Below are 55910 nucleotides of genomic sequence, written 5' to 3' on the forward strand. Positions count from 1 at the left end.
GCCCCCCCCTCCCGTGGGGGGGGGGGCCCCGCCCCCGCCCCCCGGGGGGGCCGGCCCCCCCCCCCCCGCCCCCGCCCCCGCGCGGGCGCCGGGGCGCGGGTGGCCCCGCGCCGCGGGGGGGCGGGCGCCCCGCGACGCGCTCGCCGCACTGGCGGCCGTGGCCGCGCGCTCGGCCGCCGTGGGCGCGCTCGCGCCGCTGGCGGCCTCGAACGCGGCGACGGCGCTGGCCGCTCCGGCGAGGTTGTCGGCGCCTTCCAGCGGCGTGCCCACCGAATCGTCGGCGCTCGGCGCGTGGTTGGTGCCCAGGCGGATGTTGGTGGCCTGCGCGACCGGCACGCCCGGCTCGAGCGGCGGCCCGCCCGCGTTGCCGCCCTGCACGGCGGCGATGTCCTTGTCGGTCGGGTAGATGCCCTTGATCCAGTAGTCCAGCACCCGGCGCGCGATCGGCGCGGCGGAGTCGGCGCCCCAGCCGGCGTTCTCCAGCACCATGGCCACGGCGATCGTCGGGTGGTCGGCGGGCGCGAACGCGATGAACAGCGCGTTGTCGCGCAGATGCTCGGCGAGCTTGGACGCGCTGTATTTCTCGTTGGCCTTGATGCCCACGACCTGCGCCGTGCCGGTCTTGCCGCCCGACAGGTAGCCCGCGCCCGCGAACGCCTTGGCGCCGGTGCCTTCCCTGTTGACGCCCACCATCGCGTTGCGGATCACGTCGACGAACTCGGGCTTGAGCGCCAGCGGCGTCAGCGGCTCGGGCGCGACGGGGCGGCGCGCGCCGGAGACGACGTCGACGATGTCGCGCACCAGGTGCGGCGTGTGGCGCTGGCCGCCGGTCGACAGCGTGGCCAGCGCGTTGGCCAGCTGCGTGATGGTGAAGCTGTTGTAGCCCTGGCCGATGCCCAGCGAGATCGTCTCGCCGGCGTACCAGCGCTGCTGCTCGGCCCGCTTGTAGGCCTTGCGCTTCCACTCGGTGGACGGCAGCACGCCGCGCAGCTCGCCCTCGATGTCGATGCCGGTGGCCTGCCCGAAGCCGAACGGCTGCATGAAGCCGGCGATCGAGTCGACGCCCAGGTCGTTGGCCAGCATGAAGTAGTAGACGTCGCACGAGATGACGATCGAGCGGTACATGTCGACGAAGCCGTGGCCCTCGGGCTTGTCGTCGCGGAACGTGTGGTTGCCGAACGTGAAGTGGCCGGGATCCTGCATGCCCCACTGCGGCGTGCGCTTGCCCAGCGTCAGCGCGGCCAGCGCCATGTAGGGCTTGTACGTGGAGCCCGGCGCGTAGGTGCCGCGGATCGCGCGATTGAGCAGCGGCTTGTCGATCGACTCGTTGAGATCCTTCCAGTTGTCCGCGTCGATGCCGTCGACGAACAGGTTAGGGTCGAACGTCGGCTTGGAGACGAACGCGAGCACCTCCCCGTTGCGCGGATCGATGGCCACCAGCGCGCCGCGGCGGTCGCCGTACAGGTCCTCGACCATCGCCTGCAGCTTGATGTCGATCGACAGCTGCAGCGTGTTGCCCGGCGTGGCCGGCTTGCTCGCGAGCTGGCGCACGGCGCGGCCGCCGGCCGAGGTCTCGATCTGCTCGAAACCGGTGGTGCCGTGCAGCTCGGACTCGTAGCTCTGCTCCAGCCCCAGCTTGCCGATGTATTCGGTGCCGCGGTAGTTGGCCTGGTCCTCGTCCGACCAGTCGTCGATGATCTTCTGCTTTTCTTCCTGGTTGATGCGGCCGATGTAGCCCACGAGGTGGCTCGCGAGCTCGCCGTGCGGATAGTTGCGGAACAGCCGCGCCTTGATCTCGACGCCCGGGAAGCGGAAGCGCTGCGCGACGAAGCGCGCCACCTCCTCGTCGGTCAGCTTGGTGCGGATCGGCACCGACTCGAAGCTCTTGCCCTCGGCGGCGAGGCGCGCGAAGCGCTTGCGGTCGCGCGGCGTCACCTCGATCACCTTGGCGATCTCGTCGATCGTGGCCTCCAGGTCGGACACCTTGGACGGCGTGATCTCGAGCGTGTAGGCCGGATAGTTGGTGGCCATCACGACGCCGTTGCGGTCGACGATCAACCCGCGGTTGGGCACGATGGGCACGACGCCGATGCGATTGGCCTCGGCCTGCGCCTGCAGGTCGTCGTGACGCACCACCTGCAGCACGAACCAGCGGAACACGAGCACGCCGAAGCACAGCAGCACGAACGCCGCCGCGGCGATCGTGCGCGCGCGGAAGCGATCGAGTTCGACCTCGATGTTCCTCAGCTCGGTCAAGGATTTCATGCCCCCACGCTCGCTGGCGCTCGCTGCCCCCCGAGGGGGCGCTCCGCGAGCGGCCCGGCAAAGCCGGCTCCGCCGCTCCCTCGAACTTCCAATTGAAGCGCGCGAGCGGCAGCGCCGGTGGGGTTCCTTGCGGACATCGCAGCTTTCGGCAACCGGTGGTGGCTCACAGGGGGCGGTTCTCGTCGCGGTCAGGCGCGCGGCGCTGCGGGGCGAGCAGCAGCCACGACACCACGGGCCACAGCAGCGCCTCGAACAGCGGCGCCAGCAGCATCGTCCAGCCGGGGAAGCTGCCGCTGGACAGCAGCCGCACGACCAGCGACACCGCGTGCGCCACGATGAACACCGGCAGGATCTGCAGCGCCTGCTCCGCCAGGCTGAACCAGTTCAGGCGGCGGTGCATCGTGATCGCGAGGTAGCTCAGCAGCGTGTACGCCTGCGCGTGCTGGCCCAGCACGGCGCCCTGGTGCACGTCCATCAGCAGGCCGAAGAAGAAGGCGGCGCCGATGCCGACGCGGCGCGGCTGGTGCACGTTCCAGAACACGAGGACGAGCGCGAGCATGTCCGGCATGGCCGCGATGCGGCCCAGCGGCATCATGTTGAACAGCAGTGCCGCGAACAGCGAGAACCAGAGGAACAGGGGGTTGACCGGCAGCAGGAGCTGATCGGCGCCGCGCGGCATGATCACTTCTTGGTCCCCTTGATCGCCTTCTGGCCCTTGGGCGTGGGCTCGGGCTCGGGCGCCGGCCGCGCGGGCAGCTGCATGGCCATCGGCTCGAGCACCAGCACGTGGCGCACGCCGTCGGCCGACGCGGTGGGCACGAGCGCGATGCGCGCGAAGGACGAATCGGCGCGCGGATCCACCTTCACGACCTTGGCCACGTCCAGGCCCGGCGGGTAGATGCCGTCGACGCCGCTGGTCTGCAGCAGGTCGCCCACGTGCACGTCGGCGTTGCCGGCCATGAAGCGCAGCTCGAGTGCCGCGCCGTCGGCGCCGAACGCCGCGCTGCGCTGGTGGGTGCGCGTGTTGAGCACGGGGATCGCGGCCTCCTTGTCGATCAGCAGCGTCACCTCCGACGACAGCGGATAGACGCGCGTGACCTGGCCCAGCACGCCGGCCTCGTCGATCACCGGCGCGCCCGGCACGACGCCCTGGGACGCGCCGCGGTCGATGAAGATCTTGCGCGAGAACGGATCGCTCGCCTCGTAGAGCACCTCGGCCGCCTGCGACTTCACCGCCAGCGCCGGCTTCAGGTCGACCAACGCGCGCAGCCGCGTGTTCTCGGCCAGCAGCGTGTCGACGCGCGCGGCCTTGGCCGACTGCGTGGTGAGCGCGAGCTGGGCCTTGGCGAGGTCGGCCTGCGCCTGGTGCAGGCCGCCCACGTACTCGCCGCCACTGTGCGTGAGCTGCACCGGCACCTCGAGCACGCGCTCCACCGGCAGCAGCAGCATCGCCAGGCCCGCGCGCAGCGGACGCGTGACCGCGAAGCGGGTGTCGGCCGCCATCAGGAACAGCGCCACCGCGGAGAACACCGCCAGGCGCGTCAGTGCGGACGGGCCCTGGTGGAAGAACGGCGGTGGACGGCGGTCCAGGGTACCGAGCGGCATGGGGTACTCAGCGCGCCGTGGCGTTCAAGCCGCGGCGGGGGACGAAAGGAAAGGCGTTGGTGTCAGACGAATTATCGCAAGGCAGAGTTCCATGCCTCGTGCGGGAATGCCCCGCCATGAACGGGTGCCCGCTTGCAACGCTCAGTCCGAGGTGAAGATCGCGCCCAGGCGCTCCATGCGCTCCAGCGCCATGCCACAGCCGCGCACGACGCAGGTCAGCGGATCCTCGGCCACCAGCACCGGCAGGCCGGTCTCCTCGGCCAGCAGGCGGTCCAGGTCGCGCAGCAGCGCGCCGCCGCCGGTGAGCATCATGCCGCGCTCGGCGATGTCGGCGCCCAGTTCGGGCGGCGTCTGCTCGAGCGCATTCTTGACGGCGGAGACGATCTGGTTGAGCGGGTCTGTCAGCGCCTCCAGCACCTCGTTGGACGAGATCGTGAAGCTGCGCGGCACGCCTTCGGACAGGTTGCGGCCCTTGACCTCCATCTCGCGGACTTCGGATCCGGGGAAGGCCGAGCCGATGCCCATCTTGATGTTCTCGGCCGTCTGCTCGCCGATCAACATGCCGTAGTTGCGGCGGATGTAGTTGATGATGGCTTCGTCGAACTTGTCGCCGCCCACGCGCACGCTGCCCTTGTAGACGACGCCGCCCAGCGAGATGACGCCGACTTCCGTCGTGCCGCCGCCGATGTCGACCACCATCGAGCCCGACGCCTCGGACACCGGCAAACCGGCGCCGATCGCCGCGGCCATTGGCTCCTCGATCAGGTAGACCGCGCTGGCGCCGGCGGCCTCGGCCGCGTCCTTGATGGCGCGGCGCTCGACCTGGGTGGAGCCGCAGGGCACGCAGATGATGATGCGCGGGCTCGGCGTGAGCAGGCTGCGCGGGTGCACCATCTTGATGAACTGCTTGATCATCTGCTCGGTGACCACGAAGTCGGCGATCACGCCGTCCTTCATCGGGCGGATGGCCTCGATGTTGCCCGGCACCTTGCCCAGCATGGCCTTGGCTTCCTTGCCGACGGCCTGGATGATCTTCTTGCCGTGCGGCCCGCCCTCATGGCGGATCGAGACGACGGAGGGCTCGTCGAGGACGATGCCCTTGCCCCGGACGTAGATCAGCGTGTTGGCGGTTCCGAGGTCGATCGCGAGATCGGTGGAGAAGTAGCGGCGCAGGGAAGAGAACATTGGCGGGTGGGGTGCGGGTCGGCGGCTTGCGGCGGTCTTCGCGAGGGCGTCAATCAGGCCATCTGGATGGGTGTGACTTCGGAACCTGGGGCGGGGGCTTCGAGCCCGGGCCGGGGGTGCCGAACCTGCAAGTGAGTTGGTCGCTGAAGGCGCCGCAAGGCGCATGAATGGGGTGGTTCGGTGGCCCTGCCGGCCTGGATTCAGGTCATGAATCAGGTCGTGCACGATGCCTCGAATTAACCGAGGATAATACCGCAAGCGCACCTGATGAGCCTGTACTCAGGTCGTAACTTTTTTAGGTTCGCAGCGCGCGGCGGCCGTCGCGCCCCGCTGCTCCCAGCCGGAATTTCCCATGCCCTTGACTCCCGAAGACGTCAGCCGCATCGCGCATCTCGCGCGACTGGAGCTGTCGCCCGCCGAGGGATCTGCGATGCAGACCCAGTTGAACGACTTCTTCAAGATCGTCGAGCAGATGAGCGCCGTCGACACCTCCGGCCTCGAGCCGCTGCACACGCCGCTGTCGGCGATCGGCGATGTCGAGCTGCGCCTGCGGCCCGACGCCGTCACCGAGACCAACGATCGCGCGGCCAACATGGCCAACGCGCCCGCGGCCGAGGAAGGCCTGTTCCTGGTTCCGAAGGTGATCGAATGAGCGCCGAGCTGCATACCCTCGGCGTCGCCGAGCTCGGCCGCGCGCTGGCCGCGAAGACCGCCTCCAGCGTCGAGGCGACGACGGCGCTGCTCGCCCGCGCCAAGGCCGACACGCACGGCGCCTTCCTGGTCGTCAACGAGGAGGCCGCGCTCGCGGCCGCGAAAGCCGCCGACGCGAAGCGTGCGTCCGGCGCACAGGGCGCGGACCATCCGCTGCTGGGCGTGCCGCTCGCGCACAAGGACATCTTCGTCACGCGCGAGTCCGCGACCACCGCCGGCTCGAAGATGCTCGAGGGCTACAGGAGCCCGTTCGACGCCACGGTGGTCGCGCGCCTGAACGCGGCGGGCACGGTGTCGCTCGGCAAGCTCAACTGCGACGAGTTCGCGATGGGTTCGGCCAACGAGAACTCGGCCTACGGCAACGTGCGCAACCCCTGGGACGTCACGCGCGTGCCGGGCGGCTCGTCGGGCGGCACAGCCGCGGCGGTCGCGGCGCAGCTGGTGCCCGCGGCCACCGGCACCGACACCGGCGGATCGATCCGCCAGCCCGCCAGCTTCACCGGCACCACGGGCATCAAGCCGACCTACGGCGTGTGCTCTCGCTTCGGCATGATCGCGTTCGCGTCCAGCCTCGACCAGGCCGGCACGATCGCGCATTCGGCCGAGGACTGCGCGCTGTTGCTGTCGGCGATGAGCGGCTTCGACGAGCGCGACGCCACCAGCGTGCAGCGCCCGCCGCAGGACTTCCACGCGCAGATGCTGCAGGCGCGCGACGGCGCGACCGCGGCCCAACCGTTGAAGGGCCTGCGCATCGGCCTGCCCAAGGAGTTCTTCCCCGCCGCGCTCGCCGCCGACGTCAGCGGCCGCGTGCGCGAGGCGCTCGCGCAGATGGAGAAGCTGGGCGCGACGCTGGTCGACGTCTCGCTGCCGCGCACCGAGCTGTCGATCCCCGTGTACTACATCATCGCGCCGGCCGAGGCGAGCTCGAACCTGAGCCGCTTCGACGGCGTGCGCTACGGCCATCGCGCCGCCCAGTACGGCGACCTGATGGACATGTACAAGAAGTCGCGCTCCGAGGCCTTCGGCCCGGAGGTCAAGCGCCGGATCATGATCGGCACCTACGTGCTGAGCCACGGCTACTACGACGCCTACTACCTGCAGGCGCAGAAGCTGCGCCGCATGATCGCCGACGACTTCCAGGCCTGCTTCAAGCAGTGCGACCTGATCGCCGGCCCGGTGGCGCCGACGGTGGCGTGGAAGCTCGGCGAACAGGGCGACGATCCGGTCAAGGCCTACCTCGCCGACATCTTCACGCTGCCCGGCTCGCTCGCCGGCCTGCCCGGCATGAGCGTGCCGGCCGGCCTCGGCGAAGGCGGCATGCCGGTCGGCCTGCAGCTGCTGGGCAACTACTTCGCCGAAGGCACGCTGCTGCACGCGGCGCACGCGCTGCAGATGGCCACCGACTTCCACCAGCAACGCCCGAAGGCCTGATCAACGCCCGCCGATGAACGACCGCGCCAATCCCCTCGCCCTGCTGCCGAAGGCCATCGGCCGGCGAGCGCTCGGCCGCTCCGGAGCGAGCCGGCCTGAGCCCCTCGGGGGCGGGGAGCGGAGCGAGCCAGGTCGTCATGACGTGCGCGGCGGCGTGGTCGCGGGCGATTGCCTCGACGTGCTGCGCTCCATGCCGGCCGAACGCGTCGACCTGATCGTTACCTCCCCACCGTATGCCGACCAGCGCGCATCGACCTACGGCGGCGTCACGCCGGACGACTACGTCGCGTGGTTCCTGCCGCGCGCCGAGCAGTTCGCGCGCGTGCTCAAGCCCACCGGCTCGCTGGTGATCAACATCAAGGAAAAGGTGGTCGACGGCGAGCGCCATACCTACGTCCTCGAGCTGATCCTCGCGATGAAGAAGCAGGGCTGGCTGTGGACGGAGGAGTATGTCTGGCACAAGCGCAACTGCTTTCCCGGCAAGTGGCCCAACCGCTTCCGCGACGCGTGGGAGCGCTGCCTGCACTTCACGCGCGAGAAGCGCTTCAAGATGAACCAGGACGCCGTGATGGTGCCCATGGGCGACTGGGCGACGACGCGCCTGAGGACGCTCGGCGCCAACGACGTCGTGCGCCACGACTCGCGCGTGGGCAACGCCTTCGGCAAGAACATCGCCAACTGGCAGGGCCGCGATCGCGCCTACCCCACCAACGTGCTGCACCTGGCCACCGAGTGCGGCAACAAGGGCCACAGCGCCGCGTTCCCGCACGCGTTGCCGCGCTGGTTCATCGAGCTGTTCACCGACCCGGGCGACACCGTGCTGGACCCGTTCGCCGGCTCCGGCACCACGCTCGCCGCGGCGCTCGAACTCGGGCGCAACGCGATCGGCATTGAACTCGCGCCCGCGTACGTCACGCGTTGCCGGCAGACGCTGGCCACCGCGCACGAGGCCGCGCAGGCGCTCGCGCGTGCGGCGGCCGTCACTGAACAAGAACTCATCTCTCCGCGTCGTGGCACGGCCACGGCCAAAGTTTCCAAGGACAGCGTCCCACTATGAGCACCCTCATTCGCGGCTACGAAGTCGTGATCGGCTTCGAGACCCACACGCAACTGTCGACGGTCAGCAAGATCTTCTCGGGTGCGTCGACGCATTTCGGCGCGGAGCCGAACACGCAGGCCTCGGCCGTCGACCTGGCGCTGCCCGGCACGCTGCCCGTGCTGAACCGCGGCGCCGTCGAACGCGCGATCCGCCTCGGCCTCGCGCTCAATGCGACGATCGCGCCGCTATCGATCTTCGCGCGCAAGAACTATTTCTATCCCGACCTGCCCAAGGGCTACCAGATCAGCCAGTACGAGATCCCCGTCGTGCAGGGCGGCACGGTGCCGTTCATGCACGACGGCGAGCTGCGCACGCTGCGCCTGACGCGCGCGCACCTCGAGGAGGACGCCGGCAAGTCGGTGCACGAGGGCCACGCCAACATGTCGGGCATCGACCTGAACCGCGCCGGCACGCCGCTGCTGGAGATCGTCACCGAGCCCGACATGCGCTCGTCGACCGAGGCCGTCGACTACGCGAAGGCGCTGCACGCGCTGGTGCAGTGGCTGGACATCTGCGACGGCAACATGCAGGAAGGCTCGTTCCGCTGCGACGCCAACGTGTCGGTGCGCCGCCCCGGCCAGCCCTTCGGCACGCGCCGCGAGATCAAGAACCTCAACAGCTTCCGCCACCTGCAGCAGGCGATCGACTACGAGATCAACTGGCAGATCAGCGAGCTGGAGGACGGCCGCCCCATCGTGCAGGCCACCGTGCTGTTCGACCCCGACACCGGCGAGACCCGCATGATGCGCACCAAGGAAGACGCGCAGGACTACCGCTACTTCCCCGACCCCGACCTGCCGCCGCTGGTGATCTCGCGCGAGTGGGTGGAGAAGGTGCGCGCCGAGATGCCCGAGCTGCCGCGCGCGATGGCCGAGCGCTTCGTCAAGGCCGACGGCCTGGCCGAATACGACGCGGCGATGATGACGCAGTCGCTCGCGTTCGCCCGCTTCTACGAGGCCGCGCGCGACGCCGGCGCGCCGGCCAAGCTGGTCGCCAACTGGACGATGGGCGAGATCGCGCGCCGCCTCAACAACGACAACCTGACCATCGTCGAGAGCCCGGTCGACGCCGCGCTGCTGGCCGCGCTGATCAAGCGCATCCAGGACGGCACGATCTCCAACAACGCCGCGCGCCAGGTGTTCGACGCGCTGTGGACGCGCGAGAAGGGCACGGCCGGCAACGTCGACGCCCTGATCGACACGCTGGGCCTCCGGCAGATGAACGACTCGAGCGAGCTCGAGGCCATCATCGACGGCGTGCTCGCGGCCAACCAGAAGTCGGTCGAGGAATTCCGCGGCGGCAAGGACAAGGCCTTCCAGGCGCTCGTCGGCCAGGCGATGAAGGCCAGCAAGGGCAAGGCCAACCCGGCGCAGGTCAACGAGATGCTGAAGAAGAAGCTGGGCGTCTGAGGTCGCTCAGGCCGCGCCGGGCACCAGGCTCGGCAGCGGCGTCGCACCGTCGCGCCCGTAGTGGCGCGGCGCGACGCCCATCACGCGCTTGAACGCGGTGCTGAACGCGCTCTCCGATTCGTAGCCGAGTGCGGGCGCCAGCCGCGAGATCGGCTCGCCCGAGTTGGCGAGCCTGTCGGCCGCGAGGATCATGCGCCAGCGCGTCAGGTAGTCCATCGGCGACGCGCCGACGACGCGCTTGAACTTCAGCGCGAAGCTCGAGCGCGACATGGCCGCGCGTTCCGCCAGCGACGCGATCGTCCAGCGCCTGCCAGGCTCGGCGTGCATCGCGGTCATCGCCGCGCTCATCTGGCGGTCGGCGAGCGCGAACAGCCAGCCGACGCCCGGCCGGGACTCGTCCTTCAGGTGCAGCCGCAACGCCTGCACCAGCAGCATCGTGGCGAGCTGCTGCGCGATGATCTCGCCGCCGGGCTGCGGCTCGCGCAGCTCCAGCATCAGCCGCTCGACCGACCAGCGCATCGCCGCCTTGTCCGACTCCGAGCGCAGGTGCACGATGGGCGGCAGCGAGGCGAGCAGGATCTCGGCGTGGCGCCCCCCGAACGCGAAATGGCCGCCGATGCTGGAGCAGCTGCCGCCGCCGTTGAGGACACGCGTGCGGCCCATCAGCGGCAGGCGCAACAGCTCGTAGCCGTCGACCGCCGGCAGCGACAGGTCGCTCGCGAGCTTGAACGGCCGCCCGTGCGGCAGCAGGTAGCAGTCGCCGGCGCTGACGCGGATCGGCTCGGGCTCGCCCTCCATCGCCAGCCAGCAGCCGCCGGAAATGATGGCCTGGAACTTGATGCCCTCGTGCTTGCCGAACGAGATCGACCAGTCGCCGCCGTGATCGACACCGCCGGACATGAAGCTGCGCGGCCGCAGCAGCGAGAGGACGTCGGACAGCGGATCCATGGTCGGCCTGGACGAATGCGAAGAAATCGCGGATCGAGAAGCATGGATTGTATCGATCGAGGCTCCTAAAGTGCCTCCCAGCCACCCAAGGAGCAACCCATGCGAGTCTTCCTCACCGGCGCCACCGGATTCATCGGCAGCGCCCTCATTCCCGAACTGCTGCGGCACGGCCACCAGGTGCTGGGCCTGGCGCGATCGGACGACGGCGCGCGGGCCCTGCGCGCGCTGGGCGCGGAGGCGCTGCGCGGCGACCTCGAGGACCAGGCCGCGCTGCGCCGCGGCGCCGGGCAAGCCGACGGCGTCGTCCACTGCGGCTTCATCCACGACTTCACGAAGTTCGCCGAGAACTGCGCGATCGACCGCCGCGCCATCGAGACCTTCGGCGAGGTGCTGGCCGGCAGCACGCGACCGCTCGTCGTGACCGCAGGCATTCCGGCACTGCCCGGCAAGGTCACCACCGAGGCCGACGCGGTGCCGACCGACCACCCGATGCCGCGCGTGTCCGAGCAGGCCGCGCTGGCGCTGGCCGAGCGCGGCGTGCACGCGGCGGTCGTCCGCTTGCCGCAGGTGCACGACCGCGACAAGTCCGGCCTGATCCCTTACTTCATCGCGGTCGCGAGGCAGAAGGGTGTGTCGGCCTATGTCGACGAAGGCTTGAATCGCTTCGCCGCCGCGCACCGGCTGTCGACGCCGTCGCTCTATCGCCTCGCGCTGGAGAAGGGCACGGCGGGTTCGCGCTTCCACGCGGTCGAGGAGGAAGGCATCACGATGAAGGCGATCGCCGAGGCCATCGGGCGCGGGCTGAAGGTACCGGTGATCTCCGTGCCGGCCGGCGAGGCCATGGCGCACTTCGGCACGATGGGACACTTCGCCACCCTCAGCAACCCGGCATCGAGCGCGCTCACCCGGCAGCGCCTCGGCTGGAACCCTGGCACGCATCCCGGCCTGATCGACGACCTCGATCACTCGACCGCGTACGCGGCCTGAGCCGGGCTCAGAGCGGCGCGCCGCTGGCCGCGTTGATGGCCCGGCGCGCCTCGGCCTGGAAACCGACCGGGTCGTTGATGCCGACCAGGCGCAGGTCCTCGCTGCCGGTGCCGCGGATCGTCAGCGTGCCGTAGCCGCTCATGCGTTGCCACAGGCTCTGGTCGACGTCGAGGCTTTCGACGCGATTGAGCATCACCGTCGACGTGTGGCGGCTCACGAGGCCGGTCTGCAGCACGAGGTAGCGCGGCGTCAGCTTGACGAGCATGGCGCCCCGGCGCAGCAGCGCGCTGCCGACGAACCACACGAACATCAGGCCGCCGAAGCCCGCGACGGCGTAGCCGGCCTGGTCCTGGCGCAGCAGGCCCCAGCCCGCGAGCGCGAGGCCGATCAGGCCCAGGAACACGCGCGGCCAGAGCGCCCACCACGACATGCGCGCCTCGCGCAGGACCGTCTCGCCGGTGGACGGATCGTTCGATTGCAGCGTCATGTCAGTTGGCCTTCTGCTGCGGCGCGTCGCCCGGCAGCGCGTCGGAGTAGAGGAAGCATTGCAGCGTCTCGTCGCCACGCGTGAACGTCATCGTGCGCTCCTTGGTGACGACGTTGATCGCGTCCTTCTTGTTGACGTAGCGCGCTTCGCGGCCGCCGGGCACGCGCCGCACCGTCCAGTCGTGGCCCTCGAAGTGCAGCTGGCCCTCGCGCGGCGTCAGCTCGGCGGTCAGCAGGCGGCGACCGGTGCACTGGTAGCTCACGGTCATGGCCTGCGCGCCGACGGCGGCGAGGGCCAGCGTGGCCAGCATCGCCATCCGGATGGCGCGAAGCGAACAAACGGGGCGATAGGTCATGGCGGCCCTCTTTGTCAGGCGTCGATGCCGTAGCGGGCACGGTAGGCGGCGACGGCGTCCTTGCTGGCCGCCAGCGCCGGGTCGCCGGTGGTGGCGAGCAGCTGCATCAGGTCGGCCAGCGTCGCGATCGCGATCACCTGCAGCCCCAGCGTCTGCTCCACGTACTGCACGCCCGAGCGGCGATCCTCGCCGTCGTCGCGCGCGCGTTCCTGCCGGTCCATCGTGATGGCCACGCCCACCGGCTCGGCGCCGGCGGCGCGGATCAGGTCCGCGGCCTCGCGCTTGGAGGCGCCGTCGGTGATGACGTCGTCGATGATCATCACGCGGCCCTTGACCGCCGCGCCGACCAGCGTGCCGCCCTCGCCGTGCGCCTTGGCCTCCTTGCGGTTGTACGCATAGCCGACGTTCTTGCCGTGCTTCGCGAGCCCGATGGCCACCGCCGCGGCCAGCGTGATGCCCTTGTAGGCCGGGCCGAACAGCATGTCGAACTCGACGCCCGACGCGAGCAGCCGACGTGCATAGAATTCGCCCAGGCGCATGAGCTTCATGCCGTCGTCGAAGAACCCGGTGTTGAAGAAGTAGGGCGACTTGCGTCCTGCCTTCGTCGTGAAATCACCGAACCGAAGAACACCGGCCTCCACCGAGAACTGGACGAATTCCTGCGCGAGCAGGTCGTTGGTGGGCGCAGCAGCAGTCATGGAGGTAGCCTTGGGATTTCGCCTGGTGACATTGAACCTGAACGGGATCCGTTCGGCCCACAACAAGGGTTTCCTGGCGTGGGCGGAGACGATGAAGGCCGATTGTATGGGCGTGCAGGAGGTCAAGGCGCAGCACGAGCACGTGCACGAGACCTTCGACACCCTCGACGGCATGGCCGGCCGCTTCCACTACGCCGTCAAGAAGGGCTACTCGGGCGTCGGCCTCTACAGCCGCGTCGCGCCCACCGAGGTCGTGACCGGCTTCGGCGACGCCCAGTTCGACGAGGAGGGCCGCTACGTCGAGTTCCGCTTCGACAAGCCGTCCGACGGCCTGAAGCACCCGTTCGACAAGCTGAGCATCATCAGCTGCTACTTCCCGAGCGGCTCGTCCGGCGAGGAACGCCAGGCCGCCAAGTTCCGCTTCCTCGACCTGATCTACCCGCACCTGATGGCGCTCAAGGGCCAGCGCGAGTTCATCCTCGTGGGCGACATCAACATCGCGCACAAGCCCATCGACCTGAAGAACTGGAAGGGCAACCAGAAGAACTCCGGCTTCCTGCCCGAGGAACGCGAGTGGATGACGAAGCTGCTGACCGACGGCGGCCTGGTCGACGTGTTCCGCGCCTTGAACGACAAGGAGGAGCAGTACACGTGGTGGAGCAACCGCGGCCAGGCCTGGGCGAAGAACGTGGGCTGGCGCCTCGACTACCACCTCGCCACGCCGGGCGTCGCGGCGCTGGCGCGCAAGGAGCACATCCACATCGACTCGCGCTTCAGCGACCATGCGCCGTTGACGATCGACTACGACTTCACGCTGTAGCCGCCTCACTCGACCCGTTCGACCCACTGCGCGCGAGACGGCCCCGGCTCGAACGGCTCCGCGAAGTACTGCGTCTCGCGGGTCACGCGGTCGCCGTCGAATTCCATGATGCTGACGACGCGGAAGGGCCGCTCGCCGTAGCGCATCTCGAGTTCGCTGACCCAGAGCCCGCCCGTGCCGAGCACGCGCCGCACCGTGAAGCGCTTGGCGTCGGGCTGCGCCATGCGCGAGGCCTGGATGTGCCCGCGGCCGCGGATGCGCTCGCCCGACTGCGGGTACTCGAGCATGGCGTGCTCGTCGTAGATCTCGTGCTCCGCCGCGAAATCGTCGGCGTCGGAGGCCGCCCAATGCCGCTGCAAGGCGGCGCGGATGTCATCGTCGTGCATCGGAGGCCTCCGTCGCGGGGATGGCCTCCAGTGTGCACCGCTTGTCGATGTGCCGGGTCAGGCCTTGAGCGCCGCGACGTCGAGCACCGCCTGCGCGAACTCGCGCGGCGCCTCCTGCGGCAGGTCGTGGCCGATGCCGCCCGTGATCACGCGGTAGTTGTACGGCCCCGTGAACTTCGCGCGGAACGCCGCGTCGCCCGTGAAGTGCGGCGCGCCGTTGGCGTCGCCCTCGAGCACGATCGTCGGCACCGCGATCGCCGGGCCGGCGGCGAGGCGGCGTTCGAGCTCGTCGTAACGCGCCTCGCCTTCGGCCAGGCTCTGGCGCCAGCGGTAGTTGTGGATCACGACGTCGACGTGGTCGGGGTTGTCGAACGACGCCGCGCTGCGGTCGAACTCGGCGTCGCTGAAGGCCCACTTCGGCGAAGCCGTCCTCCAGATCAGCTTGTTGAAGTCGTGCCGGTTCTTTTCGTAGCCGGCCCGGCCGTGCTCCGTCGCGAAGTAGAACTGATACCACCAGGCGTATTCGGCCGCCGGGGGCAGCGGCGCCCTGATCGCCTCGCGGTTGTTGATCAGGTAGCCGCTGACCGACACCAGCCCGACGACGCGCTCGGGGAACATCGCCGCGATGATGTCGGCCGTGCGCGCGCCCCAGTCGAACGCGCCGAAGACGGCCTTGCGGATCTGAAGCGCATCCATCAGCGCGAGGATGTCGAGCGCCACCGCGGCCTGCTGGCCGTTGCGCATCGTCGCCGCCGACAGGAAGCGCGTCGTGCCGTGCCCGCGCAGGTGCGGCACGATGACTCGATATCCCGCCGCGGCGAGGCGCGGCGCGACGTCGGCGAAGCTGTGGATGTCGTACGGCCAGCCGTGCAGCAGGATCGCGACGGGGCCGTCCGCGGGCCCCAGCTCCGCGTAGCCGACGTTCAGCAGGCCGGCATCGACCTGGCGCAGCGGCCCGAAGCCGGCCAGCGTGCCTGTCGGTGACGGCGCGGCCTGCGCCAGGGCCGTCGCGGGAAGCGCGAGCTGTGCCGCCGCGACGCCGAGGCCGAGGGCGGCGGTGCCGAGGAAGAGGCGGCGCGTGGGCTGGGGCAGCGGGGTCATGGCGGAACTCCTTGAAGCGATGACCGCATGGTGCGCCCGCGGACACGATCGAACAAGAGCAACTAAGATCACGCTTCGTTGCCTTGCGGGCAACGCCAACCTGACGGGGCACGAGATGCGCGAGATCAACCAGCAACGCCTGCGCTACTTCCGCGAAGTGCTCGCGCACGGCACGATCCGCGGCGCCGCCGACGCGCTCAACACGGCGCCGTCCGTGATCACGCGCCAGATCCGCCTGCTGGAGGACGAGCTCGACACGCGCCTGTTCGAGCGCGAGCCGCGCGGCGTGCGGCCGACCGAGGCCGCGGCGCACCTGCTCGAGTTCTGGCGCGACTACCGCGCGCACCAGGAGCAGCTCGAAGATCGCCTGCAGTCCCTGCGCGGCCTGCGGTCGGGCCAGGTGCGGCTGGCGATCAGCGAGGGCTTCGTCGACGTGCTGGTCGACCAGGTGCTGGCCGCGTTCTGCGCCAAGTTCCCCGGGCTCGACATCGCCGTCGACACGCTGTCGGCCGACGCCCTCGTGCGCGACGTCGCCGAAGGCCGCGCGCACATCGGCCTCGCGTACAACCCGCCGCCGCACGCCGCCATCGAGCGGCGCGCGAGCTGCCGCCAGCCCGTCGTGCTGATGGCGCGGCCGGATCATCCGCTCGTCGCGCGGGGCACACCGGCCAGGGTCGCCGACCTGCTCGCGCAGCCACTCGCGCTGATGCCGGGCTCGTTCGGCATCGGGCAGGCGGTCGACATGCTGGCGCACGCCGAGGGCGTCGACATCCGCCCCGCGCTCACCACCAACTCGCTGTCCGCGCTCAAGCGCATCGCGGCCACGGGCAACTTCGTCGCGCTGATCGGCGAGTTCGCGGCGCATCGCGAGGTCGCCGCCGGCGAGCTGGCGGTCGTGCCGGTCGACCACGCGCTGTTCCGCAACATCCATGCCCGCGTGCTGGTGCGCGCCGGCCGTCCGCTGGCGGCGGCGCCGAGCGAGTTGCTGGCGTGGATCCTGCGCGAGATGACGATGTTCAAGGCCGCGCGCAAGCCCCGCGCGCGCTGACGCTCGTCAGTTTCTGCGTGATCCTGAACGCGCCGACGAGGCCCCCGGCGCTGATGGCGATCGGGATCGCGAGCGGCCAGGACGGCTGCAGGATCAGCACGACGTCCGCGATCGCCAGCACGCCGAACGCGCCCGCCCAGACGACGGCGACGAGGCGGTTGAGCCGCAGGAACGCCGGCGTGTCCGCGCGCTCGGGCGTCACGCGGGCGCGCGCGATCGCCAGCGTGAACGGACGCCCCACGGCTGCGCCGGCCAGCACCAGCAGCATCAGGCTGCCGTCGACGACCAGCCGCACAAGGCCGACCGACCACGCGACGTCCGTCACGAGCGAGGCGCAAACCGCGAGCGCGCCGAACAGCAGCGCGGTGCCGGCCTCCAGCTCGTTGACCTCGCGCGCGCCGCGCAGCCGCCCGCGCACGAGCAGCGCGACGGCCACCGCGCAGCCGGCGCACAGTGCGGGCACGACGCCCAGCAGGTGTTCGCCGACGAGGAAGGCGACGAACGGCGAGAACGCGAGCAGCCAAGCCATGATCAGCGGCCTGCGGCGAAGACGTCGTCCATCCAGGCCGTGCACTCCTGCGCGAGGCGCAGGCGGTTGGCGACCTGCACGTGGCCGTCGGCGCCGCTGGCCGCGTCCAGCAGCACGAAGCGCTTGTTCGTCGAACGGATGCCCGCGTGCCACGCGTGCGCCTGCGCGGCGAACACCGGCGAGTCGCCGCTGCCGAGGATCGACAGGAAGGGCACGCTGACGCGCGACGGATCGGCCTTCATGCCGGCGGTGCGCGCGACGAGCTCGTCGAGGTTGGCCGCGCCGACCTTCCAGAACATCGTCTCGCGGCTGCGCAACGTGGCGGCCGTGGGCGGTTTCGCGCCGGGACGCGCGGCCGCGGCCAGGCCGGCCTGCACGGACAGCGCGAACAGCTGCGCCGGCTCGGGGAACGGCGTGCTGGCCATCACGGTGGCGAAGCGCGTGTCGTGACCCGCGGCGCGGGCGACGAAATAGCCGCCCAGGCTCAGGCCCAGCAGCGCGAGGCGACCGGGCCGCGCGCAGAATCGTTCGACGAGCAGGTCGGTCACCGCGGCGATCGGCTTCTCGGCCTCGACCGGCCAGTGCAGCCCTTGCGCCGCCGTGTTGCCCTGGCCGGGCAGGTCGGCGATCGCCACCGAGAAGCCGCGCTCGAGCAGGTTGCGGCCGACGGTCAGGAACAGGTCCTCGAAGCACGTGTCGGCGCCGCCGATCACCAGCACCACCGGCGCGTCGCGGTCGGCGTTCTGCAGGAACACGCCGGGCAGCGACGCGCCTTCCCATGGCACCTGGAAGAAGGTCGCGGGCAGCTGCAGCTCGTCCATCGCCCTGGCAAACGCGCGCTGGTGCTTCGCGTAGCTGGCGCCGAACGCCGCGCCGCGCGGCGACGCGAACTGCCACGACGAGCGATACGCCGCGAATGCCTTCAGGCGCGCCTCGCCGGCGTTGCGCCGCGCGCCGCGCGCGAGCCAGTCGTCGGCCTCGGCGTCCAGCAGCTCGCCCTGCGCGGCGAAGGCGCGCACCCAGCTGTCGCCGTCGCCGTCGACGATCCGCGAGGCGACGTGGAACGCCTGCCCGACATCGAGCCCGCCGGCGGGCCCCCAGCCGAGCGCGGCGACGAAGAACAGATCCATGTCCTCGTCGTCGAAGCGGTACTTCATGGCGAGGCGTTGGGCGGGCTTGGCGGCAGGGGCTTGTTGCATGGCTTCCTCTTGCAATATCGAGTCAGTGATGAAATCATATGAGTAAAGCTCATGTTCTGAAACTCACGTTCCACAGGCCTCGCAATGGCTCAAAAAGCATCGAAGAATCAACAGGTTGCGCGTCGCCAGCCGCGCCAGGAGCGGGCGCTGGAAAAGGTGGGGCTCATGTTGGAGGCCGCGACGCGCATCCTCGACAAGCAGGGCCTGGCGGGCCTGACCACCAACCGCGTCGCCGAGGTCGCGGGCGTCAGCATCGGCACCGTCTACCAATACTTCAACGACAAGTCCGAGCTGCTGGACGCGCTCGCCGAGCGCGAGGTGCAGGCGTTGTCGGACGCGGTGCTGGCCGCGTTGACCGGCCCCGCGCCGACCGAGGCCGGCGGCCGCGTGCGCGCCGTGGTGCGCGCGGTGCTGCAGGCCTACGGCGGCCGCACCGGCGTGCACAGGCTGCTGGTCGAGCACCTGCTCGCCACGCGCGGCGCGACACCGTTGCCCGGCATGCGTGAGGCGGTCGTCCAGATGATGAGCCAGGACGGCATCGTCGGCTTCGACCAACGCGTGCGCGCGCTCGCGCCGGCCGACGCGTTCGTGCTGACGCACTCGGTGGGCGGTGTCGTGCGCGCGCTGCTCGCCGCGCCGGACCGCTTCGACGGCGCGCAGCGCGAAGCGATCGAGGACGCTCTGGTGCGGCTGGTCGTGACGGTGATGGATCGCGACGACACGGCCGCTGCGCGGGACCGACGCGCAGCAGCCGTCGAGATGCCGTGATCAGATCGACGCGGCGTGCACGCGATTGCGCGCGTGGTCGACCTTGGCGCGCATGGCCTCGTCGGACGCGGCGATCATCAATGCCCGCAAGGTCCCGCCCGCGCCGCCGCTCGCCACGCCCACGGTGACGGTCATCACCGATGCCGTCTTCGATCCGGCATGGTCGATCGCCAGGGCCTGCACGCAGGCGCGCAGCCGCTCCGCCGCGACGCGCGACTCTTCATGCCCCGCCCCGGCCAGCACGACGACCAGTTCCTCGCCGCCCTTGCGAAACACCAGGTCCGCGTCGCGCGAGCATCCGCGGACGGCCGCGGCAACGCGGCGCAGCGCCTCGTCGCCGGCGGCGTCGCCATGCAGGTGGTTGTAGTCGCCGAAATGGTCGATGTCGATGAAGGCGACCGCCGCCGCGGCGAAGCGCGGATCCGATCCGTCGACGACGACGTCGAGCACCTCGTCGAGCGCGAGGCGGTTGCGCAGGCCGGTCAACGCGTCGGTGCGCGCGTCGTCGCGCAACGCTCGATTGCGCTCCTGGAGCTCCACGATGATCGAGGCAAGTTCGCGCCGGGCGGTCACGATCTTGCGCGTGTCGTCGTCGAACACGACGGCGCCATCGCGGCCTCGCGCCTTCGCGGCGTACATGGCGACATCCACCGCCTTCAGGAGCTCGTCGTTCGTGGGCGCCGGAAAGGTCGCGAGGCCGACAGACATCGTCAGGTTCTCGACGGCGTGTTGACCGCAGACGATGGGCGCGCGCAACAGCTCCGCGCAACGGACGATCCTGCGCCGCGCCTCGGCCATGTCCACCCCCGGCAGCAGCACGAAGAACTCGTCGCCCCCGACCCGCGCTGCCCAGGCGGGACTGCCGAATTCGGCTCGAAGCCGATCGGCGACGGCCTGAAGGACCTCGTCGCCCGTCGCGTGCCCGTGGCGATCGTTGATCTGCTTGAAATGATCGACATCGATCATCGCCGCCACGCCGGTGACGCCTGCGGCGCGCGCTTCCCGAAGACGCTCCCCCATCACGTGGCGGTTCGGCAGCCCGGTGAGTCCATCGACGAATGCGCGCCGCACGCGTTCGTCATCGAACGATTCGCGTCGTCCAAACAGCCTCGCCCACAACCTGTCCAGCATTCCGTTGCCTCCCCGCCGCGATTGTCGCCGCAGGCCCGAAAGCGCGCCGCACGCGATCCCGGAGACGCCGTGAGGTTCGCCTGGGCCTGTCGGCCGCGCTTCAAGGACTAAACTCGATCGCCCAGGAGGCCCGATGTCCCTGCTTCGCCGCCAGTTCCTCTCGCTGTTCGCCAGCACGTCGACGCTCGCCATGCGCACCGCCCAAGCCGATTCGCCGCCGCCCGCCATGCCGCACGTGCCCTGGTCGCGCCAGGCCGCGATCTACGAGCTCAACGTCCGCCAGCACACGGCCGACGGCACGCTGAAGGCTGCGGCGGCCGACCTGCCGCGCCTCAAGGGCATGGGCGTCGACATCGTCTGGCTGATGCCGATCCAGCCGATCGGCGTCGTGAATCGCAAGGGCACGCTGGGCAGCTACTACTCGATCCGCGACTACGTGGCCGTCAACCCGGAATTCGGCACGCTGGCCGACGCGCGCGCGTTCGTGCAGGCGGCGCACGCGCAGGGCATGAGGGTCATCCTCGACTGGGTGGCCAACCACACGGCGTTCGACCATCCATGGACGCGCGATCACAAGGACTGGTACAAGCTCGACGCGCACGGCGAGATCTTCCCCGTCACGTTCAACGCGGGCTCGCCGAACGAGGAGCACTGGTCGGACGTCACCGCGCTGAACTACGACGCGCCCGCGCTGCGCGACGCGATGATCGCGGCGATGCAGTTCTGGCTGCGCGAGACCGATCTCGACGGCTTCCGATGCGACGTCGCGAGCCTGGTGCCGACGCCGTTCTGGGAGCGCGCGCGGCGCGAGCTCGACGCGGTCAAGCCGATGTTCATGCTGGCCGAGTCCGACGCCGTCGACCTGCATCGCAGCGCGTTCGACATGACCTACAGCTGGGACCTGGCGCGACTGTTCCACGAGATCGGCCAGGGCAAGGCCGGCGCCGCGGAGCTGCGCGCATGGGCCGCGAAGGAGCCGCACGGCTTCCCGCCCTCGGCCTACCGCATGCGCTTCACGACCAACCACGACTTCAACTCGTGGAACGGCACCGACGCCGAGCTCTATGGCGACAACTACTTGCCGCTGGCGGTCCTCACGTTCACGCTGCCCGGCATGCCGCTGATCTACGGCGGCCAGGAGGCGCGGCTGACGAAGCGCCTCGAGTTCTTCGAGAAGGACGCCGTCGACTGGAAGACGCGCGAGCTGCAGCCGTTCTACACGCGGCTGCTCGCGTTGAAGCACGCGCATCCGGCGCTGGCCAACGGCCAGTACGGCGGCGCGATGACGATGCTCGATGTCGGCAACGAGCGGCTGTTCGCGTTCAGGCGCGCGCTCGGCGCGGACAGCGTCAGCGTCGTCGTCAACGTGACCGCGTCGGAACAGGCGCTGCGCCTGGGCGCCGACGACCGCAAGCTGCCGGCGCACGGCTGGCTGGTCGAACCGGCATGAGCACGGTCGCGCCGATCGACGTGCGCGAGCTCGACCTCGACGCGTATCGCCGGCGCATCGGCTTCGCGGGCGCGCTCGCGCCAACGCGCGATTGCCTCGAGCGCCTGATCCTCGATCACGCCACCGCGATCCCGTTCGACAACATCGAGGTGCTCGCGCGCCGCGTGCCCAGGCTCGACGTCGCCGGCCTTCAGGACAAGATGGTGCGCCAGCGCCGCGGCGGCTACTGCTTCGAGCAGAACACGCTGTTCCGCGCCGTGCTGCAGGCCGTCGGCTTCGACGTGCAACCGATGGAGGCGCGCATTCGCTCGGGCGTCGCGGCCGACGTGGTGACGGCGCGCACGCATCTGGCCACGCGCGTCGTGCTCGATGGCGTCGCGCACATGGTGGACGTCGGCTGCAGCACCGTCGCCCCGCTCGCGCCGCTGGTGCTCGCCCGCCGCGACACGCAGGCCGCGGGCAGCGGCTTCTACCGCTTCGTCGATGTCGGCGACGAGCTGCTGCTGCAGACGCTGGCCGCGGGCGTCTGGACCGACTGCTACCAGCTGATGCCCACCGCGCCGCACGCGATCGATGGCGAGATGGGCAACTGGTTCGTCGCGACGCATCCGAAGTCGATGCTGGCCCACAACCTGCTGCTGGGCCGCGCGATCGAGGGCGGCCGCCTGCGCCTGTTCAACCGGCGGCTGTCGGCGTTCCAGCCGCAGCACGCCGCACCGGTCGAACGCGAGCTGCACGCGCGTGCGGAGTTCGCCGACGTGCTCGCCGACGGCTTCGGCCTGGACGTCGCGTCGGCCGATCTCGACGCGGTGATGGCGGCCCTCGACAAGCTGCCGGCGTGACGCGATGGAGCTCGTCGAGCGCGACGCCGCCCTGCTGACGTTCGAGCGCCAGCTCGCGGCGGCGCGGCTGGGCGGCGGCCACGTGCTGCTGGTCAGCGGCGAGGCCGGCATCGGCAAGACGACGCTGCTCAAGGCCTTTGCCGAACGGCGCGGCGACGCGGCGTTGTGGTGGGGCGCGTGCGACTCGCTCGAGACGCCGCATCCGCTCGCGCCGCTGCACGACATCGCCCGCGGCACCGACGCCGCCTTCCGCGCGCTGCTGCAGCCGGGCCAGGCGCGCGCCGAGCTGTTCGAGGCGGTGCTGACGACGCTGCAGCGCAGCCGGCAGCCGGTGCTCGCCGTCTTCGAGGACGTGCACTGGGCCGACGACGCCACGCTGGACCTGCTGAAGTTCCTCGGCCGCCGCATCGACCGCGTGCCCTGCCTGCTGGTGCTGTCGTGGCGCGACGACGAGGTGTCGGCGGCGCATCCGCTGCGCCGCCTGCTGGGCGAACTGTCGTCCAGCCTGGTCACGCGGCTCGCGCTGGAGCCGTTGTCGCCCGCCGCCGTCGCGCGGCTCGCGAGCGCGGCGATGCGATCGGCCAGCGGCCTGCATGCGCTCACGCGCGGCAACCCGTTGTTCGTGAGCGAACTGCTGCGACACGGTGCCGACGGCGTGCCGCATGGCGTGCAGGACCTGGTGCTCGCGCGTTTCGCGCGTCTCGGTGCGGAGGCGCAAGCCGTCGTGCGGCTGGCGTCGACCGTGCCCACGCGCATCGAGGGCGCCCTGATCGAAGCGCTGCTGGCGCCGCCCGCGGCGGTGCTCGACGAGTGCCTGAACTGCGGCCTGCTCAACGCGGCCGACGATAGCTATTTCTTCCGCCACGAACTGGTGCGCGTGGCGATCGAGGCGTCGCTGTCGCCGCCGGTCGCGCGCGCGCTGCACGCCGACGTGCTGCGCGCGCTCGAGCGGCCGGGCCACGCCGCCGTCTCGCTCGCGCGGCGCGTGCATCACGCCGTGCGCGCGGGCGACGCGCGCGCGGTGGCCAGGCTCGCGCCGGAGGCGGCCGCCCAGGCGCTGCAGCGCGGCGCGCACGCCGAGGCGGCGGCGCACTACCGCACCGCGCTGGAACATGGCGAGCCGGGCGACGCCGTCGGCGACTGGCTCGCCGCCTGCGCACGCGAGTGCCGTCTCACGAACCGGCTCGACGACGCGATCGCCGCGCACGGCCAGCTGTCCGACTGGCATCGGACCCATCCCGACCCGCGCCGCGAGGCCGTCAACCTGAGCGGGCTCGCGCTGGCCCAGGTGCTCGCGCTGCGCAACGCCGAGGCCGACGCGGCCAGCCTGCGCGCCATCGCGATGCTGGAGGCACTGCCGCCCGGGCCCGAGCTGGCTCGCGCCTACCGCGTCGAGGCGCAGCTGCGCATGCTCAATCGCGATTGCGAGGCGGCCGTCGCATGGGCCGGCAAGGCCATCACGCTGGCCGAGCGCTTCGGCGAGCGCGAGATCCTCGCCGAGGCGGTCGGCACGCTGGGCACCGCGACGCTGTTCCTCGACTACGACGCCGGCTGCGCGCACCTGCAGCGCGCGCTCGGTCTCGCGCTGGCGGACGGCCTGCACGGCCTGGCCGCGAACACGCACAGCAACCTCGGCTCCGGCTCGGGCGAGGTCTGGCGGCTGCGCGAGGCGCAAGAGCACCTGAAAGCCGCGATTGCGTTCTCGCAGCAGCACGAGATCGACTTCTACCGCCAGTATTCCGTCGCCTGGCTGGCGCTGTGCGAACTGCACCTGGGCCAGTGGGACGACGCGCGCGAGCACGCGCTCGACATCGTCGCGCAGGCCGCGTCGCCCAGCACCAGCCGCGTGATGGCGCTGGCCGCGCTGGGCCGGCTGCAGGCGCGCCGCGGCGAGCCCGAGGCCGCGGCGACGCTGGCCGCCGCGCTCGAGCTGGCCCTGGCCAGCGGCACGCTGCAACGCGTCGCGCCCGTGCGCTGCGCGCGCGCGGAGGCCGCCTGGCTGCGCGGCGACATGGCGGGCGTGGTCGCCGAGGCCCGATCCGCGCTGGCCCAGGCCCAGGCGCATCGCCATCCGTGGTTCAGCGGCGAGCTGGCCCAGTGGCTGCGCCGCGCGGGCGTCCCGGTCGACGTTCCCGCCGCCTGCGCCGAGCCGCACGCGCTGCTGATGCGCGGCCAGTGGCGCGCGGCCGCCGACGCCTGGGCCGCGATCGGCGCGCCATTCGAGCAGGCGCTGGCGCTGTCCGAAGGCGACGACGCGGCGCGCCTCGAGGCCCTTGCGATGCTGGACGACCTCGGCGCCCAGGCCGCCGCGGACCCGCTGCGCAAGTCGCTGCGCGTCGCCGGCGTGCGCGGCATCCCGCGCGGCGCCCGCGCCTCGACGCAGACCAATCCGCACCAGCTCACCGACCGCGAGCGCGAGGTGCTCGAGCTGCTGTGCGGCGGACTGCGCAACTCCGAGATCGCCGAGCGCCTGTGCCGCTCGGTGCGCACGGTCGACCACCACGTCGCGGCATCCTTCGCGAAGCTGGGCGTCAACACGCGCGCCGAGGCCATCGCCGTCGCGGAGCGCACCGGCATCGCCCCCAAGAATAGGTAGCCGCGGCGCGCAATCTGGGCAGGCTCGCCGTTGCCGCGTCAAGTGCGGCGGCGTAGTCTCGATGCCACGGTCAAGACCGACCGCACCCATCAACCCAGGAGTCCGCCATGCCCCGCTTCCTCGTCGAACGCACCTTCCCCGATGGCCTGCACATCCCCGTCGACGCGCAGGGCGCGGACGTCTGCATGAGCGTCGTCGGCACCAACGCGAAGAGCGGCGTCACGTGGGTCCATTCGTACGTGACGCAGGACCTGAAGAAGACGTTCTGCATCTACGACGCGCCCACGCCCGACGCGATCCGCGAGACCGCCCGCAACAACAACCTGCCGATCGACTCGATCACGGCGGTGAGCGTGCTGGATCCGTACTTCTATCGCGGATGAGACATCGGTCGGGCGACTACTTCGTCGCGCTGCCCGCGCGGCGCGCGGCCAGGTAGCGCGCGACGTCGTCGAAGCTCACGCGGCCCGCATGCGCGGTGTCGATCGCGTCGAAGTGGTTGGCGATCCAGCCGAAGCCGCCGGCCTGCGCCTCCGCGCGCGACAGCGTGCCGCGGTGCGCGGTGTCGGCCGCGTCGAAGCTGGCGTGCAGGTGGGCCAGGGCGTCGGAATCCAGTGCCGCGCCGACCGACGCCGGACGGACGCGTCCCTCGGCCTGCGCCGCCTGCTGCGCGGCCGCCGGCGGCCTGCCGGGATCGAGGAAGGGCCCGGCCTGCGCGGACGCGGCGGCGAGCAGCGCGAGGATGGCGAGGACGTTGCGCATCAGGGAGCTCCCGTCGCCGAGGCGTAGAACGCGGCCAGCTCGGCCTTCATCAACGGGCGCGAGCCGTCGTCGAGGTAGGTCATGTGGCCGCCCGGATGGAAATGCAGCGTGACCGGCGCGCCCGTGCCCAGGCGCGCGACGTCCAGCTCGGTCTGGTGGAACGGCGTGATCAGGTCGTGCTCGCCGCCGATGAACAACACCTTCAGCGACGGATCGAGCAGGAGGGCGCTGCTCAGGTCGGGCACGACGTCGGGCAGCGCGTGGCTGCCGTGCGCGAAGTTCCAGTCGTTGATGGTGGCGTCGTTCGACACCAGGTAGGTCGACGGATTCGTGTAGCCGAGCGTCGGCAGCAAGGACTTGATCGCGGACACGAAGCCGGGCGCGACGAAGGTGTCCGAAGGCTCGTCGTCGGCGTCGAGCGGGGAGCCCACCGCCGCCGACACCCGGCCGTCGTACACGCCCAGCGTGGTGCCGGCGATCAGGTGGTGGCGGAAGGTGTCGTAGTCCATGTCGAACTGCGTGTCCCACTGCGCCGTTGGCAGGCCGGTGAAGGCGACGAGCGCCGCGATGTGGCCGGCGGGCGGCAGCGTGGCGCTCGCGAGCCAGGTGGCGGCGTCGGGCGCGTAGGTGGAGTCGGCGTAGCTGCGGACGGTGGCGAGGTCGGCCTGCAGGTCGGCGGTCGCGCCCGTCGCCAGGTGGTACCACTCGCCGACCGCGGCATAACTCGGGAGGAAGCCCGCGCAGTTGACGGTGGGCTTGCCGCCCACCACCGAGCAGTTGCTGTTGTAGTCGACGATGGAGGACTGTTCGACCACGCCGTTGACGCGCCGCCCGGCGGTCTCGAGCAGGCGCGCGAGCACCGGCACGCGCGTGGTGCCGTACGACTCGCCGTACAGGAACAGCGGCGAGGCCGTGCGGCCGTTGACCGCGAGCCAGCGCTGGACGAAGTCGCGCAGCACGCCGGCGTCGGCGTCGACGCCCCAGTAGGTCTGGTTGGTGTGCGGCGCGATCGCCTCCGACAGCCCGGTGCCGACCGCGTCGACGAACACGAGGTCGGTCGTGTCGATCAGGCTGTCCGCGTTGTCGACGTACGGGAAGGGCACGGTCTGCGTGGTGGCCGGCACGCCGGTGACCAGGCGCTTGGGCGCGAACGAGCCCAGGTGCAGCCAGATCGTGGCCGAGCCCGGTCCGCCGTTGAAGAAGAACGTGACGGGCCGCGTCGCCGCCGCGGCGCCGTCGGCCGTGTAGGCGACGTAGAAGATCGAGGCCTCGGGCGCCTGGCTCGTCGCATCCAGCGCCGACAGGTGGCCCACGGTCGCGGTGTAGGCGATGGCCGTGCCGTCGAGCGTCAGCGAGGCGTGCGTCGTGGCGGTGGTCTCGTTGGGGGACGACAGCGACGCCGACGCGGTCCCCGAGTACTGGTTCGGATCGAGGAACGGGTTCGTGACGGGGCCGCTGCCACCGCTGCCACCGCCACCACCGCCGCAGGCCGCGAGCGCGGCGAACAGCGCGAGCGCGGCCACGCCGCGGGCGTCTCGCAGGACGGACTGGATCGTGGACATCGATTCCTTTCGCACCCGCCGCGGTGTCGTCGAGCTGCCACCGCGGCCTTCGCTTGGTCGTGGAACCATTGTGGCGCATCGCGGCGAACGCTCCGGGACGGCGCGGTTCCGCCCGCTTTTCCGGCCTCCGCCGTCATGCCGGCTGACTATGCTCGATGGCTTCGCCCCAACTTCTCCGGAGCCGCCCGATGACCTTCGCCCTCGCCCGCCCCTGGCTCGTCGCCGCCCTCGCCGTCGCCGGCCTGTCCGTCGCGGGCCCCGCCGCGGCCGTCGAGGCCTACGTGGCCACCGGCTTCCCGTACGCGCTGGTGGGCATCGCCCAGCCGATCAACAGCGCGTTCGCCGTGCGCGCGGACTTCGGCTCGATCGCCCATCACAACTACAGCGGCACGACCGCCGACAACGACTTCAAGGGCAACATCGACTACAAGCGCGGCGCGCTGCTGGGCGACTGGTTCGTCCTGAACGGAGGCTTTCGCCTCAGCGCCGGCGCCACCTTCAACCAGGCCAAGGCGACGATGACGGCGTCCTCGCACGACGGCAAGATCTCTCTCGGCGGCGTGCAGTACGACGCGCCCTCGTCGCTTTACTACGTGCAGTCCGACCTGTCGTTCCCGAAGGCCGCGCCCTACCTCGGGCTGGGCTGGGGACACCACCAGAGCACGCCGGGCCTGTCGTTCAACCTCGACCTCGGCGCGTCCATCGGCACCGCCAAGGCGACGCCGCTGAAGGCCTCGCCGGCACTGGCCAGCGAGCTGGCGCTCGACTCGCAGGGCGCGAGCGACCTGCAGCAGGAGAACCGCGACTTCCAGGACGAGGTCCACAAGTTCAAGGCGATCCCGCAGCTGACGATCGGCCTCGGCTACCGCTTCTGAGCGGCCTCGCGCGCGAGCCGCGCGTCGAGTTCCTCCGCGAGCGCCTTCATCACGTGGCGCGCGCTCGACTCGTTGGTGGCGCAGACCACGTCGTGGACGTCGCACGCGCGCACCAGGGCGTTGATGTCGGGCTCGTGCGGCTGCGGCGTCATCGGGTCGCGCAGGAAGATCACCGCGTCGACCCGGCCTTCGGCCAGGCGCGCGCCGATCTGCAGGTCGCCGCCCAGCGGGCCGCTCAGAAGCCGCTCCACCTCGATGCCGGCCTCGGCGATCAGGCGCGAGCCCGTGGTGCCGGTGGCCATCACGTGGCAACGCGATAGAAACGGCGCGAAGTCCCGCGCCAGCGTGACCATCAGGTCCTTCTTGGCGTCGTGCGCGATCAGGGCGATGTGCATCGCGCGATCATAAGCACCGCGGGTTACGGCGTCCCATCAATCGCATGCCCCATCACGAGGCGTGGAATCGCCGGACGCGGCCGCCACTCGCAACAAAACGTATACGGCACAAACGACAAAGCGTGGGTCGAGCCCACGCTTTGCGGTAGCGTTTGCAGCAAACCAGGCCGGCGAGCCCGCGGGTCGCGGGCCGCCGGGCCGGGATCAGCTCAGGGACGAGTCGCCCTTGGGCGAGGTGTTGGCGGCGTTCGCGGCGTTGCGCGACGCGTTGTTGGCGTGGCGCTTGGAGCCGGCCGCACGCGCCTCTTCCGACGTGAACTGGTGCGCATTGCCGCTGGCATGCGCCGCGCGGCCACCCTGGCTGGCGATCTCGCGCTGGCGCTCGCGATCCATGCCGGCGAAACCGCGACCGCCGCTCGGCTGGCCACCCTGCTGGCCTTGTGCGCCAGCCTGGTTTTGCTGGTCATGACGGCCGGTTTGATCGTGTTGGGAAGTCATTGCTGGTACTCCGAAAGGTTTGGTCCGCCGCCCCATGCGACAGGATTTATCGGACCCGTTAGCGCCAGGAGCACCCAGGTCACGCCCGACAGGGGCAACGCACATACCTCCCCCGGGCACTTCCCCCTAAGGTCGAGCTGCAAACCCGCTTGAAATGGACGCAACGCACCATCGCGGCGCATTTCTCGCGACACCGCGCGGTGCCGGCCACACACTCGCGAAGCGGCCGTCTTTGCCGAAAATCAGCCGGCCAGCGGCGGCCCGAAGCGCACGTCGGGCTTGGGCGCGCGGGCGTAGAGCCCCTGCACGCGCGGGATGTTGGCCGCGATCACGCGCAGCCGGTCCGGATTGGACGGATGATCCGACAGGAAGGCGGGCGGCGCGCCGCGGCTGGCCGCTTCCATCTTGCGCCACAGCGAGATCGCCGCCTGCGGCTGGTAGCCCGCGCGCGCCGCGAGCTCCAGGCCGATCAGGTCGGCCTCGGTCTCGTCGTCGCGGCTGTACTTGAGCGACAGCAACTGCCCGCCCATGCCAGCCACCTGGCGGCTCGCGTTGCTCCATCCGAACAGGCCCGCCAGCAGCGCGATCGTGCCCTGCGTGGCCACTTGCTTGCCGATCTGCGCGCGGCCGTGCTCGCGCAGCGCGTGGGTCATCTCGTGGCCCATCACCATCGCGACCTCGTCGTCGGACAGCTGCAGCTTGCTCAGGATGCCCCAGTAGAACGCGATCTTGCCGCCCGGCATGCAGAACGCGTTGACCTGCGGCGAGTTGATCAGGTTGACCTCCCACTGCCAGCCGATCGCGCGCTCGTTCCACATGCCGGCGAACGGCCGCAGGCGCGTCGAGATCATCACGAGCCGGCGCAGCTGCACGTTCTCGGGCGTGGCCAGGCGATGTTCGGCGCGCGCCTGCGCCAGCATGTCGCGATAGCCACGCGCGGCCTCGGCCTCGATCTGGGCGGCCGGCACCAGCGACTCGAAGTTCGAGCGCGGGCCGACCTGCACGCCCTCGCGCTGCGCCAGGGCGGCCGTGGCGGGCAGCACCAGCAGCGCGCCGGCGGCGGCCGTCGTGAGCAGCCGGCGGCGGCCGGCGTCGATGGGGGGAGGCGTGTTCAAGGTCGGAGGGGACGGTTCGCTCTCGCAGATGACTGCGATCCCGCGCGATTCAAGAGGTTCAGCGGCGCGCGTCCAGCGCGTCGATCGGTTTCCACAAGGCCTTGAGCCACACCAGGGACGGCACGCCCATCGCGATGGCCACCAGGAAGAACGCCGGCCAGCCGATCGCCTCGGCCAGCACGCCCGCCAGCGGGCCGATCCAGACGCGGCCGACCGACTGGAACGCCGACAGCAGCGCGAACTGCGTGGCGCTGAAGCGCTGGTTGGTCAGGCTCATGAGGAACGCGAGGAAGGCCGCGGTGCCCATGCCGCTGGCCAGGTTCTCACTGGCCACTGCCATCAGCAGGCCGCCGTCCACCAGCGTCGGATGCACCAGCTTGACGAAGCCGAAGTCGAACGCGGGGATCGTCAACCCCGGCAGCTGGCCCTTGCCGTGCACCGCGAGCCACCAGAACGCGAGGCTGCTGGACATCTGCAGCAGCCCGAACAGCAGCAGCGACCACACCAGCCGCAGCCGCAGCATGATCAGGCCGCCCAGCAGCGCGCCGAACACCGTCAGCAGCAGGCCGATCAGCTTGTTGACGACGCCGACCTCCGCCGGCCCGAACGCCATGCCCTTGAGCAGGAAGGGCGTGAGCAGCGACAGCTGGAACGCGTCGGTCAGCTTGTAGAACACGATGAAGCCGAGAAAGCTCCAGGCGCGCGGCTGGCTGAAGTAGGACTCGAGGCCGGACAGCAGCGTCTCGAAGCGGGCACGCCGGGCCGCGAAGCCGGCCAGCGGCAGCGTCACCGCGAGCCCGAGCAGCAGCGCGAGCAGGTCGATCCACTTGGCCTGCAGCGAGCCCTTGGCCACGGCGTCGCCGAACCAGGGCGACAGCAGCCAGCCGGCGATCGCGCCGCCGAAGCGCTGCGTCAGCCAGACGCCCACGCCCACGGCCACCAGCACCGCGAGGAAGCCGACGAGGTCCTGCCGGATCGGCCCGCGCGACGCGTCGCGCACGCGCGCGGGCGGTTGCGCGAGGCGCGGCAGCGCCAACGCGGAGAAGACGGCGAGCCCGGCCATGATCGCTGCCATCAGCCGGTAGACGGCGGGCCAGGTCATGCCGATGCCGTCGACGCTGTCCGTCCAGATCAGGGCGACGCCGCCGGACAGGATCATCGCGAGGCGATAGCCCATCACCGCCAGCGACGCGCCGATGCCGCGCTCGCGCGCGGGCAGCAGGTCGACGCGGTAAGCATCGACGACGATGTCCTGCGACGCGCTGACGAACGCTACGCCCACGCCGAGTGCGGCGAACAGCGGCAGCGCGACTTTCGGCGAGATGTCGGCCAGCACGAACAGCGCGAGCGCCAGCAGCGCCTGCGTGAAGACGATCCAGCCGCGCCGGCGTCCGAGCAGCGGCAGGTCGACGCGATCCATCAGCGGCGCCCACAGGAACTTGAACGTGTACGGGATGCCGATCAGCGTGAGGAAGCCGATCGCCGCGAAGTCGAGCCCGTCCATCGTGAGCCAGGCCTGCATCGCCAGGCCGGTCAGCGCGAGCGGCAGGCCGGAGGCGAAGCCGAGCACGAGGACGGCAAAGGCGCGGTGGAGCGCGGCCAGCGGGCTCGCGCCGGTCGGTTCGGGGGCGGTCATCGGGCTATTGTCGTCGGAGCGGTCCGCAGGTCGCGGCGACGTTCAATGCGCCGCCACCTTGGCGGCGAGCTGGCGCTGCTCCACGTCGACGGCGTCGGCTTCGTCGTACGTCGCCGGGCAGACGGCGGCCGCCTCCTCGAGCAGGTGGCCCGCGGCCCCGTCCTGGCCGCGGGCCAGGCGCAGTTCCGCGCTGTAGTAGTCCGCTTCGCATCGCTGGCCCTTGCGCAGCCGGTCGGTCGGCGCGGCGTCCGCTTCGGCCAGCGCAGCCTCGAGCGTCGATTGGCCCTGCATGAGCGTGACCAGCGTGTCGACCCACGCATGCGGTGCGTGCGCCGGCACGAGCCGGGCGAGCTCGGCGCCCGCGGCTGCCTCATCCGCCGGACGCGCCCGCATTCGCACGACGAACAGCCGGAGCGAGGCGTAGGGGCTGGCGCCCGGCTCGACGGCTCGCTCGCGATAGGCGTCGACCAGTTGCGCGAACGGGCCGTCGTCCCGCTGCAGGCGCGCGAGCCTGACTGCTATCAGAAAGTCGGGGTCGATGGCCAGCGCGCGCTTGTACTCGCTGATGGCACCGGCGATGTCGTGCTTGTGCTCGAGGACGTCGGCGAGCGTGCTGTGCCCGTCGGCGATGCTGGCTTTCGAGACGCTGGTCTCGATGGCCCGGTTCGCGTCGGCGAAGGCCTGGTCCAGTTGGCCCAGCGACACTTCCGCGCCCGCTCGCCAGTTCCATCCGGCCGAATAGTCCGGCGCCAAGCGCACCACGGCATCGAACTGCGCCCGCGCACGCTCGAACTCGTGTACCTCGATCAGCATCTGGCCGTATTGCAGATGCGTGGGCACGTCGTCCGGCGCGAACTGCAGCGCGCGGTCGAAGTCCTTCTCCGCGCGGTCGTACTGGCGCTGCTCCTGGTAGATCGTCGCTCGCCGGAAATAGCCGATGCCCTGCGTGGGATCGAGTTGCAATGCGCGGTCCAGATCGGCCAGCGCGGCCGCCACCTGACCGTGATCGGCGTGGTATCGCGCCCAGCCACGATCGAACAAGGCGTCGGAGTCCGTGGGGTCGATGTCGAGCGCCTCGCTGGCCGCAACGATCGCCTCGGCCGGCCGCCGCACCTGGATCAGCGCCCCGGCACGAATGACCAGCGCGATCTCGCGCAATCGGCGATCGAACGTGGAATCGGCGAGCAAAGGTTCGCTGTCCGCGAGCATCGCGGGAAAGTCCGCCAGCTGATCGTCCGCCTGCAGGCGCAGGAAGCGCGCGCCGATGGCCGTGGGATGCCCTGCCAGGATGACATCCAGGCGCCGGCGCTTTTCGTCCAGCGACTGGCCGTTGAAATCCTTCAGTTCCTCCGCGCTCATGCCGGTGTCCCCCAAGGGCACCCGATCGTCCGCAGGATCCGGCTGCCCGGCCTGCAGGTCGGCGGCCCCAGACGGGCCGCTCGCGGCCAGCACCGCGGCCAGCAGCCAGGCTCCCCAAGCCGAAGTGCGGCGAGTTCTCATGATGTCCTCCCGAGACGGATCGTCGTCCGACCAGGCATTGTCGTCGTCGCGATCGCCGCACGTTCCTTATGCGTTTCATACGCGACCGCGCCAACACTGGAGGCCAACCAACCGCAAAGAAATCGAGGTTCGACCATGTTTCCCGTCATCGCTCTCATCCTGGTCGCGCTGCTGTCCGGCCTGCGCATCGCGCAGGAGTACCAGCGCGGCGTCATCCTGCGCCTCGGCCGCTACGTCGGCCTGCGCGGGCCCGGCCTGTACTGGATCATTCCCTTCGGCATCGAGCGCGCGACGACGATCGACGTCCGCACGCTGACCGTCTCGGCCGAGCAGCAGGAGACCATCACGCGCGACAGCGTCACGATCAAGGTCAACGCCGTGCTGTGGTACCGCATCGTCGACGCGGCGCGCTCGGTGATCGAGGTCGCGGACGCGCACGCCGCCGTCTACCAGCTCGCGCTGACCGGCCTGCGCAACATCATCGGCCAGCACGACCTCGACGAAGTGCTGCAGCAGCGCGACAAGATCAACGAGTTGCTTCGCGACAGCATCGCCGCCTCCACCGAAGTCTGGGGACTCGAGGTCCAGCGCTTCGAGATGAAGGACGTCGAGCTCCCCGCCGCGATGCAGCAGGTGATGGCGATGCAGGCCGAGGCGATCCGCGAGAAGCGCGCGCGCCTGATCAAGGCGGAAGCCGAGTCCGAGGCATCGATCAAGCTGTCCGCGGCCGCCGCGCAGATGATGCAGAACCCGGCGGCGCTGGAGCTGCGGCGCATGCAGATGATCTCCGAGGTCGGTGCGGAGAACAACAGCACCACCGTGCTGATGATTCCGTCGGACTTCGTGTCGCTGGCGCAGACGTTGAACCAGGTGCTCGGCCAGCAGGGGCGGGGCTCGACGTCGGCTGCAGCCTGATCGCCAGCCCGATCGGACGGTGAATCGTCGCGGCGTCCTGCGCGCGATCAGCCGGCCGAGTCTCGTGCGCTCAGTGCGACGGCGACTGCGCGGCGAGCCGCTGCCGCTCCGCGGCCACTGCCTGAGCCTCGATGTACGTCGAAGGGCAGACCGAGTGCGCCTCCTCGAGCAGGCCGCTCGCCGCCTCGCGCTGCCCGTGCAACAGCAGTCGTTCCGCGGCGAAGTAGTCGGCCTCGCATCGGTGCCCTGCCCGCAGGCGGTCCGTGTCCGCCGCATCGGCCTCGACCAGCGTCGCGGCCAGCGTGGTTCGTCCCAGCACCAGGTCGACCAACGTGTCACCCCACTCGTGCGGCTGATGCGGCGTGGCCAGCGATGCGAGTTCGGCGGTCGCCGCGGCTTCGGCGGCGGGATCGACATGCACTTGCAGGATGAACAGATAGAGCAGCGTGTACGGATTGGAATCCGGCCACGTCACCTGCCCGCGGAATGTCTGGATGGCTTGCGGCAGTTGGCCGGAAAACCATTGCATTTGTCCCACGCTTTTTGCGATCCTGTGATCGTCGGTGAACGCCAGCACGCTCTGGAATTCGCGGGCTGCACCGGCGAAGTCCGACTTCTTCCATAGTGCCGTCGCCAGGTACGAGTGCGCGTTGGCCAGGTCGCTGTCGGTGCCGCCCAACGCCATGGCCTCGCGGGCGTCGGCCACCACGTCGTCGAAGCGCTTGAGCACGAGGTGCGCGTGCTCGCGCCCGACCCACGCTGACGGATCGCCCGGCCGCAGGCGCAGGGCGACCTCGAACTGGGCCAGCGCGGCCTCGGGGGCACCGCGCTCGATCAACAGCACGCCATATTCCCGCCGTGCGGGCTCGTCCTCCGGCACGAGTTGCACGGCCCGCTCGTAGTCCTGGGCGGCGCGATCCAGGGCGCCGCGCGACGCCAGAACGACCGCGCGCCGGTAGCGTCCGACGCCCTCGTCGGGCTCGAGCTGCAACGCGCGGTCCAGGTCCGCGAGGGCGTCGTCCGTCCGGTCTTGATCCACCTGGTAGCGCGCCCAGCCGCGCGCGAACCAGGCATTCGAATCCGTTGGGACGATCTCGATCGCCTGGCTGGCCAGCGGGATCGCCTCAGCCGCTCGCTGCGCCTGGATCAAGGCCTCGGCACGCGTGACCAGCACGATCTTGCGCAGCCGACGGTCGATCGCGGAATCCGCCAGGACAAGCTCGCTGTCCGCGAGCATGCCCGGAAAATCCGCCAAAGCGTCGTCCGCCTGCAAGCGCAGAAAGCGCACGCCGGTGGCCTGGGGCCGCAGCGCCAGGATGGCGTCGGCGCGTCGGCGGCGTTCGGCGGGAGGCTGGCGCTGGAACTCGTCGAGTTCGTCCGGCCGCATGCCGGTGTCGTCCAGGACCACGACATCGGCGCGCAGAGCCGGCACCCCGGCCTGCAGGTCGACGGCCCACGACGATCCGCTCGCGGCCAGCAGCGCCACCAGCAGCCAGGCTCTCCAGGCCCATGCGTGGCGAGTCTTCATGATGTCCTCCCGAGGCGGATCGTCGTCCGCCCGATTGTTGTCAGCGCCATGCGCGCGACGGCCATGTTGCCAGACGCGCGCGTCGCCGCAAGGCGCTGCGCCGGCGCGCGCCACCGGGAAAGCCGCCTGTGCGCGCCGCGCGACCGCTGCTAGCCTGATCGACCATGCGGCGCATCCGCCGCAAGGATGGCCGCCATGCTCAAGTCGATCCTCGTCGTCGTCGGCAGCTACATGCTGTCGATCGTCCTCGTGTTGTGCAGCGATCCGCTGCTGTCGGCGCTCTTCCCCGGCGACTTCGTGCACGGCCGGGTGCCGTCGCAGACAGCGCTCCTGGCCAGCACGGCGCTGTTCATCGCCATCTCGATCCTGTGCGCCTGGCTCTGCGCCCGCTTCGCGCCCGCGCCAAAGTCCCGCCATGTGCTGGCGTTCATGATCCTGGGCGAGCTCCTGGGCATCGCCTCGACGATCCCGAACTGGAACACCGGCTGGCCGCACTGGTACTGGTTGTCGTGGCTCCTGTCGTGGCCGCTGAGCTGCTTCGTGGGGCTCAGGATCGAGCAGCGTCGAGGTCGCTGAGGTGGGCGGCCTGTGCATGCGAATGCCGCCGACGATCGAGGCGCGACGTCGAGAGAGGCCGGGTAGATTGCAGGACCTTCTGTCCGGCCGACTGGAGACGATATGAGGCCTAACGCGTCGAACAATACTGCGGCAGTCACAGGCATCGGCGCGACGACAGCCGGCTACCTGCTTGGCCCGCTTGCCGACCGACACGACGCGTCCGGCAGCGTTTGCCTCTGCGTCCTGGTGCTGATGATCGCGGTGCCCGCCTACTACTTCGTATTCGGCGTCAAGAAGGAGGACATGGAGGGAAACTGGATGTTCGAGCCGTCGCTGATCAAGCGCATTGCCTTGTTCCTTGCAGGAGCCATCGCAATGGCGTTCGTGCTCTCGCTCGCGCACCTGCTTCCATGACTGTGGCTAACCATCGGATGGCAGATCCCGGTAGGGCGGGTTGGCCGAAGGCGTAACCCGCCCTGCAAGTACCGCTTGGCGGCAGCCGATTCACACGGGCCGATTGCCGCAACGGGTCGCCAGCCGCCGATCGCGACGCGGGAAGCGGTCGCCTCGCCACCCTCCCGGACCCAACGGCCAAGCCGCTCTCGCCGCCGCGCCGGGATGACCGGTTCAAACGAACGCCAATCGCCCCGCACGCCACTTCGGCGCCGACCTCGGCCGCTGCAGCGTCCTCGCTCCGATCCGCGAAAGTGCCCCTCGGAGCGCGAAAGTTGGTTCTCGGACGGGATCGATGCCCCAAAAAGGTACGGCGATGGCGCTCGGAGCTCCGTCGACGCCTCCTCGAGCAGGAAATTTCCCGCTCGGACAGGGCGCAGCGGGGCCGTCAGCAGCCGGCGTGGGTGCCACGCCAGGGAATTCCGCCCCGAGAACCTGCCGTCACTGCGTCGCCGGCCGCCTTGCCGCGTCGATGTCGAGGAACCGCCAGTACCCGTTGACGAAGGGGTTGGCCGGATAGCCCTCCAGCCACGGCTGCGTCAGCACCAGCCGCACGCGGTGCAGGTGCGTCTTCATCGGCATGTAGGCGAGCAGCAGCTTCTGCGCCTGCGCGATCGCGGCCTGGCGCTCGGGGCCGTCGGGCAGTTCCTGGACGCGGCGGAAGTCGGCGTTGTACTCGGGCAGGTCGAAGCGCGACCAGTTGCCCTCGCCCTTGCTCGGGCCGTAGGCCAGCGCGAGCAGGTCTTCGGGGTCGGGCTCGTCGGAGGAGCCGCCCAGCGTCCACATCTGCAGCTTGCCGGCGCGCGCCTGCTTCATCTGCTCGGGCCAGGGCCGGCGCTCGAAGACGATGCGGATGCCGATCGCCTCCATCTTCTTCTGCCACAGCTCGTTCAACTGGCGCGACGAGGTGTCCGGCTGCGTGGCCATGTGCAGCACCAGCGCGCCGCCGTTCGGGCGCTCGCGGTAGCCGTCGCCGTTGACGTCGACGTAGCCGTACAGATCGAGCAGCGCCCGCGCGCGCACCGGGTCGTAGTCGCTCATGTTGGTGCGCAGCGACGGGTCGTAGCCGGCGACGAGCGGCGCGACCAGCCCCTGCGCGGGAATCGCCAGCGGCTTGCGCAGCAGGCGGATCTCCTCGGCGTTGTCGTAGCCAAGCGCAATCGCGCGGCGCAGCGCCACGCGCTCGGGCGTGTAGCCGCCGACGACCGGGTCGTCCATGTTGAAGTACGTGTAGGTCACGTCGGGCTGCGACACCAGGTGCAGCCGCATGCCGCGCTTCGCGAGGTTGGGCGCGAGGCGCCCGCCGGGCGCGGCGTCGGGGGCGAACTCATAAGGCACCAACGTGAGATCGAACGCGCCGCCGACGTAGGCGAGCCACGAGGGCTGCGGCTCCTCGATGATGGACACCTCCACGCGGTCGATCATCGGCTCGCGCCGTCCGTGCAGCCGCGCGGCGGTGGCCTGGCCGTCGGCGTCGCCGGCGTCGGGCTGCTCGTCGTAGAACTCGTCGCGAAAGCGCGGGTTGCGTTCCAGCGCGATGAACGACGAGCGCCGCCACTGCACCAGCCGGTACGGGCCGGTGCCCACCGGGTGCTCCATGATCGCGTCGCCGTAGGTCTCGGCCACCTCGCGCGCGATCGCGCCGGCGTAGATCGACTCGGCGAGCTTGAGCGGGAAGCGCGGGCTCGGATGGCCGAAGCGGATGCGCAGCGTGTAGCGGTCGACCACCGCCAGGCCCTCGACCGGCGAGTCGTAATCGAACGGCTGGTCGCGGCTCAGCGCGCGCTCGCGCAGCGCCTGCAGGCCGAGGATGTCGTCGGCCAGCAGGTCGGCATAGGCCACGCTGTGCAGGCGCGGGTCGAAGTGGCGCCGCAGCGAGTAGGCGTAGTCGGCAGCGGTCAGCTCGCGGACGCGGCCGTGGAAGGCGGGGTCGTCGGCGAAGAAGATGCCGGGGCGGATCTTCAGCGTGAGCTCGCGGAAGTCGGCCGACATCTGCGGCAGCGCCGCCGCCGTGGCCACGCGCAGGCGGGCCGGGCGCGCCAGCAGGTCGTAGCGCAGGGGCGGCTCGATGATGTTGTCGATGATCTCGCGCGAGTAGGCGTCGGGCGTCTGCGCCGGGTCGAACCCGGTCTCGGCGCGCTCCAGCGAATAGCGCAACACCTTGTGCGGCGCGGGCGCCTGGGCGAACGCGGACGCGGCGGCCAGGCCCCCGGCAAGCGCAACGGCGGCGAGCGGCCAGCAACGACGGATCGACGAGCGCACGGGCGACACGAAGCCTTGTGGTGAAGTTGACGCTGCCGGGAAAACGCACTGGATCCAGGCGACTGCGGAGTCTACAACCCCTAAACTCGCGACTTCCGCGGTTCGTCCCACCGATGTTCGCCTACCTCCTCCGACGGCTCTGGCAGATGATCCCCACGCTCCTGGGCGTGGTGCTGCTCGTCTTCTTCCTGTTCCGAAAGTTCGGCATGGATCCGGCGCAGACGCTCGCCGGCCTCGACGCGACGCCGCGCCAGATCGCGGAGATCCGCCAGCAGCTCGGGCTGGGCGAGCCGTGGTGGGTGCAGTTGTGGCTGTTCGTCAAGGGTATCGTCACCTTCGACTGGGGCCGCAGCTGGGCGACCAACGAGACCATCGCGCACCTGATGGCCACGCGGCTGCCGGCCACGCTCACGGTGACGATCCCGATCCTCGTCCTCGACACGCTGATCGCGATCCCGATCGCACTCGGCGTGGCCTACGCGCGCGGCTCGCTGACCGACCGCGCGATCATGGTGGGCACGACGGTGGCGCTGTCGATCTCGTTCCTCGTCTACGTGATCGTCGGCCAGTACGTGTTCGGCTTCCAGCTCGGGTGGTTCCCGGTGCAGGGCTGGAGCGACAGCACCTGGACCAACCTCGGCGTCTACGCGCCGCTGCCGGTGCTGCTCGCGGTGCTGGTGGGGCTGTCGCCGCAGACGCGCCTGTACCGCAGCTACTTCCTCGACGAGCTGGGCCACGACTACGTGCGCACCGCGCGCGCCAAGGGCCTGACCGAGCCGGCCGTGCTGTTCCGCCACGTGCTGCGCAACGCGCTGATCCCCATCCTCACCAACGTCGGCCTCGCGCTGCCGGGCGTGCTGATCGGCTCGTTCCTGATCGAGGTCTATTTCTCGATCCCCGGCATCGGCCGCGAGGTGCTGCTGGCCGTCAATCGCAGCGACTATCCGGTGATCCAGGCCGTGACGATCTACGTGGCGATGCTGACGATGCTGGCCAATCTCGCCGTCGACCTGTCGTATCGCGCGGTCGATCCGCGGGTCGTGCTGCGATGAGTGGCACCGACACGCCAGACTTCGCGCCGACGCTGATCCCGGTGCTGGCCGAGCCGCTGCCGGCGCGCCGCGCCGACGGCGTCTGGCGCTCGGCCTGGCGGCGCTTCCGGCGCGACGGCGTGGGCGTCGTGTCGCTGGCGATCGTCGTCGCGTACGCGTTGTTGATCGCCTGCACCGGCAGCGGGCTGGTCGCGCGCCACTGGCAGGACGAGGTCGGCGTGCCCGACGCCCGGCCGACGTTCCTGGGACCCGGCGTGCCCGAGCAGCCCGTCGTCGCGCTGCCCGCGACGGCCGCCTCGTCGGCCCGGGTCGACATCGCCGACGTCGACCCGCTCGCGCCGCGCTACCGCGAGTGGGACGCGCGCGCCGCGAAGGATCACGCGCAGGCGCGGCCGCTCGCCGCGACGCTGCCGTTCGGCGGCGACCGGCTCGGGCGCGACGTGCTGGCCAAGGCGCTCAAGGGCACGCAGATCTCGGTGTCGGTGGGCGTGCTCGCGGCCATCGTGGCCACGCTGATCGGCGCGTCGCTGGGCGCGATCGCGGGCTTCTTCGGCGGGCGCGTCGGCGACCTCGTCGAGTGGGTCTACAACGTGCTGACCGCGGTGCCGGAGATCCTGCTGTTCTTCGCCTTCGCGGCGGTGTTCGGGCGCGGCATCTCGACGCTGGTGCTGATCATGGGCCTGACCGGCTGGACCGGCCAGTACCGCCAGGTGCGCGCCGAGTTCATCAAGCATTCGCGGCGCGAATACGTGCTCGCGGCGGAGGCGATCGGCGCCGGCGCCGGCGCGCGCATGTTCCGCCACATCCTGCCCAACGTGAGCCACGTGATCCTGGCGCGCATGTCGCTGCTGGTCGTCAACTTCATCAAGGCCGAGGTGATCCTGTCCTACCTCGGGCTGGGCGTGAGGACCGACCAGGTGAGCTGGGGCACGATGCTGGCCGAGTCGCAGAGCGAGCTGATCCTGGGCCACTGGTGGCAGCTGGCGGCCGCGACGATCGCGATGGCGGTGTTCGTCACGGCCTTCTCGCTGATGGCGGACGCGTGGCGCGATGCCCTGGATCCTCGCTTGCGAGGCATGCGATGACGGCGCCGCTGCTGAAGGTCGAGAACCTGCAGGTCGCGTTCCGCCTGCACGACGCCGATGGACGCGCGCATCGCGTCGAGGCGGTCGGGCGCGGCGAGCAGGGCGTCAGCTTCGAGGTGCCAGTCGACACCACCGTCGCCATCGTCGGCGAGTCGGGCTCCGGCAAGAGCGTCACCGCGATGGCGCTGGTGCAGCTGCTGCCGCGCAACGCCGAGTGCTCGGGCCGCGTGCTGTGGCGCGGCGACGACCTGCTGCGGGCCCCGCGCGCGCACATGCAGCGCCTGCGCGGGCACGAGATCGCCTGCGTGTTCCAGGATCCGATGTCGTCGCTCAACCCGGTGCTGACGATCGGCGAGCAGATCGCCGAGCCGCTGCGCAAGCACCTGTTGATGAGTCGGCCCGCGGCGCGCCGGCGCGCACAGGAGCTGCTGGCCGAGGTCGGCATCGCGGAGCCGCAGCGCAGGCTCGATGCCTATCCGCACCAGCTCTCGGGCGGCCAGCAGCAGCGCGTGATGATCGCGATGGCGCTGGCCTGCGAGCCGCAGCTGCTGATCGCCGACGAGCCCACCACGGCGCTCGACGTCACCATCCAGCGCCAGCTCCTCGAGCTGCTCGCGCGCCTGCAGGCGCAGCGCGGGCTGGCGATGCTGTTCATCAGCCACGACCTCTCGCTGGTCGGCGAAGTGGCGCAGCAGATCGTCGTGATGCGCCAGGGCACGGTGCGCGAGCGCGGCTCGGTCGGCGAGCTGTTCAACTCGCCCAAGGACGCCTACACGAAGGCGTTGCTAGCCTGCCGGCCGCGGCTGGACGAGCGCCCGCGAAGGCTCACGGTCATCGACGACGTGCTGGCGGAGGCCGAGATCGCGACGCCTGTGCGCGGCGTCGACGTCGACCTGAACCCGCGCCGCGCCGACGACGACGACCCGGTGGTGCTGCAGGTCGACGGCCTGTCCAAGAGCTTCTGGCTGCGCAGCGGGCTCGTCGGCCGCGGCGAGTTCAAGGCGGTGCAGGACGTGCGCTTCACGCTGCGCCGCGGCCACACGCTGGGCGTGGTGGGCGAATCGGGTTCGGGCAAGACGACGATGGGCCTGACGCTGCTGCGGCTGCACGACGTGGCCAGCGGCCCGCTGTCCGGCCGCGTGCTGTTCCACGGCCACGACCTGCTCGCGCTCGCGCCGGCCGACCGGCTCGCGATGCGGCGCCGCATCCAGATCGTGTTCCAGAACCCGTACGAATCGCTCAACCCGCGCTTCACGATCGGCCAGACGCTGGTCGAGCCGATGACGATCCACGGCATCGGCATCGACGGCCCCGCGCGCGAACGCAAGGCCCGCGACTGGCTGGTGCGCGTGGGGCTGGACGTCGACGCGATGCACAAGTACCCGCACGAGTTCTCCGGCGGCCAGCGCCAGCGCATCGCCATCGCGCGCGCCCTCACGCTGTCGCCCGACGTGCTGGTGCTGGACGAGGCCGTCGCGGCGCTGGACGTGTCCGTGCAGGCGCAGGTGCTCAACCTGCTGAAGGACCTGCAGGACGAACTGGGCCTCGCCTACGTCTTCATCAGCCACGACCTCGCCGTGGTGCGCTTCATGGCCGACGACGTGATGGTGATGAAGGACGGCCGCGTCGTCGAGCACCGGCGCACCGAGACGCTGCTGGCGCATCCGCAGGAGGACTACACGCGGCGCCTGATCGGCGCGGTCGCGCAGGGGCCGGCGACGTCGGTGCGGGCGGCCCCGGAGGCTATTGCGCCGCGACCGTGAACGACCACGTGGTCAGCGCCAGCGCCTGGCCGCCGCTGATCGTCGCGTGCAGCGTCACCGTGTAGGTGCCGGCGGCCAGCGGGCTGACGGGGACGAGCACCGCGAAGTCGGACGCGAGTTCCGCGTCGGCCGACACCCCGCTGCCGCTGACGCCCGGGCCCGCGATCACGATGCTGGGCAAGGTCGTGCCGGCCGCGTTGGCGATGGCCCACTGGGTGATCGCGACCGTGCCGCCCGCGACCACGTCCTGGTTGCGGAAGCCGACGACCACCGGCGTGCCCGCGGTCGCATTGGGCAGCAGCGCCGTCGACACGCGCGGGCTCTCGTTGGACACGTGGAAGGTACCGTGCGCGACGGTGGCGCCGCTGTACGGATAGGCGACAATCGCGCCCGACGGCGGGATCTGCTTCGAGCCGCCGCCGTTCAGCGGCGAGGCCATGTCGATCGTGCACATGCCCGCCGCGGCACCGCTGCCGAAGCCGAAGCCGACGTCGGTGACGCGGCTCAGCATCGAGGCGGCGTGGTAGACGGTGTCGAGCAGGTCGCCGACGCAATCGCTGCTGGCCGACGACGAGCCGATGTCGCCGATCACCTCGGTGGCGTACGAGTAGTCGTAGCCCGCGTTCTGCATGCGCACGAACGGGTTGGCGCCGCTGAAGTCGGCCAGGCCGGACGTCTCGTCGTGCGCCGAGTCGGCGCTGTTGTAGCCGTTGACGGTCAGGTAGTTCGCGTGGTCCAGCGCGGAGGTGTCGAGCGCCGTCGACTGCGCCAGCAGGCCGGCACCGGCGCCCTGGCGCACGGCGTTGAGCTGGTTGAAGGCGGCGAGCCGGCGCGCATCGGTGTAGGTGGCGGCGGCCACGCTGGTCTGCAGCGTGCCGTTGGTGCCGACCGCCGGCGCCTGGGTCGGCGGGGCCGGCGCGGGCGGCGGCGGGGCGGGCGAATCGCCGCCGCCGCCCCCACCGCAGGCAACGAGAGTGGAGGCCGCGGCCAGGGCGAACAGGACTTTGAGTGAATGCATCGACGACGACAAGCAGGGGGATGAGCGGGCGCACGCATGCGGGCGCCGCGCTGCCGGCCTGCATTTTCGCCGCTCGACAGGCCCGTCCCGTCACATTTACTCGACGTTTCCATTTCGCGTGCATGCGCCGCGTGCCAACAATGTCCGATCGATGGAACTGTTGCACCACGGTCGAGTCCACCGTCGACTTCCCGCAAAACCGAATGGAGACCGAGACATGAAGAACTGGCTGGCCGAGAACAAGGGCTTCATCGTGTTCGTGCTGTGCCTGGGCGTGTTCCGCACGGCCGTCGCCGACTGGAACCCGATCCCGTCCGGCTCCATGCGGCCCACGCTGCTCGAAGGCGACGTCGTCTTCGTCAACCGGCTCGCCTACAACGTCAAGCTGCCGTTCACCGACATCGTCGTCGCGCCGCTGGGCGATCCGCAGCGCGGGGACATCGTCACCTTCTCGTCGCCGCGCGACGGCACGCGGCTGATCAAGCGCATCGTCGGCGTGCCGGGCGACCGCATCGAGATGCATGGCGACAAGCTCACCGTCAACGGCGTCGTCGCCCGCTACGACGCCACCTGGGCCGCGCCCGACCCGGTCGCGCCGGGCCGCACGCTGGAGTCGGTGCACGCCACCGAGCACCTGGCCGGCAGCGAGCGCGCCGTGCAGTTCCTGCCGCAGGTGCGCGCGCGGCGCGACATGGCGCCGCTGACGGTGCCGCCCGGCCACTACTTCATGCTGGGCGACAATCGCGACAACAGCGAGGACTCGCGCTACATCGGCGTCGTGCCCCGCGAGCTGCTGATCGGCAAGGCCAACCACATCGTGGTGTCGGCCGACATCCTCGATCACTGGCACCCGCGGCTGGACCGCGTCGGCAAGTCGCTCGATTGAACCTTCCCAACCCGCGTCCCCACGTCCTGGTCGTCGCCGTCGGCACCGCCGGCGACCTTTATCCGTTCCTGCGCATCGCGACGGCGCTGCGCTCGCGCGGTCATCGCGTCACGCTGCTGGCGCCGCCGGTGCATGCCGACGTCGTGGCGCGCGCCGGGCTGCCGTTCCGGCCGCTGGGCACCGTCGAGGCGTTCCACGCGGCGATGGACCATCCCGACGTCTGGCACCCGAGCAAGGGCTTTCGCGTGCTGTGGGAGAGCATGCGCGGCAACGAGGACCTGCTGCCCGACATCGTCGCGACGCTGCCGGCCGACGAGCCCGTCGTCATGCTCGCCCATCCGCTCGCGCTGCTCGGCGCCGCGCTGGCGCGGGCGCGCCGGCCGGGTCTGCGCATCGTCGCCGCGTGGCTGGCGCCGGCCAACCTGCGCACGGTGCACGATCCGATGACCTTCGGGCCACTGCCCATGCCGCGCTGGGTGCCGCTCGCCTGGCGACGCTGGCTGTGGCGGCGCGTCGACGCCGGCGTCGTCGATCCGGTGACCGTGGCCGACGTCAACGCGATGCACGCCCGCTACGGCCTGGCGCCGATCCGCCATTTCATCGAGCACCTGCAGGGCGTCTCCGACGCCCACCTGACGCTGTTCCCGCCCTGGTTCACGCCGACGGCGCCGGACTGGCCGCGGCCGCTGTCCGAGGGCGTGTTCGCGCTCCATGACCCGCACGTCGAGGCCGCGCTGCCGCCCGAACTCGAACAGTTCCTGGACGACGGCAGCGCGCCGTTGATCCTCACGCCCGGCAGCGGCAACCGCCAGGCGGATCGCTGGCTCGCGCGCGCCGTGCAAGCCGCGCAGCGAGTGGGCCGGCGCGCCGTGCTGCTGACGCCGCATCGCGCGCAGGTGCCCGCCGCGCTGCCGCGCGACATGCTGTGGCTGCCGTACGTGGCGCTGCGCACGCTGCTGCCGCGCAGCGCGGCGCTGGTGCACCACGGCGGCATCGGCACCACCGCCGAGGCGCTGCGCGCCGGCGTGCCGCAGGTCATCGTGCCGCTGGCGTACGACCAGTTCGACAACGCCGCCCGCGTGGTGGCGCTGGGCGCCGGGGCGAAGGTCGCGGGCGGCGCCGCCGGGGCGCGTCCGCGCGCGCTCGCGGCCGCGCTGTGCCGCTTGCTGGCGTCGGAGGCGATCCGCGCCGGCTGCGCCCGCGCCGCGGCGCGCTGCGCGGCGGACGCGGCACACGACCTGGGCGCCCAGGTCGAGCGGCTGCTCGAACTCGCGCCGCCGGCGGCATAAAGCCGCATTTCGGCGCTGCGCGCGCCGCAAGCGCGAATTGTTTGGGGAATCCTCGGCTCCGGACCGGATCGTCGAGGCTCAATCGCGCCCAGAATCCTCCGATAAACACTCCGATGCCCCTTCAAAACCTTCGCCGGAGCGGCCGCGGCCGCCTCCCGCCACTGGCTGTCCACGCCGCGCCACGTCGCGCGTCGGGCATCGCCATGGCCGCGGCGGCGGGCATCCTGCTGGCCCTGCAACTGCTGCTGGCGCGGCCCGCCCGGGCCGATGCCGCGTCGGCCCCGGCCCAGCCGTCCGCCGCGCTGCCGGCCGACGAACTCGGCCGCCTGCAATTCGTCGGCCGCGCACAGCCCGAGATCGCCACGGTGGAGCTGCTGCGCTACGCCTCCACGCTGCGCGTCGACGATCCCCGCTATCTCGAGACGCTGCTGGAGGTGGGCTCCGAGTACGTCGGACTGAACCGCAGCGAGCAGGTCGAGCAGATCGCCGCCCGCATCGAGGCCTTGTCCGAGCGCGTGCCGCTGGCCCGGCCGTCGGCCATGCTGCTGCGCGGCCAGTGGATGCAGTCGCACGGCGAGGTCAGCAAGGCCGAGCGCCAGATCATCGAGGCCTCGGCGCTGCTGCCGGCCAGTCCGCCGGACTACCTGCGGCTGCGCTTGTTGATGAGCTCCGCCTTCGTGAAGAACCGCGGCGGCCACTACGACGAGGCCATGATGCGCTACAACCAGGCGCTCAAGCTGGCCGACCAGACCGGGCCGATGTGGCGCCGGATCGACCTGCGCACGCTGATCGCCGGCGTGCTGTTCGACGCCGGCCAGACCGACAAGGCCGCCGAGCTCGCGCGCGAGCAGATGCGGCTGGCGACCGACTCGGCCGACGAATACGGCATCTCCGCGGCCTACACCACGCGCGCCATCCAGGGCAGCCGCGGAGAGGACTCCGGCACCGTGCTGGCCGACTGGCGCGCTGCCCTCGAACACGCGCGCCGCGGCGGCAACCGGCACCAGATCGCCGTCGGCATGGCCAACATCGCCGACTACTACCTCACGCACGGCGACTTCCGGACCGCCTACGACCTGTCGCAGCGGGCGCTGCCGCCGGCCCTCGAGGCCAACGACCTGCCCGCGCAGAGCGTGGCGCTCGCCAACACCGGCCTGGCGCTGATCGGCATGAAGCGCAAGGACGAGGGCCTGCCGATGGTGCGCGAGTCCGCCAGCATCGACGAGCGCTCGGGCACGGCGACGAACCTGTCCGACTCGCAGTTCGAGCTGGGCGGCTACCTGGAGCGCGCCGGCTATCTCGACGACGCGCTGGTCGCCTACCACCAGTACCGCCAGATGTCCGACGAGCTCAACCAGCAGGATCGCCAGCGCGCGCTGATCGAGCTGCAGGAGAGCTTCGCCAACGAGAGCCGCCAGCACGAGCTGGACATGCTCTCGCGCGAAGGCAAGCTGAAGGACGAGGAGATCCGCCACCACGAGCTGCAGATCAAGCAGTGGACGGCCGCGGGCGTCGCCTGCCTGCTGCTGCTGGCCGTCGTGGCCGTGCTCGCGCGCCGGCTGCGCGTGCGCAACCAGATGCTGTCGGTCAGCAACGAGCAGCTGCGCCTGCAGGCCGAGATCGACCCGCTCACCGGCCTGTCGAACCGCCATCACCTGCAGACCGTGATGGCCGAGCGCCCGGGCCGCGGCCTCGAGGGCACGCTGTATCTGCTCGACGTCGACCACTTCAAGCAGATCAACGACCAGTGCGGCCACGCCGGCGGCGACACCGTGCTGGTGGAGATCGCGCGCCGGCTGCGCCACGTGCTGCGCGACGACGACCTGGTCGTGCGCTGGGGTGGCGAGGAATTCCTGGTGCTGGTGCGCCCGCTGCCGCAGCTCGAGGCCGAAGCGCTCGCGCAGCGCCTGCTGTGCGCGCTCGCCGACGCCCCGGTGCTTCACGAAGGCCGGCCGGTGCCGGTGTCGGCATCGATCGGCTTCGGGCTGTTCCCGCTGCGCACGTCCACGCCGCAGGCCGACCTCGACGTCAACTGGGAGCGCGCGATCTCGCTGGTCGACACCGCGATGTACATGGCCAAGGCGCACGGCCGCAACGGCGCCTGCAGCATCCTGCGGGTCGACGCCGCGAACACGGGCGACGTCGAGGAGATCATCGCGCAGCTGGAGAAATCGGTGCGCGACGGGCGCGTCGAGCTGCGCTTCCAGCACGGGCCCGCGGTGCGCGGCGCGCTGACGACGATCCCGCGCGCGCCCGAGCCCCGGCATGCGCCGGCGACGGGCGCGGAGGTGGCGTCGTGATGCGCGCGCGCGGCGTCGTGCTGGCCGTCGTCCTCGCGTTCGGCGCGAGCGCCGCGTGCGCGGCCGGCCCGGCGCGCGCCGATGCGAGCGGGCTGGTCGAGCTGATCGACAACCTCGTGCGCCGCGGCGACGAGACGCCGCAGACCGCGATCGACTCCATCACCGAGCTGTCCAGCACGGACGCCGCGGGCTCGCCGCTGCTGCGCCGCACCGCGATCGCCAGCGTCGGCATCGTCGAGGCGCGCAACGGCCTCAACGCCGAGGCGATGCAGCAGGTCGCGGCGCTGGGGGCGCTCGGCAGGTCCGACCCGCTGGCGGAGGCCGACGCCCACCTGGTGCGCGCCGAGATCGAGGTCAACGGCGGCCACAACGAGGCCTCGTACCAGCAGGCGCGCGCGGCCCTCTCCACCTTCGCCGAGCTGTGCGCGCCCAACGCGAGACCGGCCAGCGACTGCGACTATCGCGAATGGTGGCGCGCGCTGGATCTCGCGCAGCGCGGCGCCGCCGACCAGGGCAACTCCGTCGTGGCGGCGTCCTACGCACAGACCATGGTCGACGTCGCTCACCGCGCGGGCGACCGTCCGCGCGAGGCGATCTCGCTGGGCATCGGCGCGCTGCAGGCGGAGGCCAACGCCGATTCGGTCACCGCGAACCGGCTGATGGCGCAGGCGCAGCACGTCGCGCGGATGGACGGCTCTCCCTGGGTCCAGGTGCGCGTGGCGGTGCTCGGCGGCCTGCTGCACTTCAGGCGCCAGCAGCCCGAGGCCGTGCAGCGCGACTACGAGGCCGCACTCGTCGCCGCCAACGCCGCCGGACTGAAGCGCCCGGCGATGCTGCTGCGCGCCAACCTGGCCGACGCCTACATCCACGAGGGCCGTCCAGCCGACGCCCTCGCCGCGATCGACCTCGCGCTGCCGGTGGCCAAGCAGCACCGCGACTTCCGCACCGAGCGCCTGCTGCTGCACAACGCCACGCTGGCCAAGCTGGCGCTGCACCGCGTCGCCGAGGCGAAGGTCGAGATGGCCCACGTGCTGGAGCTGTGGCAGAAGGACACCGGCCCCGGCCAGCGCCAGGAGGCCTTGCGCGAGTTCAGCGACGCGCTCGCCAAGGCGGGCGACACCGCCGGCGCGATCGACCTGTTCCACAAGGAAGATGCGCTGTCCAAGGAGATCCGCGCCGCCAACAAGGCCGCGGCCGAGGCGGAGCTGCGCGCGCGCTACGACCAGGATTCGCAGAAGCGCCGCATCGAGCTGCTGGGGCGCGACAACCTGCTGAAGTCGGCCGAGCTGGCCAACCAGTCGCTCACGCGCCGGCTGTGGATGTTCGCCGGCGCCGCGCTGGTGCTGCTGGGCGTGCTGGCGCTGATGATGTATCGCCGCATGCGCGAGCTCAATCGCACGCTGGTCAAGCACGAGGCGCTGCTGCGCGCGCACAGCGAGCGCGACGCGCTGACGGGCCTGGCCAACCGGCGCCAGTTCCGCGAGGTGATGCGCGTGCGCGGCGGCGAGCGGGCCTTCAAGGGCGCGCTGCTGATGGTGGACGTCGACCACTTCAAGCGCGTCAACGACCACTACGGCCACGCCGCGGGCGACCGCGTGCTGGTGGAGGTCGCGCGCCGGCTCAGCGCCGCGATGCGCGGCGACGACCTGGTGGCGCGCTGGGGCGGCGAGGAGTTCCTCGTGTTCGCGCCCAACGTCGACGGCGCCGAGCTCGACCTGCTCGCCGAGCGAGTGCGCCTGGCGATGAACCAGGCGCCGGTGATGCTGGACAACGGCACGGCCATCGAGACGACCGTGTCGATCGGCTACGCCGCCTTCCCGCTGCCGGCCAGCCACGTGCAGGTCACGTGGGAGCAGGCGGTCAACCTGGCCGACCTGTCGCTCTACACCGCCAAGAACCAGGGCCGCAACTGCGCCGTCGGCATCGTCCGCACCACGGCGGTCAGCAGCGAGGCGCTGCGCGAGGTCGAGGCCGACATCGCGCAGGCGCGCCACGACGGCCGCGTCACGCTGCGCGTGTCACCTGAGCCCCCGGCCGCCGACGGCGGCCACCCCCCGAGAGGGGCCGGCCTTGCTCCGGAGCGGCCGAGCGCGGCGGCCGGGAGCTTGCGCCCTTCGCTGGACCTGACCTGAGGAGCCAGGCAGCGTTCGGGCGGCAGGGATAATCGCCCACCTATGTCGAATGCCGATCTCCCTTCCCACTGCGACGTCCTCGTGGTCGGCGCCGGTCCCGCCGGCGCTGCCTGCGCCCTGTGGCTCGCGCGCGCCGGCGTCGATGTCGTGCTCGTCGATCAACACGATTTCCCGCGCGACAAGGTCTGCGGCGACGGCCTGATCCCCGATGCCCACCACGCGCTGCGGCGCCTGGGCGTGTACGACGAGGTGATGGCCGCGGCCGAGGCCTCGCGCCACGTGGCCTGCATCGGCCCGCGCGGCGGACGCATCGACGTCCCCGGCACCGTGGCCGTGCTGCCGCGGCGCGAGCTGGACGACATCGTCTGCCGCGCCGCCGTGCGCGCTGGCGCGAAGCTGCGCACGCCGTGGCGCTTCGAGGCGGCGGTCGTCGAGGGCGACGTGGTCGTCGGCGCGCGGCTGAAGCAGGGCGACGTCGTTCGCGAGACGCGCGCGCGCTGGGTCGTGCTGGCCACCGGCGCCGTGCCGCAGGCGCTGCAGGCGGCCGACATGTGCAAGCGCCGCACGCCCAGCGGCATCGCGCTGCGCGGCTACGTGAAGAACGACGCGATGGTCGGCAGGATCAAGGCGCTCGAGGTGGTCTGGCACAAGAGCCTGACCCCGGGCTATGGCTGGATCTTCCCGGCACCCGGCGGCCGCTTCAACATCGGCGTGGGCATCGCGCACAGCCATCCCGCGCGCGACGGCGAGCCCGCGAAGATGAAGGACGTCAACCTGCGCAAGGTCTTCGAGGCCTTCTGCGCCCACTACGAGCCGGCGCGCGAGCTGATGCGCACCGGCACGCTCGAGGGCGACCTCAAGGGCGCGCCGCTGCGCTGCTCGCTGGCCGGCGCGCGCTACAGCCGGCCCGGGCTGCTGGTCACCGGCGAGGCCGCGGGTAGCACGTACTCGTTCACCGGCGAGGGCATCGGCAAGGCCTACGAGACGGGCCTGCTCGCCGCCGAGACGCTGCTGGCCGCGCCCGGCGGCGTGCCGGCGGGCACGGCCGACGACGTACGCACGCGCTATGAGGCCGCGCTCGCCGCGCTGCAGCCGCGCTTCGATCTCTACGAACGCGCCAACCGCGTCAACGCCCATCCCTGGCTGGCCGACCTGCTGATCTGGCGCGCCCGGAAGAGCGAACGCCTGCTGCGCCGCATGGCGGGCGTGCTGGAGGAGACCAGCAATCCCGGCAACCTGGTGAGCGTGCGCGGCATCGTGCGAGTGTTGTTTCCGGGCGCCTGACGGCACGCAGCGAGGATCGACACGCGCCATCCGAATTTGGCGGCGCGTATGCTTGGGGCATGTGTCAACTGCTCGGCATGAACGCCAACACGCCGACCGACGCGATGTTCAGCTTCACGGGGCTGGCCACGCGGGCGGACGAGCACAAGGACGGCTTCGGCATCGCCTTCTTCGAGGATCGCGGCCTGCGGCTGTTCGTCGACCAGCACAGCGCGCGCCATTCGCCGGTGGCGGAGCTGGTCAAGGGCTACCCGATCCGCTCGGACAACATCGTCGCCCACATCCGCAAGGCCACGCAGGGCCGCATCGCGCTGGAGAACACGCATCCGTTCATGCGCGAGCTGTGGGGCCGCTACTGGGTCTTCGCGCACAACGGCGACCTGAAGGACTTCCGCCCGCGCCTGCACGCCACCTTCCGCCCGGTGGGCGAGACCGACAGCGAGCACGCGTTCTGCTGGCTGATGCAGGAGATCGCCAAGGCCCATGCGGGCATGCCGGCGATCGAGGAGCTGTCCAACACGCTGTCCGAGCTGCTGCCGCAGCTGCATCGCCACGGCACGTTCAACATGCTGCTGTCCAACGGGCAGGCGCTGTGGGCGCACTGCTCCACGAACCTGCACTACGTCGTGCGCGAGCACCCGTTCGGCGCGCCGGTGCTGGCCGACAAGGACGTGATGGTCGACTTCGCCGCCCACACCGGCCCGGGCGACCGCGTCGCCATCGTCGCCACCGAGCCGCTGACGCGCAACGAGCCCTGGCAGGCGATGCGCGCCGGGCAGCTGATGACGTTCACCTGCGGCGAGGTCGCGACGCGGCAGTGCGCGGAGATGGCACGCTAGGAATGCCTCCCGGCAGGCGACAGGTCCGGCACCGCGAGCAAGGTCGGTGCCGGCGGGAGTGCGTCGGCCTGGAAACGGCGGCTGCCCGGAGGCTTGCGGGCGCGGGGAGTCTTGATCGTGACGGCCGCCAGCGACTCGTTGCGGTCGCCTGGCGCCTCCGGCTTGATCGACTAATATTTGCCGCCAGGAAACAACGGGAATGGTGCATGTCGATCATCGGAAAGCTCAGGTCCTTGCCGCGCATCCTGCGGCATACCCAGAAGCGCGTGGACGACAACGCGCTGCTGCTGGGCCGACTCGCGAGCGACATGGTGCGTTCGAAGAAGAACCTCCACGAGGCGGAGTTCCGCGTGTTCTCCCAGTTCGGCGACGACGGCATCATCCAGTGGCTCGTGCACAACCTCGAGTTTCCCGACAAGACGTTTGTCGAGTTCGGTGTGGAGGACTATCTCGAGTCCAACACCCGCTTCCTGCTGGTCAACAACAACTGGTCAGGGCTGGCGATGGATGGCTCGGCGGCCAACATCGAGCGAATCAAGTCGTCGGACTACTTCTGGCGCCACAGCCTGCGCGCGGAGGTGGCGTTCATCGACGCCGAGAATGTCGACCGGTTCCTGCCGGCTGAGCCCATCGGGATCCTGCACATCGACATCGACGGCATGGACTACTGGGTGTGGAAGGCGACCACCAGCGCTCCGGTCGTATGCATCATCGAGTTCAACAGCGTCTTCGGAAGCGAGCGGGCGATCACCGTGCCGTACGATCCCGCCTTCCAGCGCGGCAAGGCGCATCACTCGTTTCTGTACGGGGGCGCGTCGCTGCTTGCCTTGTGTGACCTGGCCGCGCAGAAGGGCTACGCCTTCATCGGCTGCAACAGCGCAGGGAACAACGCGTACTTCGTGCGTCGCGACAAGCTGAACGACACCGTGCGAGAGACGACTGCGGAGGCGGGGTTCGTGGAATCGAAGTTCCGCGAGAGCCGGGACGGCGCGGGTCGCCTGAACTACCTCGAGGGCACCCAGCGTCTGGAAGCCATCCGCGGGCTGCCGGTCTACAACGTTCGGACTGGCCACGTCGAGCCGCTCTGACACCGTGAGCGACGACGGAACACCCCTCCGCGCTTCGAATCGAGTTCCGCACCTCATCCCGCGACAGCCTCGCCGAAGATGAGAACCATTCGCATTAAAATGGGGCTCAACCTCCGGATCCCCATGACTAGGCATCGCTGGCTCTCCCTTCCTTCCGGCGCGAACGCGCTCGCGGGCACGCTGCTCGCGGCCGCCGTGCCGGCCAGCGTCTGCGCGGCCACCTACGGCACCGCCGACGACGTCGCCCATCGCGCGTTCAAGTCGGCGACGGCCTTCGCCGACGTGCTGGTCGCGCCCTCGCCCGAGGACGCCGCCGCGCTGGCCGCGCCCGGTGCCGCGCCGCACGGCGCGATGCGCACGATCGAGGCGCGCCAGGGGGACGCGGTGCTGGGCCGCGTGCTGGTCGACTCGGTCGTCGGCAAGTTCGAGCAGATCGACTACGCCGTCGCGCTCGATGCGAGCGGCAAGGTGCTGGCCGTCGAGATCCTGGCCTACCGCGAGGGCCACGGCGGCGAGGTGCGCATGCCCGGCTGGCGCAACCAGTTCGTGGGCAAGACGGCGGCCGATCCGCTGCGCATCGGCTCGGACATCGCCAACATCAGCGGCGCCACGCTCAGCTGCACGCACGTCACCGAGGGCGTGCATCGCCTGGTTGCCTGGGCCGCCAGGCATCCGATCGGCGTGAAGGCCGCGGCGTGACGCGCTCGAAGGCGGCCACGCCGTGATGCGCCGGCAGGCGCGGCCGCTGCTGGGCACGCTGGTGGAGGTGCGCGCGCAGGGCGCGAGCGCCACGGCCTTCGACGTCGCCGCCGACGCCGCCTTCGACGCCATCGCCCAGGTGCATGCGCGCATGAGCTTCCACGAGGCCGGCAGCGACGTGCGCCGCATCGCACGCGCGCGCGCCGGCGAACGCGTCGCGCTGCATCCGCACACCGTCGCCGTGCTCAAGAGCGCGCTGCGCTGGGCACGTCTCAGCGACGGCGCGTTCGACGCCGGCTGCGCGCCGCAGGCGGTGGCGCGCGGCTGGCTGCCGGAGCCCGACGACGCCACGCCGCCCGGCGAGGTCGCGTTCGAGGACGCGCTGGAGGTCGACGGCCACGACGTGCTCGTGCACGCGCCCGTCTGGCTCGACTTCGGCGGCATCGCCAAGGGCTACGCGGTCGATCTGGCCGTGGCCAGGCTGCGCCGCGCCGGCGTGCACAGCGGCGTCGTCAACGCCGGCGGCGACCTGCGCGTGTTCGGCACGCTCGAGGAGACCGTGCTGGTGCGCTCGCCGTTCGACGCCTCCGAGCTGTGGCCCGTGGCCGCGCTGCGCGACTCGGCGTGCGCGACCAGCGCCAGCGGCCAGGTCGCGCGCCGCGAGGTGGAGGCCGGCGACGCGCCGGCGCCGCGCTCGGTGACGGTGCTCGCACCGACCGCCTGCGCCGCCGATGCGCTGACCAAGATCGTCTGGCAAGAGGGCGAGCGCGCGGGCACCTTGCTGCGCCGCGCCCGCGCGCGCGCGCTCGTCGTGCGCGCGGACGGCAGCGTGTGGCAGGGGTGACGGCATGAACCTCGACGACGACGCCCCCCTCGTCGCCCACGGCCAGGGCCGGCGCGCGCGGCACGCACTGGTCTGGGGCTGCGTCCTGCTGATGGCGACGGGCGTCGCCTGGCTGCTCGGCCACGACGTCTGGCTTCAACAGACACCGTTCGGCCCGCAGCCGCATCCGATGGTGGCCTGGCTGCTGCGCGCGCACGGCGCGATCGCCTGGTGCACGACGCTGGTGGGCGGCGTCGTCTGGCAGGTGCACGTGCGCCCGGCGTGGCGCGCGGTGCGACGCCGCCGTCGAGCGCACCGGCGCCGCGTCGGCTCGGCGCGCGCCATCCGCCACGGCCGCGCGCGCACCGTCAGCGGCGTGGCGATGGTGGGCGCGCTGGCCGTGCTGCTCGGCTCGGCCATCGGCCTGCAGTACGCGCCGGAAGAGGCGCACGCGTGGCTGTCGGTGACGCACTGGGTGCTGGGCCTCGCGCTGGCCATCGCGTTGCTGTGGCACTGGATTGCCCGGCTACGCCACTGAGGCCG

The 55910-nt window shown here is 71.0% G+C and carries 52 protein-coding genes; 29 read left to right on the forward strand and 23 right to left on the reverse strand.

Translation table 11 applies throughout. The features are described from left to right. The 4 genes from mrdA to LPC04_RS23500 form a co-directional block, all read right to left on the reverse strand. A partial coding sequence (gene mrdA, locus LPC04_RS23485; protein WP_275684941.1) for a penicillin-binding protein 2 occupies window positions 1-2256 on the reverse strand: 2256 nt, incomplete at its 3' end. A gap of 172 nt (window positions 2257-2428) precedes the next feature. Then, a complete protein-coding gene (gene mreD / locus LPC04_RS23490; protein ID WP_420854764.1) occupies window positions 2429-2944 on the reverse strand; it encodes a rod shape-determining protein MreD in 516 nt (171 codons plus the stop codon). Between the two features lie 2 nt (window positions 2945-2946). After that, window positions 2947-3870 carry a rod shape-determining protein MreC gene (mreC, locus tag LPC04_RS23495; RefSeq protein ID WP_275684741.1) on the reverse strand — a complete coding sequence of 308 codons (924 nt, stop codon included), beginning with the start codon at window positions 3868-3870 and terminating at the stop codon, window positions 2947-2949. A gap of 141 nt (window positions 3871-4011) precedes the next feature. Further along, window positions 4012-5055, reverse strand: coding sequence for a rod shape-determining protein (locus LPC04_RS23500; RefSeq protein ID WP_275684742.1), 1044 nt, complete (start codon window positions 5053-5055; stop codon window positions 4012-4014). Between the two features lie 352 nt (window positions 5056-5407). Between LPC04_RS23500 and gatC the strand changes: the two genes are divergently transcribed. The 4 genes from gatC to gatB all read left to right on the forward strand — a co-directional run bounded on the left by gatC (window position 5408) and on the right by gatB (window position 9705). Next, window positions 5408-5707 (forward strand): Asp-tRNA(Asn)/Glu-tRNA(Gln) amidotransferase subunit GatC, encoded by a 300-nt coding sequence (gatC, locus tag LPC04_RS23505; protein WP_275684743.1) that lies wholly within the window; start codon window positions 5408-5410, stop codon window positions 5705-5707. Continuing rightward, window positions 5704-7197: an Asp-tRNA(Asn)/Glu-tRNA(Gln) amidotransferase subunit GatA gene (gene gatA, locus LPC04_RS23510; protein ID WP_275684744.1), complete on the forward strand. Its 1494-nt coding sequence runs from the start codon at window positions 5704-5706 to the stop codon at window positions 7195-7197. Before gatC ends, gatA begins: the two co-directional genes overlap by 4 nt. Before the next feature lie 142 nt (window positions 7198-7339). Continuing rightward, a complete protein-coding gene (locus LPC04_RS23515) occupies window positions 7340-8254 on the forward strand; it encodes a DNA-methyltransferase (protein WP_275684745.1) in 915 nt (304 codons plus the stop codon). Next, complete coding sequence (gene gatB, locus LPC04_RS23520; RefSeq protein ID WP_275684746.1) at window positions 8251-9705, forward strand: Asp-tRNA(Asn)/Glu-tRNA(Gln) amidotransferase subunit GatB; 1455 nt, start codon at window positions 8251-8253, stop codon at window positions 9703-9705. The genes LPC04_RS23515 and gatB overlap by 4 nt, the downstream gene beginning before the upstream one ends. A gap of 6 nt (window positions 9706-9711) precedes the next feature. On the opposite strand, the gene LPC04_RS23525 is transcribed toward gatB, so the two are convergent. Then, window positions 9712-10653, reverse strand: a complete 942-nt coding sequence (locus tag LPC04_RS23525; protein ID WP_275684747.1) for an AraC family transcriptional regulator — start codon at window positions 10651-10653, stop codon at window positions 9712-9714. A gap of 99 nt (window positions 10654-10752) precedes the next feature. On the opposite strand from LPC04_RS23525, the gene LPC04_RS23530 reads away from it, so the two are divergent. After that, window positions 10753-11640 carry an SDR family oxidoreductase gene (locus LPC04_RS23530; protein ID WP_275684748.1) on the forward strand — a complete coding sequence of 296 codons (888 nt, stop codon included), beginning with the start codon at window positions 10753-10755 and terminating at the stop codon, window positions 11638-11640. 7 nt (window positions 11641-11647) lie between these two features. Here the strand turns inward: LPC04_RS23530 and LPC04_RS23535 are convergent, their stop codons facing one another. The 3 genes from LPC04_RS23535 to pyrE are packed head-to-tail and all read right to left on the reverse strand — an operon-like array spanning window position 11648 to window position 13180. Continuing rightward, entirely contained in the window at window positions 11648-12127 is a 480-nt protein-coding gene (locus LPC04_RS23535) for a PH domain-containing protein (protein ID WP_275684749.1), read from the reverse strand. Between the two features lies 1 nt (window position 12128). Then, window positions 12129-12482 carry a hypothetical protein gene (locus LPC04_RS23540; protein ID WP_275684750.1) on the reverse strand — a complete coding sequence of 118 codons (354 nt, stop codon included), beginning with the start codon at window positions 12480-12482 and terminating at the stop codon, window positions 12129-12131. Between the two features lie 14 nt (window positions 12483-12496). Continuing rightward, window positions 12497-13180, reverse strand: coding sequence for an orotate phosphoribosyltransferase (gene pyrE, locus LPC04_RS23545; RefSeq protein ID WP_275684751.1), 684 nt, complete (start codon window positions 13178-13180; stop codon window positions 12497-12499). On the opposite strand from pyrE, the gene LPC04_RS23550 reads away from it, so the two are divergent. After that, window positions 13179-14000: an exodeoxyribonuclease III gene (locus LPC04_RS23550; RefSeq protein WP_275684752.1), complete on the forward strand. Its 822-nt coding sequence runs from the start codon at window positions 13179-13181 to the stop codon at window positions 13998-14000. The genes pyrE and LPC04_RS23550 overlap by 2 nt on opposite strands. Before the next feature lie 5 nt (window positions 14001-14005). Here the strand turns inward: LPC04_RS23550 and LPC04_RS23555 are convergent, their stop codons facing one another. Next, a complete protein-coding gene (locus LPC04_RS23555; RefSeq protein WP_275684753.1) occupies window positions 14006-14386 on the reverse strand; it encodes a nuclear transport factor 2 family protein in 381 nt (126 codons plus the stop codon). Window positions 14387-14443: 57 nt separating this feature from the next. Beyond that, window positions 14444-15487 carry an alpha/beta fold hydrolase gene (locus LPC04_RS23560; RefSeq protein ID WP_275684754.1) on the reverse strand — a complete coding sequence of 348 codons (1044 nt, stop codon included), beginning with the start codon at window positions 15485-15487 and terminating at the stop codon, window positions 14444-14446. Between the two features lie 115 nt (window positions 15488-15602). Here LPC04_RS23560 and LPC04_RS23565 point away from each other — a divergent pair, with 115 nt between their 5' ends. Next, entirely contained in the window at window positions 15603-16535 is a 933-nt protein-coding gene (locus LPC04_RS23565) for a LysR family transcriptional regulator (protein WP_275684755.1), read from the forward strand. Here the strand turns inward: LPC04_RS23565 and LPC04_RS23570 are convergent. Beyond that, window positions 16504-17064, reverse strand: a complete 561-nt coding sequence (locus LPC04_RS23570; protein ID WP_275684756.1) for a hypothetical protein — start codon at window positions 17062-17064, stop codon at window positions 16504-16506. The genes LPC04_RS23565 and LPC04_RS23570 overlap by 32 nt on opposite strands. A 2-nt stretch (window positions 17065-17066) precedes the next feature. After that, window positions 17067-18263 (reverse strand): alpha/beta fold hydrolase, encoded by a 1197-nt coding sequence (locus LPC04_RS23575; RefSeq protein ID WP_275684757.1) that lies wholly within the window; start codon window positions 18261-18263, stop codon window positions 17067-17069. A gap of 165 nt (window positions 18264-18428) precedes the next feature. Here LPC04_RS23575 and LPC04_RS23580 point away from each other — a divergent pair, with 165 nt between their 5' ends. Next, window positions 18429-19031 (forward strand): TetR/AcrR family transcriptional regulator, encoded by a 603-nt coding sequence (locus LPC04_RS23580; RefSeq protein WP_275684758.1) that lies wholly within the window; start codon window positions 18429-18431, stop codon window positions 19029-19031. Here the strand turns inward: LPC04_RS23580 and LPC04_RS23585 are convergent, their stop codons facing one another. After that, window positions 19032-20162 (reverse strand): diguanylate cyclase domain-containing protein, encoded by a 1131-nt coding sequence (locus LPC04_RS23585; protein WP_275684759.1) that lies wholly within the window; start codon window positions 20160-20162, stop codon window positions 19032-19034. 133 nt (window positions 20163-20295) lie between these two features. On the opposite strand from LPC04_RS23585, the gene LPC04_RS23590 reads away from it, so the two are divergent. From LPC04_RS23590 to LPC04_RS23605, 4 genes are all read left to right on the forward strand, one after another. Further along, window positions 20296-21612, forward strand: a complete 1317-nt coding sequence (locus LPC04_RS23590) for an alpha-amylase family glycosyl hydrolase (protein WP_275684760.1) — start codon at window positions 20296-20298, stop codon at window positions 21610-21612. Beyond that, window positions 21609-22454, forward strand: a complete 846-nt coding sequence (locus LPC04_RS23595) for an arylamine N-acetyltransferase family protein (RefSeq protein WP_275684761.1) — start codon at window positions 21609-21611, stop codon at window positions 22452-22454. Before LPC04_RS23590 ends, LPC04_RS23595 begins: the two co-directional genes overlap by 4 nt. Before the next feature lie 4 nt (window positions 22455-22458). Then, on the forward strand, window positions 22459-25050 hold the full coding sequence (locus tag LPC04_RS23600; protein WP_275684762.1) for an ATP-binding protein: 2592 nt from the start codon (window positions 22459-22461) through the stop codon (window positions 25048-25050). Between the two features lie 107 nt (window positions 25051-25157). Then, on the forward strand, window positions 25158-25433 hold the full coding sequence (locus LPC04_RS23605; protein WP_275684763.1) for a DUF4242 domain-containing protein: 276 nt from the start codon (window positions 25158-25160) through the stop codon (window positions 25431-25433). Window positions 25434-25449: 16 nt separating this feature from the next. Here LPC04_RS23605 and LPC04_RS23610 read toward each other — a convergent pair whose 3' ends face one another. Both LPC04_RS23610 and LPC04_RS23615 read right to left on the reverse strand, forming a co-directional pair. Beyond that, window positions 25450-25812, reverse strand: coding sequence for an EF-hand domain-containing protein (locus LPC04_RS23610; RefSeq protein WP_275684764.1), 363 nt, complete (start codon window positions 25810-25812; stop codon window positions 25450-25452). Then, window positions 25812-27374, reverse strand: coding sequence for a S10 family serine carboxypeptidase-like protein (locus tag LPC04_RS23615; protein ID WP_275684765.1), 1563 nt, complete (start codon window positions 27372-27374; stop codon window positions 25812-25814). The genes LPC04_RS23610 and LPC04_RS23615 overlap by 1 nt, the downstream gene beginning before the upstream one ends. A gap of 188 nt (window positions 27375-27562) precedes the next feature. Here LPC04_RS23615 and LPC04_RS23620 point away from each other — a divergent pair, with 188 nt between their 5' ends. Further along, the gene (locus tag LPC04_RS23620) at window positions 27563-28249 is read left to right on the forward strand and encodes a hypothetical protein (RefSeq protein ID WP_275684766.1); all 687 of its coding nucleotides are present in this window, start codon (window positions 27563-27565) and stop codon (window positions 28247-28249) included. On the opposite strand, the gene LPC04_RS23625 is transcribed toward LPC04_RS23620, so the two are convergent. The 5 genes from LPC04_RS23625 to LPC04_RS23645 all read right to left on the reverse strand — a co-directional run bounded on the left by LPC04_RS23625 (window position 28237) and on the right by LPC04_RS23645 (window position 33393). Beyond that, a complete protein-coding gene (locus LPC04_RS23625) occupies window positions 28237-28644 on the reverse strand; it encodes a methylglyoxal synthase (protein WP_275684767.1) in 408 nt (135 codons plus the stop codon). The genes LPC04_RS23620 and LPC04_RS23625 overlap by 13 nt on opposite strands. Before the next feature lie 204 nt (window positions 28645-28848). Then, complete coding sequence (locus LPC04_RS23630; protein WP_275684768.1) at window positions 28849-29142, reverse strand: KGG domain-containing protein; 294 nt, start codon at window positions 29140-29142, stop codon at window positions 28849-28851. A gap of 242 nt (window positions 29143-29384) precedes the next feature. Beyond that, window positions 29385-30257, reverse strand: a complete 873-nt coding sequence (locus LPC04_RS23635; protein WP_275684769.1) for a M48 family metallopeptidase — start codon at window positions 30255-30257, stop codon at window positions 29385-29387. A gap of 58 nt (window positions 30258-30315) precedes the next feature. Next, window positions 30316-31893: an AmpG family muropeptide MFS transporter gene (locus LPC04_RS23640; RefSeq protein WP_275684770.1), complete on the reverse strand. Its 1578-nt coding sequence runs from the start codon at window positions 31891-31893 to the stop codon at window positions 30316-30318. A gap of 42 nt (window positions 31894-31935) precedes the next feature. After that, window positions 31936-33393 carry a tetratricopeptide repeat protein gene (locus LPC04_RS23645; protein ID WP_275684771.1) on the reverse strand — a complete coding sequence of 486 codons (1458 nt, stop codon included), beginning with the start codon at window positions 33391-33393 and terminating at the stop codon, window positions 31936-31938. A gap of 135 nt (window positions 33394-33528) precedes the next feature. Between LPC04_RS23645 and LPC04_RS23650 the strand changes: the two genes are divergently transcribed. Then, the gene (locus tag LPC04_RS23650; RefSeq protein ID WP_275684772.1) at window positions 33529-34308 is read left to right on the forward strand and encodes an SPFH domain-containing protein; all 780 of its coding nucleotides are present in this window, start codon (window positions 33529-33531) and stop codon (window positions 34306-34308) included. 70 nt (window positions 34309-34378) lie between these two features. Here the strand turns inward: LPC04_RS23650 and LPC04_RS23655 are convergent, their stop codons facing one another. Further along, entirely contained in the window at window positions 34379-35836 is a 1458-nt protein-coding gene (locus LPC04_RS23655; protein ID WP_275684773.1) for a tetratricopeptide repeat protein, read from the reverse strand. A gap of 195 nt (window positions 35837-36031) precedes the next feature. Here LPC04_RS23655 and LPC04_RS23660 point away from each other — a divergent pair, with 195 nt between their 5' ends. Further along, window positions 36032-36412 (forward strand): hypothetical protein, encoded by a 381-nt coding sequence (locus LPC04_RS23660; RefSeq protein ID WP_275684774.1) that lies wholly within the window; start codon window positions 36032-36034, stop codon window positions 36410-36412. Window positions 36413-36514: 102 nt separating this feature from the next. Further along, window positions 36515-36808 carry a hypothetical protein gene (locus tag LPC04_RS23665; RefSeq protein WP_275684775.1) on the forward strand — a complete coding sequence of 98 codons (294 nt, stop codon included), beginning with the start codon at window positions 36515-36517 and terminating at the stop codon, window positions 36806-36808. Window positions 36809-37288: 480 nt separating this feature from the next. Here the strand turns inward: LPC04_RS23665 and LPC04_RS23670 are convergent, their stop codons facing one another. Beyond that, on the reverse strand, window positions 37289-39109 hold the full coding sequence (locus tag LPC04_RS23670) for an ABC transporter substrate-binding protein (RefSeq protein WP_275684776.1): 1821 nt from the start codon (window positions 39107-39109) through the stop codon (window positions 37289-37291). A gap of 113 nt (window positions 39110-39222) precedes the next feature. Here LPC04_RS23670 and LPC04_RS23675 point away from each other — a divergent pair, with 113 nt between their 5' ends. The 3 genes from LPC04_RS23675 to LPC04_RS23685 are packed head-to-tail and all read left to right on the forward strand — an operon-like array spanning window position 39223 to window position 43009. Beyond that, a complete protein-coding gene (locus LPC04_RS23675) occupies window positions 39223-40161 on the forward strand; it encodes an ABC transporter permease (RefSeq protein WP_275684777.1) in 939 nt (312 codons plus the stop codon). Further along, window positions 40158-41246, forward strand: coding sequence for an ABC transporter permease (locus LPC04_RS23680; protein ID WP_275684778.1), 1089 nt, complete (start codon window positions 40158-40160; stop codon window positions 41244-41246). Before LPC04_RS23675 ends, LPC04_RS23680 begins: the two co-directional genes overlap by 4 nt. After that, window positions 41243-43009, forward strand: a complete 1767-nt coding sequence (locus LPC04_RS23685) for an ABC transporter ATP-binding protein (protein WP_275684779.1) — start codon at window positions 41243-41245, stop codon at window positions 43007-43009. Before LPC04_RS23680 ends, LPC04_RS23685 begins: the two co-directional genes overlap by 4 nt. Here the strand turns inward: LPC04_RS23685 and LPC04_RS23690 are convergent. Further along, window positions 42990-44027, reverse strand: coding sequence for a CAP domain-containing protein (locus LPC04_RS23690; protein WP_275684780.1), 1038 nt, complete (start codon window positions 44025-44027; stop codon window positions 42990-42992). The genes LPC04_RS23685 and LPC04_RS23690 overlap by 20 nt on opposite strands. A gap of 217 nt (window positions 44028-44244) precedes the next feature. On the opposite strand from LPC04_RS23690, the gene lepB reads away from it, so the two are divergent. The 10 genes from lepB (at window position 44245) to LPC04_RS23740 (ending at window position 55905) form a co-directional block, all read left to right on the forward strand. Further along, a complete protein-coding gene (gene lepB, locus LPC04_RS23695; protein WP_275684781.1) occupies window positions 44245-44913 on the forward strand; it encodes a signal peptidase I in 669 nt (222 codons plus the stop codon). Next, window positions 44910-46202, forward strand: coding sequence for a glycosyltransferase (locus LPC04_RS23700; RefSeq protein ID WP_275684782.1), 1293 nt, complete (start codon window positions 44910-44912; stop codon window positions 46200-46202). Before lepB ends, LPC04_RS23700 begins: the two co-directional genes overlap by 4 nt. A 203-nt stretch (window positions 46203-46405) precedes the next feature. Then, window positions 46406-48502, forward strand: coding sequence for a tetratricopeptide repeat-containing diguanylate cyclase (locus LPC04_RS23705; RefSeq protein WP_275684783.1), 2097 nt, complete (start codon window positions 46406-46408; stop codon window positions 48500-48502). Next, window positions 48502-50634 (forward strand): GGDEF domain-containing protein, encoded by a 2133-nt coding sequence (locus LPC04_RS23710; RefSeq protein WP_275684942.1) that lies wholly within the window; start codon window positions 48502-48504, stop codon window positions 50632-50634. Before LPC04_RS23705 ends, LPC04_RS23710 begins: the two co-directional genes overlap by 1 nt. A gap of 42 nt (window positions 50635-50676) precedes the next feature. Further along, window positions 50677-51918: an NAD(P)/FAD-dependent oxidoreductase gene (locus LPC04_RS23715; protein WP_275684784.1), complete on the forward strand. Its 1242-nt coding sequence runs from the start codon at window positions 50677-50679 to the stop codon at window positions 51916-51918. Between the two features lie 59 nt (window positions 51919-51977). Then, on the forward strand, window positions 51978-52757 hold the full coding sequence (locus LPC04_RS23720; protein ID WP_275684785.1) for a class II glutamine amidotransferase: 780 nt from the start codon (window positions 51978-51980) through the stop codon (window positions 52755-52757). Between the two features lie 233 nt (window positions 52758-52990). Further along, window positions 52991-53845, forward strand: coding sequence for a hypothetical protein (locus tag LPC04_RS23725; RefSeq protein ID WP_275684786.1), 855 nt, complete (start codon window positions 52991-52993; stop codon window positions 53843-53845). A 123-nt stretch (window positions 53846-53968) separates the two neighbouring features. Further along, a complete protein-coding gene (locus LPC04_RS23730; RefSeq protein ID WP_275684787.1) occupies window positions 53969-54544 on the forward strand; it encodes an FMN-binding protein in 576 nt (191 codons plus the stop codon). Window positions 54545-54569: 25 nt separating this feature from the next. Continuing rightward, on the forward strand, window positions 54570-55388 hold the full coding sequence (locus LPC04_RS23735; protein ID WP_275684943.1) for an FAD:protein FMN transferase: 819 nt from the start codon (window positions 54570-54572) through the stop codon (window positions 55386-55388). Between the two features lie 4 nt (window positions 55389-55392). Continuing rightward, window positions 55393-55905 (forward strand): hypothetical protein, encoded by a 513-nt coding sequence (locus LPC04_RS23740; protein ID WP_275684788.1) that lies wholly within the window; start codon window positions 55393-55395, stop codon window positions 55903-55905. Window positions 55906-55910: the final 5 nt, after the last annotated feature.

Source organism: Scleromatobacter humisilvae (assembly GCF_023231945.1).
Taxonomy (GTDB): domain Bacteria; phylum Pseudomonadota; class Gammaproteobacteria; order Burkholderiales; family Burkholderiaceae_C; genus Scleromatobacter; species Scleromatobacter humisilvae.

Excerpts from the sequence above, each read along its gene's own strand:
- mreD (WP_420854764.1), bottom strand. The coding sequence starts at position 2,944 with ATGCCGCGCGGCGCCGATCAGCTCCTGCTGCCGGTCAACCCCCTGTTC.
- mreC (WP_275684741.1), bottom strand. The coding sequence starts at position 3,870 with ATGCCGCTCGGTACCCTGGACCGCCGTCCACCGCCGTTCTTCCACCAG.
- LPC04_RS23500 (WP_275684742.1), bottom strand. The coding sequence starts at position 5,055 with ATGTTCTCTTCCCTGCGCCGCTACTTCTCCACCGATCTCGCGATCGAC.
- gatC (WP_275684743.1), top strand. The coding sequence starts at position 5,408 with ATGCCCTTGACTCCCGAAGACGTCAGCCGCATCGCGCATCTCGCGCGA.
- gatA (WP_275684744.1), top strand. The coding sequence starts at position 5,704 with ATGAGCGCCGAGCTGCATACCCTCGGCGTCGCCGAGCTCGGCCGCGCG.
- gatB (WP_275684746.1), top strand. The coding sequence starts at position 8,251 with ATGAGCACCCTCATTCGCGGCTACGAAGTCGTGATCGGCTTCGAGACC.
- LPC04_RS23525 (WP_275684747.1), bottom strand. The coding sequence starts at position 10,653 with ATGGATCCGCTGTCCGACGTCCTCTCGCTGCTGCGGCCGCGCAGCTTC.
- LPC04_RS23530 (WP_275684748.1), top strand. The coding sequence starts at position 10,753 with ATGCGAGTCTTCCTCACCGGCGCCACCGGATTCATCGGCAGCGCCCTC.
- LPC04_RS23535 (WP_275684749.1), bottom strand. The coding sequence starts at position 12,127 with ATGACGCTGCAATCGAACGATCCGTCCACCGGCGAGACGGTCCTGCGC.
- LPC04_RS23540 (WP_275684750.1), bottom strand. The coding sequence starts at position 12,482 with ATGACCTATCGCCCCGTTTGTTCGCTTCGCGCCATCCGGATGGCGATG.
- LPC04_RS23550 (WP_275684752.1), top strand. The coding sequence starts at position 13,179 with ATGGAGGTAGCCTTGGGATTTCGCCTGGTGACATTGAACCTGAACGGG.
- pyrE (WP_275684751.1), bottom strand. The coding sequence starts at position 13,180 with ATGACTGCTGCTGCGCCCACCAACGACCTGCTCGCGCAGGAATTCGTC.
- LPC04_RS23555 (WP_275684753.1), bottom strand. The coding sequence starts at position 14,386 with ATGCACGACGATGACATCCGCGCCGCCTTGCAGCGGCATTGGGCGGCC.
- LPC04_RS23560 (WP_275684754.1), bottom strand. The coding sequence starts at position 15,487 with ATGACCCCGCTGCCCCAGCCCACGCGCCGCCTCTTCCTCGGCACCGCC.
- LPC04_RS23565 (WP_275684755.1), top strand. The coding sequence starts at position 15,603 with ATGCGCGAGATCAACCAGCAACGCCTGCGCTACTTCCGCGAAGTGCTC.
- LPC04_RS23570 (WP_275684756.1), bottom strand. The coding sequence starts at position 17,064 with ATGGCTTGGCTGCTCGCGTTCTCGCCGTTCGTCGCCTTCCTCGTCGGC.
- LPC04_RS23575 (WP_275684757.1), bottom strand. The coding sequence starts at position 18,263 with ATGCAACAAGCCCCTGCCGCCAAGCCCGCCCAACGCCTCGCCATGAAG.
- LPC04_RS23580 (WP_275684758.1), top strand. The coding sequence starts at position 18,429 with ATGTTGGAGGCCGCGACGCGCATCCTCGACAAGCAGGGCCTGGCGGGC.
- LPC04_RS23585 (WP_275684759.1), bottom strand. The coding sequence starts at position 20,162 with ATGCTGGACAGGTTGTGGGCGAGGCTGTTTGGACGACGCGAATCGTTC.
- LPC04_RS23590 (WP_275684760.1), top strand. The coding sequence starts at position 20,296 with ATGTCCCTGCTTCGCCGCCAGTTCCTCTCGCTGTTCGCCAGCACGTCG.
- LPC04_RS23595 (WP_275684761.1), top strand. The coding sequence starts at position 21,609 with ATGAGCACGGTCGCGCCGATCGACGTGCGCGAGCTCGACCTCGACGCG.
- LPC04_RS23600 (WP_275684762.1), top strand. The coding sequence starts at position 22,459 with ATGGAGCTCGTCGAGCGCGACGCCGCCCTGCTGACGTTCGAGCGCCAG.
- LPC04_RS23605 (WP_275684763.1), top strand. The coding sequence starts at position 25,158 with ATGCCCCGCTTCCTCGTCGAACGCACCTTCCCCGATGGCCTGCACATC.
- LPC04_RS23610 (WP_275684764.1), bottom strand. The coding sequence starts at position 25,812 with ATGCGCAACGTCCTCGCCATCCTCGCGCTGCTCGCCGCCGCGTCCGCG.
- LPC04_RS23615 (WP_275684765.1), bottom strand. The coding sequence starts at position 27,374 with ATGTCCACGATCCAGTCCGTCCTGCGAGACGCCCGCGGCGTGGCCGCG.
- LPC04_RS23620 (WP_275684766.1), top strand. The coding sequence starts at position 27,563 with ATGACCTTCGCCCTCGCCCGCCCCTGGCTCGTCGCCGCCCTCGCCGTC.
- LPC04_RS23625 (WP_275684767.1), bottom strand. The coding sequence starts at position 28,644 with ATGCACATCGCCCTGATCGCGCACGACGCCAAGAAGGACCTGATGGTC.
- LPC04_RS23630 (WP_275684768.1), bottom strand. The coding sequence starts at position 29,142 with ATGACTTCCCAACACGATCAAACCGGCCGTCATGACCAGCAAAACCAG.
- LPC04_RS23640 (WP_275684770.1), bottom strand. The coding sequence starts at position 31,893 with ATGACCGCCCCCGAACCGACCGGCGCGAGCCCGCTGGCCGCGCTCCAC.
- LPC04_RS23645 (WP_275684771.1), bottom strand. The coding sequence starts at position 33,393 with ATGAGAACTCGCCGCACTTCGGCTTGGGGAGCCTGGCTGCTGGCCGCG.
- LPC04_RS23650 (WP_275684772.1), top strand. The coding sequence starts at position 33,529 with ATGTTTCCCGTCATCGCTCTCATCCTGGTCGCGCTGCTGTCCGGCCTG.
- LPC04_RS23655 (WP_275684773.1), bottom strand. The coding sequence starts at position 35,836 with ATGAAGACTCGCCACGCATGGGCCTGGAGAGCCTGGCTGCTGGTGGCG.
- LPC04_RS23660 (WP_275684774.1), top strand. The coding sequence starts at position 36,032 with ATGCTCAAGTCGATCCTCGTCGTCGTCGGCAGCTACATGCTGTCGATC.
- LPC04_RS23665 (WP_275684775.1), top strand. The coding sequence starts at position 36,515 with ATGAGGCCTAACGCGTCGAACAATACTGCGGCAGTCACAGGCATCGGC.
- LPC04_RS23675 (WP_275684777.1), top strand. The coding sequence starts at position 39,223 with ATGTTCGCCTACCTCCTCCGACGGCTCTGGCAGATGATCCCCACGCTC.
- LPC04_RS23680 (WP_275684778.1), top strand. The coding sequence starts at position 40,158 with ATGAGTGGCACCGACACGCCAGACTTCGCGCCGACGCTGATCCCGGTG.
- LPC04_RS23685 (WP_275684779.1), top strand. The coding sequence starts at position 41,243 with ATGACGGCGCCGCTGCTGAAGGTCGAGAACCTGCAGGTCGCGTTCCGC.
- LPC04_RS23690 (WP_275684780.1), bottom strand. The coding sequence starts at position 44,027 with ATGCATTCACTCAAAGTCCTGTTCGCCCTGGCCGCGGCCTCCACTCTC.
- lepB (WP_275684781.1), top strand. The coding sequence starts at position 44,245 with ATGAAGAACTGGCTGGCCGAGAACAAGGGCTTCATCGTGTTCGTGCTG.
- LPC04_RS23705 (WP_275684783.1), top strand. The coding sequence starts at position 46,406 with ATGGCCGCGGCGGCGGGCATCCTGCTGGCCCTGCAACTGCTGCTGGCG.
- LPC04_RS23710 (WP_275684942.1), top strand. The coding sequence starts at position 48,502 with ATGCGCGCGCGCGGCGTCGTGCTGGCCGTCGTCCTCGCGTTCGGCGCG.
- LPC04_RS23715 (WP_275684784.1), top strand. The coding sequence starts at position 50,677 with ATGTCGAATGCCGATCTCCCTTCCCACTGCGACGTCCTCGTGGTCGGC.
- LPC04_RS23720 (WP_275684785.1), top strand. The coding sequence starts at position 51,978 with ATGTGTCAACTGCTCGGCATGAACGCCAACACGCCGACCGACGCGATG.
- LPC04_RS23730 (WP_275684787.1), top strand. The coding sequence starts at position 53,969 with ATGACTAGGCATCGCTGGCTCTCCCTTCCTTCCGGCGCGAACGCGCTC.
- LPC04_RS23735 (WP_275684943.1), top strand. The coding sequence starts at position 54,570 with ATGCGCCGGCAGGCGCGGCCGCTGCTGGGCACGCTGGTGGAGGTGCGC.
- LPC04_RS23740 (WP_275684788.1), top strand. The coding sequence starts at position 55,393 with ATGAACCTCGACGACGACGCCCCCCTCGTCGCCCACGGCCAGGGCCGG.